The sequence below is a fragment of the Rothia sp. HMSC065G12 genome, assembly GCF_001811455.1.
GTDB lineage: Bacteria > Actinomycetota > Actinomycetes > Actinomycetales > Micrococcaceae > Rothia > Rothia dentocariosa.
Genome location: NZ_KV804792.1, coordinates 1 through 57,671 on the forward strand (window position 1 = coordinate 1; position 57,671 = coordinate 57,671).

Genomic DNA, 57,671 nt, shown 5'->3' on the forward strand with positions numbered 1-57,671 from the left:
GGGCTTCGTCTATTTCGAGTCCAGTCGGGGGAGCATTTAAAAGCCTCGGAGTTTCACTCTGAGGCTTTTCTTATAAGGTGACTGGACTTTGCCAGTAACCCACTCCATATTTTCTCAACGCTGGGGGTCTCTAAATACCCTCGCCCAAGAACCCTCTCGCGCATCAAACATCGCTGTCTCGAACCACTATATGAATGCATACGCACAAAAGTTTTCGAGAAATTACACAGCACACGGTAGAATGCGAAAGATACCCTACACACCATAAAACCGTATACTGCCGCCTTCTGAAGATTCGATGGGAGCAGAAAAATCATACGGTTTGGCCGGTGTGATCGCTGGGGCGGTTGTGTAACAACACACCTGCGGTAAGAATAGAGCTAGAATAATAACCGTGGGGTGCCAAACAGAAGCTCCACACAGAACAATCACGGAGAGGTGGGCATGACCACAAACACTAATCCCCAAGGCATACGAGCAGGCATTGCAGGGATTAAGTCAAGTATCGCGGGTCTCTTTGATGCCGCTAAGGTACTTAAAACCCTAGGTATTAACCAGGTCAAAGACGAAGTCCAGATTGCAAAGCACGAGCTTAAGACCAAAGGCGTCGCTCTTGGCAAAGGTGCAGCATTTCTCGCCGTCGCAGCTGTTTTTGCGTGCTTCATGGTCATCGCTATTATCGGTCTGCTTATCTTCCTCCTTGGACAGCTTGTACCTTTATGGGCCTCAGCGCTGATTTGGGCAGGCGTCTTCCTTATTATTCTCGCCATTTTAGGGCTTATCGGATATAAAAAAGTTAAAGCCCAGCTGCCCTTTGCTCCCGAATCGGCAATCTTCGGCGTTCTCTTCGATCTCGGCGTGCTTCGTGAAGGCAGCGCAATGACAGCCTCCCGTTTGAAACAAGAGCAGGCTGAACGTGCAGCGCGCAAGCAGGCAGAGCGTGAGGCCGCTGCAGAGAAGGCACGCCAAGAAGCTGAGGAGCGTAAGGCACGCGGCGAAGAAGAGCCCAAGCCGCTCACCATTGAGCAGATTCAGCAGCGCACTAAAGAACGTCGCGCACACCTTGCAGCTTTGCGCGATGATATGCAGAAGTACGCACAGAATGCTCAATCCTTCACCCAATCAACCGTAGACTCCGCAAAGACCGGTGTACAGAACGCACCCAGCAGCGCGGCTACCGTTGGGCGCAACATGGTCAGCAACGCATCCAAGCCTGAGGTTGTTAAGGCTCGGTGGAAGTCCTTCGCAGCTCTGGGCGCATCGCTCTCTGCAGTCGTACTCTTCCTCCGAAAGATTGTGCGACGCTAACGCAAGTACCTGCACCACAGACTCCGTATATTGGCCCGTCACCTCCGCGGTGGCGGGCCATTTTTGAGTGCATATAGAGGCGACTCTCAGAGAACTCCAAGGCCTGTTTATGCTGAGGAACGCGATAACACCCGATAAAATAATGAAGAACACCCCATACACCTGAGAAGTCAGACCAAGGAGAACAGGCGATGCAGCAGGCAAAGAAGATCCTGATCGGTGCTGAGACCTATCCCCCCGATGTGAACGGCGCGGCACAATTTGGGCACCGCCTAGCGACCTCTATGCTCAAGCGCGGGCACGAAGTACACGTGGTTGCCGCAAATCCCAGCCGTGGACCTAGCTACCGAACCGTAGTAGAGGGCGGCATCGTCGAGCACCGTCTGCGTTCGCATCTGCCCCCCACTCATGAAACCAACCGCATCTGTATTCCCTGGGAAATCCACGCCGAGGTGGGTCGTATCCTTGATGAAGTTAAGCCGGATGTTATTCATGTGCAGTGCCACTACATTATCGGGCGCGCATTACTGAAGCAGGCACATAAGCGTGGAATTCGAGTTATCGCCACCAACCACTTTATGCCCGCAAATTTAGATCCATTCCTGCCGTTCCCGGAACCCATCAAAAAGGTGTATGCGCATATTACCTGGGCGGATATGCGCCGTCTTTTCAAATATGCGGCGGTGGTGACAACTCCGACTCAGATCGGCGCCGATGCGATGCGAGATCTTGGAAGATTTACTCGCCCCGTTATGCCCGTTTCTAACGGCATTGAAATCAGCGACTACGAACTTGCTGAGGGCGCAGATTTGGGCAAAGCACCCGGCGAACTGCGTGTAACCTTCGTGGGTCGTCTTGCTGAAGAGAAGCACGTAGATGTGCTTATTGAGGCGCTCTCTCTTCTCCCTGAAGACCTTGACCACGTTCGCCTTGATATCGCCGGAGGCGGCGAGCTTCGTGAAACCCTCGAACAGAAGGCACGCGAATGCGGTGTTGAAAACCGAGTGACGTTCCGTGGGTTTGTTCCGGACGAAGAACTGCCGGGTGTTTACCAGAGGGCGGATATTTTCTGTCAGCCTGGGACCGCAGAGCTGCAGTCGCTTGTCTCCTTGGAGGCTATGAGCGCATCCACTCCCGTAGTCTTGGCAAACGCCCTAGCGCTTCCACATCTCGTGGAAGAAGGCGTTAACGGATACCTCTTTGAACCTAATAATCCGCAGGATTTGGCAGATAAACTTACAGCAATTCTTCGTCTACCTGCCGCTGAACGCGAGCAGATGGGGCGTGAGAGCCGCCGTATTGTGGAATTCCACAGTGCGGAGAATACCTGGCGCACTTTTGAGGAATTATATGTATCGGATGCCCCCTATGAGCGCTTTCTTGCTCAACGTTCTGAAAAATAAGATGTGTCTAAGATTCGCCAAAACTGTACCCCTCAGGTACTCTAGAGACGTGGCTTACGCGCTAAGCCTCTAGGGGAGTTAGCTCAGCCGGTTAGAGCAGAGGACTCATAATCCTTTGGTCGTGGGTTCAAGTCCCACACTCCCTACAGACCCCGCTCGGTATGACTCATTTATTACATGTCGCCGAGCGGGGTCTTTTCGCTTTATATCGGGGTTCGAGTTACGCGAGTTAGAACAGAGAGCATAAACACGCTACATTAGATACGAACATTTGAGAGATAAAGCGTTTGCCAGCTACTTTTGAAAAGCACCATTTTCTCTCGGAACCCCTGTTAGAGACTCCGGCTCACTCAAAATGAGGAATAATGACCACCGATAAATCCTGCATGAGAGCGCTACAAGGTTTATATGAGCGTCGCTTTCTGCGTTTTGCCACCGCGTTTACCCTCGCCTCTGTTCTTGGCGTAGCGGCACCCGTTCTTGCGCCGGTGCCTACACACGATCATGGCTCGGCCTTCCTGACAGCGGCTCGCGCAGATCAGCAGGATGTTCCTTCGCCCCATGTTCGCAATCTTATTTTTGTGCTTCAGCTCAAGGAAGACGGTACCTTTGAGGGGCACTTGCTTCTCGGAGATTTTAAAGGTGAGATTGGGCAAAGCGAGCTTCAAGACCTAGATACCTATCTGGAGGCCGTCAAAGTTGATAACCAAAAGGTAGAGTCCGATATTCATTCGTATCAGCCGTATTTTGTGGGTAAAGATGCTCTTATCCCGAAAGAAGCACAGGGTCGGCACGTAACATTTACTGCGAATAGCATCGACCAGGTTAATAGAGACCTCGAACAGCTTCTCGGAACCAAGAATAATTCCATCTCTTTCAGCGAGTCCACAGGAGAAAATCAAGAGCTTTTATCAACCGCAAATGTGCATATTGATTGTGCCGGTATTTGTGATGCGAGCATGTCATCCCCGCCATTGGGGCTTGTAGCAGCGCCCGCATCCTGGGGTAAGAGCGGCGACGAAGCTCTATACAGCGTCAACGAGGCAGCAAAATACGATTCTGGTACATCCTCGGTTGTTAGCTATACGATGAGCCGCCGAGTGGTTCCTGAGAAATTTTCAAGCACTTTCTACATCAGCTCCGAGTCTTCTTTGAGTGCGAGCTTCCAATATACCTTTAGCCCGCTCGACGCAATGCTTTTTAGCCGGAGTATTAATGAGATCTTTGGTGCCTCCAATACAAAGACCGGTGAACATAATATGGAGCGTAATGAGCAGGGTATAGGGCGTACCTTTACTACCCGGATCAGCAATATCAAAGTTCAAGATTTCCAACGTTTGCTCAACAACTATATGCCCGGCAGCGAGGTAAGTCTTGAGAAGGGTGAGAACGATCAGCTGACGTTGCGTGCCAAGCTCGTTGCGGATGCTAAAGTCACCGATAGATTCAGTGGCGACAGTGAATATATTGTGGTGGCGCCGGACGGTATGGCAGTTGTAAATCCTCCTGCTAATACTGTTGTAGATCAGTCCGATGGGGCAATTCATGTGCGCGCCAAGGGTATTAACACCGCCACAATGGAAATTCATATGCAGAAGGCCCCCCGCAACTATAGGCCAATTATGATTGCTGGGATTGTCGTAGCATCCCTGCTCATCGTAGTGCTGATCTCTATCCCCATCGTGGTGACTCGTCGCGTGAAGAAATTAGAAGAAGAATAAATACCTTATTTTCTGAAGATATGACGAATTATCGTGAGTAAAGGCGAGATTTAAGGTAGGGTAAAAAGTAACCTCGCATGCACACGCGAGACATCGCCGATAAACACACGGAGTACTGTTGCTCCAGCGCCTTCTTCCTGGAATAAGGCTTAGCCACGAGATCTTCAGACTTATCTGGTTTCTTGAAGCAACGTCCCGAGTGTATATCGGCTTGTTGCATAGGAAAATCCGAGATAAGGATCAGATGATGAGTGAGAATATTCCGCAGTCCGGTCAAGGTCAGCCACAACATCCTCAAGGCTATGGCAATGACGGGTACCAGAATCCCAACCCCGCTCAACCGTATGGGAACCCTAATATGCACCAGTCTGTACCTCCCCAGGAGCAGGGCGGACAATACCAGCAGGATCCTAATCAGTTTGGAAACCCGGTTCCGGGTGCTCCGAACCAGCAGATTCCCCAGCCGAACGGGTTTAACCCGCAAAACCCTGCACAGCCTCAGGGAGACCCACATGCTGGTTTCGCCCAGCCAGCAGCACCGGCAGTGCCAAACCCTTTCGCTGAAGCTCTCAAGAATGTTTGGGGCAGCTTCCTTGATGTCTTTAAGAGCCAGCCGGGCGACGCACATAAAAGACTGCAGGACAGCCAACCTTGGGGATGGATTATCGCTGTAGCAGCACAGTCCTTCGCAGGCTCTTTGGTCATTACGCAGCTGGTCAGCGGTCTTCTTGGGCTTTTCTACATGTTCCGCGGATCATTCTACGGCAGCCGGGGGAGCTCCTCTCAGGGAGGAAACTTTGGGCAGACCGTCATGATTTTTCTGATTTTCTTTGTCGCAATTTTTGCGATTCACGTTCTGCGCGGCTTGCAGCTCATGCTGACCGCTCGTATCGGAAAAGTTCAGTCGAGTTTCAACGACTGCATGAGCGCGGCAGGTGTTGCGGCTCTTCCCTTGGTTGGCTCCTATCTTCTGCTCTACCTCTTTGTTCTTCTCACGATGGGTACAAATGGGAAGAACTTTGCAGAGAACCCCATCCTGACGATATATCTTCTGGTAGCAATCTTTGCGTTCTCGATTGTGATCGGTGAGTCTCTTATCTACCTAGGGCTGAATCGCCTAGGCCGTTTTGAGAAATCGCCTGTGTTAATGCACGCTCTTCTTACAACTGCATGGGTTATTGTGGCCATCATCGTATACAATATTGCGTTCCAGATGATGCCTAACCCCATGGCATCAAGCTTCTAGGAGCATTGTAAGATGAGCCAGCTACTACAGCAGCGCTCGTCAAGACGGCAAGGAAGACTTGGATTCCTTGCCGTCTTTCTGACGGTTCTAGCGCTCATTATGTCTGCCTGTGGTGCAAAAGTTGAGACAAATCTTGGGCTTGAAAATTCCGAGAAAGGCTCCCGCACCATTACAGTGTCTTTCAGCTTGAAAGATAATAAAGATTACCTCAAAGGCGACGTTAACGCTCTTGACGCTTCGATTAAGAAACACAAACCTCAAGAACTTGATTATGAGGGCATTCGAACCGAAGGCGATAATGCTCAGGCCACCTTCAAAGTGAATTTTAATAGCGTAGATGAGTATCGTACTAAAGTCTCCGCTATCTTGAAGGCTTCAAGCTTTGATAAAGAACCCAGAATTCTGATTAGCGACAGCAAAGACGGTTTGGTTCAGGGCGTTGAAGTCTCTGAAAACTTCACCTCGCAGGACCTTATCAAGTGGCTTCCCGAAGCGCTTGTAACAGACGGCTTGGTCGAAGCAAAACGCAAAGACAATGTCCTGCAGTCAAGTGGGAAAAACAGCGTTACCTTTGAAGGTCGCGAAATTAAAACAACAGAGTCCTCCAATGAGGTTCAAGCTAAAGACCTCAAAGATAATGGGTTTGATGAAGTTGTGATTGCGGTCGATAAGAAGGACGGTAAATATAACGCCAAGATTGTCTTTCTCGCAAAAGAGATCATGGTACCTGACCGGGTAAGTGCTGTAGACACTTATCTTAACTCGGTGAAACCTGAGGGAGCTGAGCTTACCAAGGGTATTGACGAAGAAATCGCCAAAAAGTCTTACCGGAGTTTACCGTCCACGCAATCTGGTAAAGATGAAAGCGGTCGCAACCTAAAATTTACTGCCGATTCTTTCGAGGATCTCAATGCTAAACTTCAGAAAATTCTGGGTACTCAAGAGACCGCGTTAGAAAGTTCCCAAGAAGTTAAAACTGATTCTTCTGGGGCGAAGATCATTGAGCATGTAACAGGTTCAGTTGATTGCAGCCGTGTGTGTTCACCGGGAACCAACTACGGGGTGAAGTTTAGCTTCTCTGACGACGGTAAAAATTTTGACCAGGACTACGGTTCGTCGAATAGCTCAAGCTCAAGCGCATCCGCGTCGGATAGGGTAATAAAAGTCAACCTAAAGAATTCGCGCACGATTCAGCCTGAAAGCCTAAACGTGACTTCTGCGCTGGGTATGGACGGTTCTGTTGAAGCGAAGTTTGAACTTGCCTTTAAGAGTTCTGATGTCGCGCAGGCTGGGGATGCCCTTAAGTCTTTCGTTCAAGGGTCTGATGAGGCTCAAGCGACATTTGAGGAACGTACTGACGGCGATAATACGATATATTCAGCAAAGATACGAGGCAAAGATTCTGCGGAATTCAATACCCGTATTGGTGCTTACCTACCCGGTTCTGAAATGACGATTCATCATCCTGGCGGGGTTAATCTCTTCGGAGCAGACTATACGGTTTCGCCCAAGTTTAACCTGCAGGAGCGTTTTGGCCAGCTACAGCCCAAAAACTACGATTTCAAGTTTGAACTCCCCATCATGAGCTCGGTTAAAACCGATGCTCTGCAGGGAAGTAACTCTATGTTTGGTCGCCAAGATTCACATCTCTCTGGCGACGGGCGTAACGTTACGGTTAATAGCTCGGAGGGTTATGTCAATACCTCATCCCTCACCATTCCAGCGCATGGGTTTACCATGACGGACTTTGTGGTGGATGCTATTTTGCTCGGTCTGCTTCTGCTGATTCTGTTGGTGCTCTTCATCTTCCGCAAGCGCATTCGTCGCGCAAGCCAGAAGGCACGCGAACGCCGAGCTGCACAGCAAGCGGTGCAGCCGACAGCAGCCTACACAGCTTCAGACTCGGATGTTCTCAATTACGGCGACGATTCGCCGACCGTTGCGTTCTCGTCCGGAAGCTCCTATGCGGCTGAAACGGACGGTACTATCCCGCTGCCCGCCCAACAGGCTCCTACCCCGAAGCACGCTGCAAAGTCACAGCAGAAACCCGTTTCGGGTGATAGTGATCAGGACTTTTTGCAGTAGTGCCGTGCCATAACGTATAGCAAAGCAGAGACCGGTTGGTCAGGCACACAGTGAGCCCCGCATCGTACACGATGCGGGGCTCACGACATATAGGTAATATTTCAGGCTTTGAAACTCTCGTCAACGGGAAGTAGTATAGTCGGTTCTGCTGGTCCCAACAGAAGCATAGGGTTAATATATTCTGCGTTTTTGCCGCTTCCGTTCTTGTGGTCGCCGCCGCGCCGAACGCTCCAGTAAAGGCATGTGGTAGAGCACCGAGGTTTTGCGGGATGCGCATCCACCCGAGCGATAACCTGCCCCGCCTGAACGTGAGTACCGACTGGCAGAGGATCGGTGACAGGCTCGAAACTCGACCTATACCCGTTCGGATGCTCAATGACTACTACCTGTCGATCGACGACAGTTCCCGAGAAAACTATGGTTCCAGGCGCCGGAGCGCGTACTTGGTCCTGTTCTGTTGCCTCAAGATCGACTCCGCGATGCCCTGCCGACCACCGCTGACTGGGCTTGATAAAGGCATGAATGACATGAGGTTTTCCAGATATAGGTGAAATCCATGAACGCGCAGAAGTGTGCATGATCTGTAGGGGACCGTGTCGGTACTTTATACCGCTGACGTGTGGCCCGAAGCCTAAAGATAATGCCACGGTAAGGACTATGATCTGGATCGTTAAAACCCGCAAGAATATTGGAGAAGGCACCCAGACTTTTATAGGATGCCCTGAGCGCCAGCATGCTAGAAGAAACAGGGGAGTACGCCACAGTGCAGATATAAAGTGTTGTCTGGACATCGTAAAAATACGTGCCTGTGCCGCCAGACCCGCGCGGTGCATCCACGCCCCCAACCAATCACATATCATTCTTCGAGCACACCACAGTCGAAGACGCATAAAGATATGTACAAGGCTGTACTGTGGAAAACTTACCCTTTCGGGACATTTTTATTCGATATCCACAGACGGTAATTAGCGTTTTCGTGAAAAACAGGTGAGACGACTTAGCGTTTTTCACAAACCTCCAAAATATGAAGACTCGTGATTCTATGGATTCAAGTGAGGTAGTAGCAACAATTTTTATAAAAAACCACGCTTATCCGGGCGAAAAGCTCACGGTACTAAAGACTTAAGACCCAAATATCAGGTACAATTTTCTATTGCAGTGTGCCTAGCCTGGTAACGGAAAGGCTCGCTGACGACGCGTGGCGTGAGCACCTGGAACCTAAATAACAGGTGATAAAAGACCTTCGGTCCGCTTAGAACAAGCGGTCAGGGCTTGAGACACGGGGCAACCCGAATGTCTAATCGCCACTAGGATAAACCGATAACTACTATGCGCGCGTGTGGCTAGCCCGAGATGGGAGGTCAGCGCGGCACCCTGATATAAAGGAGACGACATGCCCGTCGTAACTATGCGTGAGATGCTGGATTCCGGCGTTCACTTCGGTCACCAGACCCGCCGTTGGAACCCCAAGATGAAGCGTTTCATCCTCACCGAACGCAACGGCATTTACATCATCGACCTGCAGCAGTCCCTCGAATTCATTGATAAGGCTTTTGAGGCTGTTAAATCCACCGTTGCACACGGCGGCAACATTCTGTTTGTGGGTACCAAGAAGCAGGCACAGGAAGTTATTGCTGAGCAGGCTACCCGCGTGAATATGCCTTACGTTAACCACCGCTGGCTTGGTGGTATGCTCACCAACTTCTCCACCATCGCTAAGAGCATTGAGCGTATGAAGGAACTTGAGCAGATCGACTTTGACGATGTCGCAGGGTCTCGTTACACCAAGAAGGAACTGCTCTTGATGCGCCGCGAGTTTGAGAAGCTCGAAAAGACCCTGGGCGGTATCCGTAACCTGAGCAAGGTTCCCTCCCTCGTCTGGGTTGTTGATACCAAGAAGGAGCACCTGGCGGTTAACGAGGCTCAGAAGCTGGGCATCCCCGTGGTAGCTATTCTTGACACCAACTGTGACCCTGACGAAGTTGCATTCCCCATCCCTGGTAACGACGATGCGATCCGTTCCGTCAACCTGCTCACCCGTGTGGTGGCAGACGCTGTTGCTGCAGGTCTCATTGAGCGTAATGCTAAGAAGACCGGTAAGGCAGAGGCTGCTGAAGAGCCTATGGCTGCGTGGGAGCGCGAACTGCTAGAGCAGCACGAGGCAGCTCAGGCGGCTGAAGCTAAGTAGGCTTTAGCTTTTCCACGATGGGAAAAGCAGTACGGACGGTACCTACCCTGTGGCGGGGAAGGTGCCGTCCGCTCATAGCTCATGGGCGTTATCACGCCTACATCTTAAATTAAGGAAAAAGAGGAGTTCACATGGCGAACTACACTGCAGCAGACATCAAGGCACTGCGTGAGAAGACCGGCGCAGGTATGCTCGACGTCAAGAAAGCTCTCGATGAGGCTAACGGCGACCAGCAGAAAGCAATGGAGATTATCCGTGTGAAGGGTCTGAAGGGCGTCACCAAGCGTGAAGGTCGTGCAACCGCTGAAGGTTTGGTTGCAGCTCGCGTAGAAAACGGCGTTGGTTACATGGTTGAGGTCAATTCTGAAACCGACTTCGTGGCTAAGTCCGAACCCTTCATCACCTTCGGGCGTAACGTGCTGGAGGCTGCTATCGCGGCTAACGCATCCACTCTGGAAGAGCTGCAGGCCGCATCCTTCGAGGGTAAGACCGTTGAAGAGCTCACCACCGATGCTGCCGCCCTGCTGGGTGAGAAGGTCGTGGTGCGCCGCGTAGCACGCGTTGAAGGCGAGAACGTGGCAGTTTACCTGCACAAGACCTCTAAGGACCTGCCCGCACAGGTTGGTGTTCTGCTTGCTGTTTCCGGTAATAACGTTGATGAAATTGCGCATGACGTCGCAGTCCACATCGCAGCGATGAGCCCCAAGTACCTGGACTCTGAATCTATCCCGGCTGACCAGGTTGAAGCTGAGAAGCGTGTTGCACGTGAGACCGCAATCGCTGAGGGCAAGCCCGAGAAGATTCTGGATAAGATCGTTGAGGGTCGTCTCAAGGGCTTCTTCAAAGAGAACACCCTGCTTGACCAGGACTTCGCAAAAGACACCAAGAAGTCTGTGGCACAGGCACTCTCTGAGGCTGGCGCAACCGCTACCGGTTTCGCACGTTTCCGCGTTGGTGCCTAGTTTCTAGGAGCTTTCCTCAAGCAGACAGCCTTTACTGAGGTTATATGCTAAAGTCGGATGCTTGCCCTGTGAAGGGTGAGCATCCGACTTTTTGTATAAATATTGTGCAGGTTGCGCACCTAGCGCAAAGAAAGTTCCAGAACCTATTTTCTGTATAGATTATCTTGCAGATACAGTGTTGACCTGAGGTTTTATAGGGTTTTATATGCCCGGAGCATTTAGTCTCTTAAACTCTACGCCTTCTGGCATGTCGAATGAGAGAGAAAAATATCGAAGGGTGTACCACAAGACAGTGTTTCCGTAGCGTATCCTTGATAAGGACTATTGAGTGTTCACCCCGTTATCAGCATAAGTTTTATCCGTTGGAGGGTATTTATGACCGACTCACACACGCACCCAATCCATCGAGACGACACCGGTCGTCGCCGTGTTCTACTCAAGCTCTCAGGCGAAGTTTTCGGCGGGGGAGAAGTTGGTATTTCGACCGGGGTTGTGCGTAATATTGCACAGCAGATTGCAGCAACTGTGGGTAAGGTAGAGACCTCCATCGTGATTGGCGGCGGTAACTTCTTCCGTGGCGCCGAGCTTTCACAGGCAGGTATGGATCGTTCCCGCGCAGACTATATGGGCATGCTCGGTACCGTGATGAACTCTCTGGCTCTTCAGGATTTCTTGGAGCAAGAAGGTATTGATACCCGCGTACAGTCTGCTATTACTATGCCGCAGGTTGCAGAAACCTACATTCCTCGCCGCGCTATTCGCCATATGCAGAAAGACCGTGTGGTTATTTTCGGCGCCGGTGCCGGTCTGCCCTATTTTTCGACCGATACCGTAGCTGCCCAGCGAGCCTTGGAAATTCACGCTGACGAAGTTCTGGTAGCAAAGAATGGTGTGGACGGCATCTACACTGCCGATCCGAATAAAGACCCTCAGGCTGAGCGCCTGTATAACCTCACCTACGATGAAGCTATGCAACGCAACATTCGTGTGTTGGATCAGACCGCATTCTCCCTATGTCGCGATAATAACGTGACGATGCGCGTCTTCGGCATGCAGGGCGAAGGTAACGTAACCCGCGCTATTCTGGGGGAGAAGATGGGTACTCTTGTAACCCGCTAAAGAAACGTTATGCCGTTATACTCCTTGCATTAGAAGCCGTTCAACGGCTTAGCCATAAGGAAAAAACGGTGAGAAGTCGCCCGAGATAGTCTCGGGCGACTAAACTATAACTAGGTCGCGGTTTGCACCGTTTGGTGTTTCCCGTAGCCGTAGCTACCAAAATCGGCATGAGCCGACTTCCCCTATAAAGGAGATTCCGTCGTGATCGAAGAAACCCTTGCCGAAGCCGGCGAGAAGATGGATAAGACCATTGAAGCTATCAAAACAGAATTCGCCAAAGTCCGCACCGGACGTGTGAACCCTGCGATTTTTAGCTCTATTACCGCAGACTACTACGGCGCGCCGACTCCATTGCAGCAGCTGGTGTCGTTCAACGTTGAAGATGCCCGTACGGTTAAGATTGTTCCATTTGATGTGAGCGCTTTAGCTGCTATCGAAAAAGCAGTGCGTGACTCTGACTTGGGTGTAAACCCCAGCAACGACGGTGCCGCTATCCGCGTGGTTATGCCCGAGATGACCTCTGAGCGTCGTAAAGAATACATAAAATTGGTCAACCACAAAGCCGAGGAAGCTCGCGTTTCGGTACGTAATGTGCGCCGCCATGCTAAAACCGTCATTGATAAGCTTGTGAAAGACGGCGAGATCGGTGAGGACGACGGTGCCCGTGCCGAAAAAGAGCTTGATGCCCTCACTAAGAAACATGTAGATACTATCGATGAGCTCTACAAGCACAAGGAATCTGAGCTGCTTGAGGTTTAAGGCTCAGAGATGAACACACGAGAAGATACGGGGGATAAGAAGAGCGAAACAGCCCCCGCCCCAGGGAAAACAGCATCCCGAGCGGGGCGCAACTTACCCGCCGCTATCGGCGTAGGCGTAGCATTCGGCGCGGTGCTGACTACAGGGCTTTTCTTTCCTCCGTTTCTTGTGCTTCTCTGCGCGATCTCTACCGGGCTGGGAAGCTGGGAGCTTGCCTCCGCACTCAACAAAAAACGCGACTACAATTTACCCCTGACACTGGTGACGGTGCTGGCTCCGATCCCCACAGTCTCAGCGTATATTTGGGGATTCACTGGTTTGGGGATCTCCTGCGTTGCTGTCGCCCTAGTACTTGCTTGTATCACCTTGGTGGTACCCAGGAAACGTACAGCCTCACGGTATAAAGTTTTGAGGGGTCTCATTCTAATTTTGGGATGGGTACCCTTGACCCTCGGAATTTCGATGGTGTACTTTAGCACCGAGCGCGGTTGGGCAGGCATCCTGATGATCCTTCTCATGGCAGTCAGCAACGATACTTTCGGGTATATTGCCGGTGTTATATGGGGTAAACATCCTATAGCACCTACCATTTCTCCAAAGAAGAGCTGGGAGGGCTTTGCCGGTTCCTATCTTGGGTCTGCCGTGGTAGCGTGTATTGCTCTAAGTATTTTGGGGCAGAAATGGTACTGGGGAATACCGCTCGCTGCGGTCATGGTTATCGCCTCTACGGCGGGTGATCTTGTAGAATCTGTTTTTAAACGTCGAATAGGCATCAAGGATATGTCAAATATCCTGCCTGGGCACGGCGGCATGATGGATCGTCTGGACTCGGTACTTTTTGCGGCCGCGGTTGGGTGTTTGATTTTTACCTTTGTGCTTCCTCTCTAGAGCGGAACACAGGATAGCGAAAACTTTATGCGTAGGGTACGCACACGAGCTGCTCACGTCGTGTGCCCTGCCTGATGATAAGGAGAATCCTTGGCAACGAATACTAGTCGTACAGATAACGGCTTCGGCCGTGCGGCAGAACTCGAACCTGGTTATAAACGAACCGAGGTCGATCGTCTCTTTGCTCGACTAGCCGAGGATTACGAACAGCTAAGCGGCGCTGTACAGCAGCACGCTAATATTTACACGTCGCGGCTTATTCGCCAGGTTGTTTTTCGTACCGAGCCCGGCGGCTATGCGGTAGGGGACGTCGATCGCGCCCTAGAGCGTATAGAAGAACGTTTTGCCAAACTGGAACGCAGCCGTTATATAGAACAGTACGGTTTAAGCAATTGGGAGCTATCCCTCGTAGACGCGGGTGAGCTGCTGGCACAGCGACTAGAGCGGCCGGATGGTGAACGCTTCCGCCGTCCCTCTAAACGCAAGCACGCCGGGTATTTTGTGGGTGATGTTGATAAGGTATGCCATCATATCTATGCTCAACTCAATAGCGAAGAACCGCTTGATACATCCGTTATTCGTAACGCTGTCTTTAGGTCTGCGACCGGCTCGGTGAGCTATGAAGAAACCCAGGTTGATGCCTTTATGGATCGCTGTATCGAGCTTATCCAAGATCTGACCTAAGACGTTGCTGGCAGCCGCAGGACCTTCTGAGACCGTGCTGGCAGCATGCGATACTAGTAAACATGAAGTTTGGTTCCTCTACCCGGGTTGGGGGCTTCCGCGAAACCCTCACTGATGCTCTTAAACATGGACTTTGCGATGCTCGAAGGGTTACTTTACTCGGTTCCACCGGGTCTATTGGCACCCAAGCAGTACAGGTTATAGAGCATCTTGCGCGTCTTGCGGGCACCACCGTCGATGCTGAGGATGCACCGCTGAAGGTTGCAGCTCTTAGCGCCGGTTCACGCTCCCTCGAATTATTAGCACAGCAGGCGGTTCGGGTACGTGCCGAGCTTGTTGCCACCAGCGGCACGACGCAGGATGCACAACGGTTGCAAGAATACCTTGATGCGGCCGCCCGCAGTGTGGGCATTAGCGGGTACAGTCCGCGCATCGTCTGGGGAGAACGTGCCAGCGTTGAGGCGGCGGCGCATCCGGCGGATGTGGTACTCAACGGCATTACCGGATCTATCGGTTTAGAACCCACACTGACCGCCCTCAAAGCGGGGTACCGGGTTGCCCTTGCGAATAAAGAATCTTTGATCGCGGGTGGACCGCTTGTGCGTGCTGCCGTCGATGCCTCACCGTTAGAAACCCCGATGGTTCCCGTGGATTCGGAACATTCGGCTCTTGCCCAAGCGTTAGCCAGCGGCACCGACGCCGAGATAGACCGGCTGATTCTCACGGCCTCAGGAGGACCTTTTCGAGGATATACCCGTGACATGCTTTATGACGTTACCCCACGGCAGGCGCTGGCGCATCCTACCTGGGATATGGGGCTGGTGGTCACAACCAATTCGGCAACGATGGTGAATAAGGCCCTTGAGGTATTAGAGGCACACCATCTTTTTGGGGTTGATCTTGACCGCATTGATGTTGCGGTGCACCCGCAGTCGATTGTGCATTCGATGGTTCAGTTCGTAGACGGCGCGACTATCGCCCAGGCGTCCCCGCCGACCATGCTTCTGCCTATTGCTCTGGGACTGACGTGGCCGCATCGCATTCCGCAGGTAGCGGCTCCCTGTGATTGGACTCAGGCGCAAACATGGACTTTTGAGCCGCTTGATTCGACGGCTTTCCCTGCTGTGCAGATGATTAAAGAGGCGGGCAAGCGGGGCGGAACCTTTCCCACCGTTTTTAACGCCGCTAATGAGGAAGCGGTTAGCGCTTTCCACGCCGGTAAAATTCGGTTTACCGATATTGTGGATTCCGTGGCGCGTGTTTTGGAGGCGCACGCCGCCAGTAGCGAGGTTACGGCTGAAGCCGACATGAGCTTAGAGGCTGTTCTGAACGCCGAAGCTTGGGCACGCGCATACGCTCGTGAGTTCTACGCCACGAAGATGCCGTCATAACCATCACGAAGGTTTTCCCTACGCGGCGCATAACCTGAGCGCCACGTACCCTATAATTTCACAGCTTAGGGGAGTACCCTAGAGACTTCGCGGGAAACCGCTTGAGAACCCGTACCTTTTGTTGCGAAGGAGAAATGTGGAGATTCTGCTCTACGCCGCAGGCGTCATCATTATGGCGATAGCTATTGCGCTGTCTATTGCTCTGCATGAGGTGGGACACCTGGTACCTGCGAAACTCTTTAAGGTGCGTGTACCGCAATATATGATTGGTTTCGGCAAAACTATTTTTTCGTTCCGCCGCGGTGAAACTGAGTACGGGTTTAAAGCTATTCCTTTAGGCGGATATATTTCTATGATTGGCATGTATCCGCCTGCGCCCGAACACGAGGAGCGCGTGAAACGGGCGATGGAGCATCCCACAGAGGGGAACGCCGAGGGTACCACTGGCGTTGAGGAAGAACACGAACCCGAGCTCGAAACTCTTCGCGCCGGAACTACCAGTCCTTTTGGGTCTTTGGCGAATGCGGCCCGTGAGGCTGACTTAGAGCGCCTGAAACCCGGAGATGAAAATCGTCTGTTTTATAAACTTCCCGTGTATAAACGCATGATTATCATGCTGGGCGGGCCTAGCATGAACTTGCTCATCGGGATCGTATGCACCGCCATTCTCATCTGTGGTTTTGGAACCCTGTCTGCAACTAATAAAGTGGCATCGGTTTCCGACTGCGTGCCAAAAGCAACGATCACCGAAGACCGTATCTCATATTCCGAATGTACTGACTCGTCGGCACCGTCTCCCGCGAAAGCGGCAGGACTGCGTAAAGATGACCGTATAGTTGCTATCAACGGCAACCGCACGAGCACCTGGGAACAGGTTTCTTCTAACATCCGTCAGGCAGGGAATAATACCGTAACCGTCACCATTGAACGCGATGGTTCTGAGCAGCAGCTCACCATGACCCCGGCGCTTTTGGAGCGTCCGGTCGTGGATGAAAAGACCCGAGAATATGTGCGTAACGACGATGGGTCATTCAAGATGATGACCGGCGGCTTTATCGGTATCTCACCAACTTCGGAGATGGTTCCAGGCTCGTTGGGCGATGTTATGCCCAATGTGGGCGACACGCTGGGACGTATTGCACATTCCATGTGGTCGCTGCCGCAGCGCGTATGGGAGCTGGGAGTAAATCTCTTCTCTAATCAGGAACGCGATGCGAACTCCCCGGTATCCGTAGTGGGGGTAAGCCGGATTGCCGGTGAAGTGGCCTCGACAGACCGTATCGATCTGAAAGCAAAAACTGCGACCTTAGTCTCGCTGATAGCCGGAATGAACCTGATGCTTTTCGCCTTCAACCTACTTCCGCTTCTTCCCCTGGACGGAGGGCATGTTTTTGGTGCTCTGTGGGAGGCAATTCGACGTGGCTTCGCCAAGCTTACCCGCCGTGCCGATCCCGGTCCGTTTGACCCGGTCAAACTTCTGCCGCTTACCTATGTTGTAGCGGGTGCTTTCATTCTGATGTCCATTGTGATTATTGCCGCCGACTTTATTAAACCCCTGCGGCTGTTCTAAATGGCGGAGCAAGCTATGCACCGCATAGCGTCTAGTGAGGATCGTGTACGCAAACGAATTGTGAGCGGGACTACCGCTTTTTCATCTCATCGTGATATTGCTCGCGGTTAGGGTATCCGTATTAGTGGTTCTGCGCGCGACGGTGGCACAATAGGAAGCTGAGCGGCGCATCCCGCGCCCCAATTTTATGACATTTGGAGGATTGCCTTGTCGGTTAGCCTTGGTATGCCGAAGCCTGCACCTGCGGTTCTTGCACCCCGCCGCAAGACCCGTCAATTCAAGGTAGGTACAGTGGGCATCGGTTCCGAATCTCCCATTTCGGTACAGTCTATGACGACCACCAAGACCCACGATATCGGTTCAACTTTGCAGCAAATTGCCGAGCTAACCGCCGCCGGATGCGATATCGTGCGCGTGGCATGCCCGACCGATAAAGACGCTGAGGCACTACCTATCATCGCAAAGCAGTCTAATATTCCGGTGATCGCGGATATTCACTTTCAGCCCAAGTACGTGTATGCGGCTATTAAAGCCGGATGCGGCGCGGTGCGTGTGAATCCCGGTAACATTCGTAAATTCGATGACCAGGTAAAAGAGATCGCCGAGATGGCTTCAGATCACGGTACCTCTATCCGCATCGGTGTGAATGCTGGTTCACTCGATAAACGTCTGCTCGAAAAATATGGCCACGCCACCCCGGAGGCACTGGTTGAATCCGCTGTGTGGGAAGCCTCTCTCTTTGAAGAGCACGGGTTCCGCGATTTCAAGATTTCCGTTAAACATAACGATCCGGTGGTTATGGTTGAGGCATACCGGCAGCTTGCCGCACGCGGCGATTGGCCTTTGCACTTAGGCGTAACAGAAGCAGGTCCCGCGTTCCAGGGAACCATCAAGAGTTCGGTAGCATTCGGCACCCTCCTCTCTCAAGGGATTGGCGATACGATCCGTGTTTCGCTTTCGGCCCCTCCGGTGGAAGAAGTCAAGGTGGGAACCAAGATTCTGGAATCCCTTAACCTGCGCCCGCGCAAGCTCGACATTGTTTCGTGCCCCTCATGCGGTCGCGCCCAGGTGAATGTGTGGGAGCTCGCCGAAAACGTGACCAAGGGCTTGGAGCATATGAAGGTTCCGCTTCGCGTCGCCGTGATGGGATGCGTGGTGAACGGTCCCGGCGAGGCACGTGAAGCAGACTTAGGAGTGGCATCCGGTAACGGTAAGGGACAGATCTTTGTGAAAGGGGAAGTTATTAAAACCGTTCCCGAAGATCAGATCGTGGAAACCCTTCTTGAAGAGGCAACCCGTATTGCTGCCGAGATGGAAGCCTCGGGGGAGTACGTGCCCGAAGGCGCCCCCGCTGTTACCGTCAAATAGTACGGCTGTACCTCGTCCGTAGCGTTGAATATAAACGCGACGAGTCTGAAATCTCTAAGCGCCTCGCCTTCAACGGACGCGGGGCGCTTAGCTGTGACACATTCAAAACCGCGATAGCTCTCTCGTTAGATAGAATCGAAAGCGTGCTCAAAAAGTTTTTCTCCTCATCTGCCCCCCAGGTGGTGGCTCTCGATCGGCGCGATGCAGATGCCCTCGAAGAGCTTCTCTATGCGGATACGCTGGGGAACCTCTACGCTATTGAGCATTACGATATTTACGGGCTGCCGCCAGCATCGGCATCCGGAGCACGCATGACGGGGAATAAGCTGCCAGCACAGTATCGCGGGTTCGTGGGGATTTACGAAGATAACATCTTGCTGAGCGCGCTGTTACTGGGCAGCAATACCGTTCCCATCTGGTTACCCGACGACGATCGAATGCGCTCACATGCCGAGGTTCTTGCTCACCTCATTTACCATTCTCGGGGCAGCATTGAGTCTCTTTTTGGACCCAGTGAATGTGTGCTTCCAATCTGGGAGTACTTGAGGAAACGCCTCGCGAGTCCTTTCTCTGTTCGGACGGTACAGCCGCTACTGTACCTGCCCCCAGAAAAAAATCTATTCTCACTCTATTCGGCCTCTCTGCCTGAACTGCCCGGCTATCTACCCTCGTTACAGTCGGTTCCAGAGAACCCTGGAGGATATGTGCGCTGTACTGTTCTGTCAGATTACGATGATGTTCTGCCTGCCGCAGCCGCTATGTTCCATGAGGAAGTCGGTATTGAACCCATCGCACGGTACGGCAGCAACTACAGAAACCGTGTACGGTCGATGGTATCCGAAGGCAAAAACGTGATTGTCACTAACGATCTCGGCGTGGTGGTTTTCAAAGCTGATCTGGGTATATCGCATCTGGACGCTGCGCAGATACAGGGCGTTTGGGTGCACCCTGACTATCGCGGTCTGGGGCTTGCGGCTCCGTTTCTTGCTGCGGCCTGTGAGCTTTTCCGAGAGAGGCACCCGCATCTGAGCCTCTACGTTAATAACTACAACGATCGGGCACTTTCTCTCTATCAGCGCACCGGATGGGAAGATATTGGGCAATATTCGACCATTATCCTTACTCGTTAGCGTCTGAAAATATACACGTTGGTTTTTTATACCAACTATGCTTCGCCTGTGAGCGCGGAAACCTATAGACTTGTTATATTATTCATCGACGTTCGCCGCCGCTTTCGGGTTAAGGAATGTGGGATGCGGTGAAGGTCTAGCATCAAATCCAAGGAGAACACACATGGTACTTCGCTTGTCCAACCTCTTCGTGCGGACCCTGCGTGAAGATCCTGTAGACGCTGAGGTAGCAAGCCATAAGCTTTTAGTGCGCGCAGGTTATATTCGTCGTGCCGCTCCTGGCGTGTATACCTGGCTGCCCTTGGGTTTGAAAGTTCTGCGCAAGGTAGAAAATATCGTGCGTGAAGAAATGAACGCAATTGGAGCCCAAGAAGTTCTCTTCCCGGCATTGTTGCCGCGAGAACCCTATGAGGCAACTAACCGGTGGGAAGAATACGGTGATAATCTCTTCCGCCTTCAGGACCGCAAGGGCGCCGATATGCTGCTGGCGCCCACCCATGAGGAAATGTTCACCCTGTTGGTGAAAGACCTTTATTCCTCCTACAAGGATCTGCCGCTGTATATTTACCAGATCCAGAATAAGTACCGTGACGAGGCTCGACCCCGCGCTGGTTTGTTGCGTGGGCGCGAATTTGTCATGAAGGATTCCTACTCTTTTACTGTGGACGACGAAGGCTTGAATGAAGCTTACGAGGCCCACCGCGCCGCTTACCAGCGTATTTTTAACCGCTTGGGATTAGACACCGTCATAGTGACCGCGCAATCGGGTGCTATGGGTGGTTCACGCAGTGAAGAATTCCTGCATCCGACCCCTGTAGGTGAAGACACTTTTGTGCGTTCCGCCGGTGGCTACGCCGCAAATGTGGAGGCAGTCACCACCGTTGTGCCTGCAGATATTGATTTCACGGATACACCCGCAGCTATCGTGCTCGATACCCCCGAATCTCCCACGATTGAAACTCTTGTAACCCAGATGAACGACCTGCACCCGCAGGTGACCGGCGGTGAACTCACCGCTGAACAGACGCTTAAATGTTTTGTGGGCGCAGCCATTACCCCCGCCGGGGAGCGTAAACTCTTTGCCGTGGGTGTACCTGGTGATCGCGAAGTCGATCTGGGACGCGTCGAGGTTAACATTGGTGCGCTCATGGGTATCGGTGGCGAGATCGAGGTTGAGGCTGCTTCTGAGGAGGATCTAAAGAAATTCCCGCAGCTCGTCAAGGGCTATATTGGCCCGGGTCTTACTCTCGATCAGCCCATGTTGGGTGAGAATACCGAAGAGCGTCAAACTGCTACCGGTATTCCGTTTTTCGTTGATCCGCGCGTGGTTCGCGGAACCTCGTGGGTTACTGGCGCTAACGAGCACGGCAAACACGTGGCAAATCTCGTTTACGGGCGGGACTTTAATGCAGACGGTACTTTGGAAGCGTGTGAAGTACGCGAAGGCGACCCAGCACCGGATGGTTCTGGACCGCTTATTGCTGCACGCGGTGTTGAGATGGGACATATCTTCCAGCTTGGCCGTAAATACGCCGAGGCACTGGGACTGAAAGTACTCGATCAGAACGGTAAACTCCAGACCGTGACGATGGGATCTTACGGTATTGGCGTAACCCGTGCGCTTGCCGCAATCGCTGAGGGCAATCATGACGAGAAGGGTCTGATCTGGCCGCGTAACTTGGCACCCGCCGATGTGCACATCGTCATCACGAATAAAGACGCTCAATCCCACGAGTACGCAGAAACCTTGAGCACGGAGCTTGAAGGTGCCGGGGTGCAGGTGCTTTTGGACGACCGTCTGAAAACCAGCCCGGGCGTTAAATTCGGCGATGCAGAGCTTCTGGGCGTACCCACCATCTTAGTGATTGGCCGCGGGTTCAAAGACGGTACTTTGGAACTCAAAGACCGGCGAAACGGAGAGGCACGCGATATTGCCGTATCGGATGCGGTGCGCGAAATCCTCGCCGAGATCCGCTCTTAGGTCCTATTCCCAGGCATAGACGCGTTCATCATCCTTGGCAAGATTATCGAGAAGAGAAGGAAGATATGGCGTATAAACCTAAACGGTCCGGTAAGAAAGACGGCGCCCCCAATGCTCGCTCCCGGCGTGCCGCATCACGAACCGCCAGGGGTGTAACTCGTCCCTTCGAATCCGCAGGGTCGGAAAAACCGGCACCGGCAAAAATTGGGACACGCTCCCTACATGAGGACGAGGTAAACGAAGCTATCAAACCTGTGCTCAGTGAGTTTTCGCTCGTGCTTGAAAGGATTAAGATCAGCGGTCCGGCAGCTAACCGAACGGTAGAAATTACCGTAGACTATACGGAAGATCGGACAGATTCCCTTTCTCTGGACAGCCTTGCGGAAATCTCGGGGGCTATCTCACAGGCTCTGGATAAAGCTGATAAGCACGATGAGTTCTTCCCCTACATGTTGGAGGTTTCCTCTCCTGGAGCTACCCGAGAACTTACTGAGCGCCGCCATTGGAAACGTGCTCGCGCCCGACTTGTAGCAGTGACACAGACAGATGGCACGGAATACGTGGCTCGTCTTGACGAGATTACGGACGAAGGCCCTGTGCTTCGGCGTAAGAAACAGACTAAGAAAGGGCAGAAGCAGACATACCATGACGCTGTGATTGTGCCCTGGGAAAATATTGGGCACGCTAATGTTGAAATTGATTTCAATTCTACTCAAGAGACTGTAGAATAGGTACAAAATAGGCTTTCTGTTTGTTTTTTCACACTCAACAAACATAAAGCAAACCGTTCGGGAGCCGGGGCGCAGAAAAAGCGTCCCGGCGCCGTGCTACAGGGAAAGGCTGAAGAGCGTGGACAACAATATGACGATCGACTTAGGCGTTCTGCATGCACTTGCAAAGCAACGAGGTCTCGTTTTGGAGGAACTGTTCTCGCTGGTTGAAAATGCTCTGGTGCTTGCCTATATGAAGCAGCCCGGCGCCATTAAAGGCTCCCGAGCCGTCATCGATCGAACCACCGGCGACTTCGCTATTCTTGCGCCGGAACTTGACGATGACAACCAGAAAATCGATGAGTTCGATGATACGCCCAATAACTTTGGGCGCATTGCTGCGGCGACGGTGCGTCAGGTTTTATCGCAGCGTCTGCGCGATGCCGAAGATGCATCCGTGCTTGGTGAATTTAAAGACCGAGAAGGAACCTTAGCATCCGGCGTTATTCAGCAGGGGAATAACCCCCGTATGGTTCAAGTCGATTTGGGAACTATTGAGGCTGTACTTCCCGCGAACGAGCAGGTTCCCGGAGAACAATATCCCCACGGAACCCGTATTCGTGCATATCTCTTAGAGGCGCGCCGTGGGCAGAAGGGTCCCTCGATTGTGCTCTCGCGGTCGCATCCGAACTTGGTGCTTCGCCTATTTGAGCATGAGGTTCCAGAGATCGCCGACGGATCGGTCAAGATTAACTCCATTGCTCGCGAGGCAGGACATCGCTCGAAGATAGCGGTAAGCGCAACGAACCCCAGTATCAACGCTAAGGGTGCCTGCATCGGTGATATGGGCGCTCGCGTGCGTGCTGTTGCCGCCGAACTTAATGACGAGAAGATCGACATTGTTGATTACTCGACGGATCCTGCGGAGTTTATTACGGCTGCGCTCTCGCCCGCTAAGGTGACCGAAGTTATTATTGCGGACCCCCGCGAATATTCTGCTCGTGCGATTGTCCCCGATGAGCAGCTTTCGTTGGCAATCGGGCGGGAAGGCCAGAACGCGCGCCTTGCAGCGAAACTAACCGGCTGGCGTATTGATATCTTGGCGGAATCAAAATATGCTCAGATTCGAGCCGAAGAAGAGGTGGCTGAGCGAGTAGCCCGCAGCCTTGATTTAGACGAAAACGAGTAGTAACCGGTATTCTAGTAGGAGTACCCTGTAGCCCCTAGAGGGTCTTTCTGCATTCACGAAACCGAATACGGACGTGACCCAGATGAGGGGCTACACTTAAGATGTGCGTTTGGCGCGTGCACCCCAGTGGCGTGCCTAAACGACTGTGACAGTTTTGATGGGGAAGAGGGGAGAGCAATGAGTGAACCTCTCCGTACCTGTATTGGCTGTCGCCTCCGCGATAATCCGCGGAATATGCTCCGTATCGTCCGTTTCGGCGGCGACGGAGAACGGATGCGCATCCTTCCGGATGTGCACTGTACCTTGCCCGGTCGCGGTGCGTGGCTACATATGCGTGAATCCTGCCAGCAACAGGCTTTTCGTAAAAATGCTTTCGCCCGCGCCTTTAAAGTTTCAATTGCTCGCGCAGACCTTATGGTTTTGACCGAATACTTCGCTCAGCGCAAGCCCGAAACTACGGGCTATGAGTGAAACTCACATCCCTATAAGTCAACGAGTTTGACGACTTCTTGCAGATTACGAAAGCGAGTCAGAAAACTGATGGATATCTAATGAGTGCCGCGACATGAGTACCCATCTGTGCTCACACCCCGGCAAATTTATGCCCACGCGTGTGTTAGGCGTAACCGAGAGCCTAGTGCGCGCATACACACATCATTAGTGTTCGCACCGTCCTGGTGCGAGCCAGGACAGGAGAAAATTTGGCTAAGCCTCGCGTACACGAGATTGCTAAAGAACTTGGTGTAACGTCAAAAGAAGTTATTGCAAAACTAGCCGAACAAGGCGAATTCGTAAAGGGCGCATCCTCGACCCTTAACCCGCTCGTGGTTAAGAAACTGCGTGAAGCGTTCCCCGCCCCCGCTCAGGCACCTGAAAAAGCTGAAAAACCAACTAAAGCGTCAGGGAAGTCTGCAGCTTCCACAGCTAAAACTGCTAGTGCTAAGCCCGCCGCTCCAAAGAAGCCGGCGGACGCGAAATCTGCTGCTAAACCTGCGGCACCGAAACCTGCCCCTAAACCGGGTGCAAAACCTGCAGCTAAATCTGCGGCTCCCAAACCCGGTGCCAAGGGCACCGCTAAATCTTCTTCGGGTCCTCGTCCTGGCAACAACCCCTTCTCCTCACAGCAGGGAATGGCTCGTCCAGAGGCTCCGAAGCCTGCTGCTCCAAAGCCCGCACCGAAACCTGGTGCATCGGCTCCAAAACCGGGCCCGAAGCCTGGTCCTCGTCCGGGTAACAACCCCTTCTCCTCACAGCAGGGAATGAAACGACCCGAACGCGGCGAACAGCGTTCTGGCGGTCCTCGTCCACCCCGCGGTCAGCGTTCAGGCAATAATGCCCCTCGTCCCGGCGGTGGGGGCAACGGTCCCCGTTCCGCATCGGGGTCGCGCTCGCACACGCCTCGTTCCGGCGGCGGCAACCGTCCTAGCCCGTCCATTATGCCGTCCAAGGTCTCGAACGTCGGTTCCGGTCCCGGTGCACCCAGTGGTGGTGGCGGAGGCGGTAACCGTCGTGGCGGAGGCGGCTATAACCGCGGTCCTTCGCGTCCGGGTCCCGGTGGCCGTGGAAATGCACAGGGTGCTTTCGGCCGTGGCGGTTCCAAGCGTAAGAACCGTAAGTCGAAGGCAGCCCGCCGCAATGAAGTCGAGCAGATGAATGCACCCGCACCCGGTGGTGTGGTAGTACCTCGCGGAGATGGCTCGACTGAGGTCCGCCTGCGTCGCGGCGCATCCATTATGGATTTTGCCGAGAAGATTGGCGCTAACCCGGCTTCGCTGATTACCGTGCTCTTCCACTTAGGCGAAATGGCTACTCAAACCCAGTCGCTCGATGAAGAAACCTTCGAGCTATTGGGCGCTGAGTTGGGGTACGTCGTAAAGATCGTGTCTCCTGAGGACGAAGAACGCGAGCTCTTGGAATCCTTTGACATCGACCTTGAAGCCGAAGCAGAGGCGGAAGGCGATGACGTTCTTGAAGTGCGTCCTCCGGTTGTGACTGTGATGGGTCACGTTGACCATGGTAAAACTCGACTGCTGGACGCTATTCGGAATACCAACGTCATTGAGGGTGAAGCTGGCGGTATTACCCAGCATATTGGTGCGTATCAGGTACACACCACCGTCGAAGGTGAAGACCGTGCGATTACCTTTATCGATACCCCCGGTCACGAGGCGTTTACCGCTATGCGTGCCCGCGGCGCGAAAGTTACCGACGTTGCTATTCTGGTGGTCGCTGCGGATGACGGCGTGATGCCGCAGACCGTTGAAGCGCTGAACCACGCTCAGGCGGCTGATGTGCCGATCGTCGTGGCTATCAACAAGATCGATAAGGAAGGTGCATCGCCCGATAAGGTCAAGGGCCAGCTGACCGAGTACGGTCTGGTACCTGAAGATTACGGTGGAGACACCATGTTTGTGAACGTTTCGGCTCGGAATGGCACAAACATTACCGAGCTGCTTGAAGCCGTAACCTTGACTGCCGACGTTCTGGAACTGCGCGCTAATCCGAATAAGGAAGCTCGTGGCGTTGCCATTGAAGCGAACCTGGATAAGGGCCGCGGTGCGGTCTCCACCGTCTTGGTGCAGTCCGGTACTCTGCATGTGGGCGATGCGATTGTCGCCGGTGTGGCACACGGTCGCGTGCGCGCAATGTTCGACGAGAACGGTCATGCAGTGAAAGAAGCCGGTCCATCCCGTCCCGTTCAGGTTCTGGGTCTTTCGACCGTGCCCCGTGCGGGAGATACCTTCCTCTCGACCGAAGAAGAACGCACCGCACGCCAGATTGCTGAGAAGCGTGAGGCCGCAGACCGTAACGCACAGCTCGCGAAGCGTCGTAAGCGCGTAACCCTTGAATCCTTCGATGCCGCTGTGGCTGAGGGCAAGATGGATACCCTCAACCTGATTATTAAGGGTGACGTCTCCGGTGCTGTTGAAGCTCTGGAAGAGTCGCTCATGAAGATTGATGTGGGCGGCGACGAAGTTCAGCTGCGCGTCATCCACCGCGGTGTGGGTGCTATTACTCAGAACGATGTGAACCTGGCAACCGTGGACAACGCGGTGATCATTGGCTTCAACGTTCGTCCTGCAGAGCGTGTCTCTGAGCTTGCAGACCGCGAGGGCGTCGAGATGAAGTTCTACTCGGTCATCTACCGCGCGATTGAGGAAATTGAGCAGGCTGTCAAGGGCATGCTCAAACCCGAATACGAAGAGGTCGAACTCGGCTCGGCGGAGATCCGCGAAGTGTTCCGTTCCTCCAAGTGGGGTAACATCGCAGGTTCGATGGTCAAGAACGGCATTATCAAGCGTAATTCCAAGGCACGCCTGGTACGTGACGGTGTTGTGGTGTCAGAAGACCTCACCATCGAGTCGTTGCGTCGTTTCAAGGACGATGCTACCGAAGTACGTGAAGGCTTCGAGTGCGGTATTGGACTCGGCTCCTTCAACGACATCAAGGAAGGCGACGTCATCGAAACCTGGGAGATGCGCGAGAAGCCGCGCGTCTAAGACCCGCAGAAACGCGCCCGTTCCTCGTATCTCGCTTCGTTCCGGTTTTGTACCGGAAGGTGCGGGATGCGGGGCGGGCGCTTCCCTATCTGTACTTGACCACAAGGAGAAAACTATGGCTGATGCAGCACGTGCAGCCCGTCTCGCCGACCGTATTAAGGTGATTGTGGCGCAGGCGCTTGAACGCCGAGTCAAAGACCCCCGCCTCGGTTTTGTGACGGTTACCGATGCCCGGGTCACGAATGACCTGCAGCACGCAACCCTGTACTACACCGTATACGGTTCTGAAGAAGAACAAGAAAACACAAAAAAGGCGTTGGAATCCGCTAAGGGCATTTTGCGCTCTGAGGTGGGAAAAAATATTACCGCGCGTCTGACGCCAACCCTCACCTTCGTACCAGACGAAGTACCGGTTAACGCTTACCACCTCGAAGACCTCTTAAAGAAAACCCGTGAGCGCGATGCTGAACTTGCTGCCGCATCCGCAGGGGCCCAGTACGCGGGCGAGGCAGACCCATACAAGAAACCTGAGCAGGCCGAAGTAGAGGAAGACTAATACAGTGGCGAAAGCTCGGGAACGTGGACCGTCAGGTCTACTGGTGGTGGATAAACCCGCTGGCATGACGAGCCATGATGTAGTCTTGAAGATCCGCTGGATTGCCGGTACGCGGCGTGTTGGTCATGCAGGTACTCTTGATCCGGCGGCGACCGGCGTGTTGGTTTTAGGCTTGAATAAAGCGACAAAGCTTTTGACGTATTTAGTTGGTCAGGATAAAACTTATGAGGCTCGCCTGGTGTTAGGGGCCACAACTCTGACAGAGGACGCTGAGGGAGAGCTCACCGGGATTGCTCGCGCGGAGGCTGTGAGGGCTCTGACTCGGGAGAAGATTGAAAACGCCGTACGATCTTTGACGGGCGATATTATGCAGGTTCCCTCCGCCGTTTCGGCGATTAAGGTTAAGGGCGTGCGTTCTTATGCTCGGGTTCGTGACGGCGAGGATATTGAACTTCCCGCCCGAAAGGTCACGATTCATGAGGCCGCTATTCATGAGGTGCGCGATAGCAAACTTGATACTCGACTATATACTGTTGCCGAGGGGCTTGATGCTCCCGCGTGTGTACCAGTTGTTGAGGTAGATATTACGGTTTCCTGCTCTTCTGGAACCTATATTCGTGCTTTTGCTCGTGATGTGGGTAAAGCCCTGGGCGTTGGGGGCCATCTGAGTGCTTTGAACCGTATACGTGTAGGGAATGTGTATCAGCGTGAGGCGTTTGATTTAGCTGAACTCATGAAGGAACACGAGAACGCTGATGGGCCGCTAGACTTACCTGTACTTTCTCTTGAGGAGGCGGCACGTCGTCTGTTCAACGTTCGGCAGCTTACGACGCAAGAGGCGACCGATATTTCATTTGGTCGGCGCATTACAGTCAGTGAGGAAGGCTCAGATGCTCTTGTCTTAGGCACACAAAGCCCGGAATCTCAGCATGCCAATACCGAGGGGATAACTGCCGCATTTGCGCCGGACGGAACACTAGTGGCTCTTATAGAGAATGTGAAGTTTCGGGGAACCCGATGCGCGGCACCCGTGCTCGTATTTGAAGCAGGAATTGACTTCTCGCGGGAAGCGGGGGAGCGGCTATGATCGCTGGTTTGGACTGGTGGTTCTGGATTACTGTGGTACTCGGTACGTTATCGTGTCTGGCTTCTTTGGTACAGTATTTCCGTGGTTATGAACCCGATGACTATTCACAAGGTCCGATGCTTGTTCTTGAAGCGTTTTTAGTGGTGTACCTGGTAGGGTCGATCATCATGCAGGCTGTGGGACCGGGACCTCGTGGTGACTGGCTGGAGTATTACGGGTACCTCGTGACTGCCATGCTTATTCCCGCCGGCGCGTTCTTCTATTCTCTCAGCGAGCGTACGCGATGGGCGACTCTGCTACTGGCGGTTCCAGGGCCCGTGCTTATCGTGATGGTTCACCGAATGAATATGCTGTGGTATTACTATTAGACACAGGTTTTACTCCACATAGCTGGGGCACAGAGCCTGAATTATAGAGCAAGTACGCAAGCATCTAGAGACACCTTCTGCGCACACACCTTGGGAAGGACACGATGTGCATAATACTTTGAACCCTTGGGGTTCCCGCACCACAAAAGGCAATTCTAAATCCGATGCTGTTTCCTCAGCTGGCCATGCCTCCGGTCCGGGTAAAGTTATCGCTGTGGTGTACGGGATTTTTACATTGTCGGCGGGCGCTCGCGCGTGTTATCAGCTGATTCGTAAATTTGATGAGGCGCCTTTGGCGATTCTGCTTTCGCTTCTTTCCGCAATTATTTATGCTATTGCTGCTGTTTCTTTAGCAAAGCGTGGAGAACGTGCTAGGCAGCTTGCGGTTATCACCATCGTAGTGGAGCTTCTTGGCGTCCTTGGCATAGGAGTTTTCTCGTATGCCGCTCCGCAGTTTTTCCCTTTAGCATCCGTGTGGTCGCATTTCGGGCAGGGATATGGGTATATCCCCTTGGTACTGCCGGTGGTGGGGTTGTGGTGGCTGTACCGGGCAGCGCATCGCACTACGAACAGGTCGCAGAATTCTCGGTGAGGATAGCGAAAACTAAAAGGAGAGAACTATGACTCGTGATAAGAACTCGCAGAAGGCCGAGAAAAAACCACTTTCAACCTCTGAACCGGTAACTCAGCCGCAGCCGGTGATTTCAGCGCAGTCGGAGTATCCGCAGAAAGCGCGCACTGCGTCGGCTCAACAGCCTGCACAGAAAATCGGATCTGAATCCAGTGCTCAGAAATCTGCTCGCGGATCAAAAAATACTGCCCCTGCAGCATCGCAGAAAACGACGGCCGTGCGTACGGTGGAGGACGTCGCCAAGCCTCAGAACCAAGGGGTTTTTCGCGCTGTGACCGCACTTTATGGTGCTTTGGTTATGCTCTATGCGGGGTGGCAGATCTTCTCTGGCGCCCGTGCTGTGCCAGAGAATGATGCTCTGGCGGCAAATGCTTCTCTGGAATCAAATTATGCGTTTTTCGCCGCAATATACTTCGGTTTGGGGCTCTCATTCCTCGTTATCGCCGTGAAGTTCAAGTGGGTCAATATGCTGGTGATATCCTGTTTGGTGGTTTTCTTAGGCGGCGTGGGACGTATTATGTCGTGGGCTACCCACGGTACCCCGCATTGGTCGCTGATCGTGCTGATGGTGACTGAGCTGGTCATTCCTCCATGCCTGTTGATTTGGTACGCCTGGATTAATAAGTCCAATAAGATTCGGCAGGATATGCTTCAAGCTTCGCAACAGGGGAAATCCTCTCGTTAGCGTTGGGTCTCGAAAATCCTTCAGGTTTATCGGGGTGGTAATTCTACATACGTCTTCAGACTGGTTTAGGATGTATAGGTACATTATTTCTTACCAGGAGAGCCCGTGACCCTCTATACCGAGTTGAGCGATATTCCGGCGGATTTCGGTCCGTCCGTAGTGACTATCGGCAATTTTGATGGCGTGCATATTGGTCACGCTCGCGTTATTTCACGTGTTGTCGAGGTAGCGAATGAGCACGGGCTTGTTTCGGTTGCTGTTTCGTTTGATCCGCACCCCATGCAGGTGCATAATCCTGAACTGAAGCATCAGGAAATCATGGGTCAGGGGTCAAGACGTTATTTCATGTGCCAGCTTGGCCTGCAGAACTACCTACTGCTGCATTACGACCTAGAGTTTGCGAAGCAGAGCCCCGAAGAATTTGTGAAGTCCGTCTTTGTTGATACCCTGCGTGCACGTTATGTCGTGATCGGCGACGATGTGCGTTTTGGGCACAAGAATTCGGGCGATTTAAACACAATGCGCGAACTGGGGAAGAAATACGGGTTTGAGGTCATCGTGGTTGATGATTTGATGGCCGATGAAAAAACCCGATGCTCTTCAACCCGCATTCGCGAATATCTGAACGCGGGGGACATGGAAGGTGCGGCTCGGCTGCTTGGTCGTCCGCACCTGATGTACGGGGAAGTCGTGCACGGCTTGGCGCGTGGGCGTGAATTGGGGTTCCCTACAGCAAATTTGGAGCTGGAGGCGCGCGGCTTTATCCCGGTTGATGGTGTGTATGCCGGATGGTTGACCGATGAGTCTGGTGAAAAGCATCCGGCGGCTATATCCGTGGGTACAAACCCAACCTTCGACGGCATTGAAAACCGTCAGGTTGAGGCGCATGTTATTAACCGTCCTCAAGAACGTGTTGAGGACTTTGACCTTTATGGGCAGCATGTGGTCGTGGAATTTGTGAAGCACCTGCGCCCTATGGTTGCGTACCATGGCATTGATGCTTTGATCGAACAGATTAATCAGGATGTTGCGCAGGCGCGCGATGTGCTTGCCGCAGGGTCTTACGCTTAGGTAATAAGACTCTGGCGTTTTCTGTCGTCTGTAATCTTATGAAGACCAAAATAAAACATAACTGATTCTGTAACTTTCATGTTTATCGTGAAGGTTTAAAATATTTTTTATATTAATTGTATAAATGTATAGATAAACCGCACCTTGAGAATTTAATTGTAATATTTTTGTTTACTTCGAGAGAAATATGTAATTTTCTCTCTTGTTGATGTGTGCATGAGATACACTAAAAATTACAAATTTCCGATAGCTTATTGATGCATGTAATATATCTTGGGTCTTTGGTGACATAAGATATATTAGAGAGTAATCTACCTGGAGAATATATCCCTGACTTATTGCGTAAATCAGGGATGACAATCACCTACTCGACACAAAGGAATATTGTGAATACCTCGAAAACACTGTCCCGGCGTACCTTGGCAAAAGGCACCGCCTGGGCTGCCCCTGTTGTATTAGCCTCCTCCGCTATACCCGCATATGCGTCCAGCGTGCCGGATTGTTCATGGCTTGCGACTCAGAATGTTGTGGAGACGAGCGTTTCTAACGAATTCTCGGACAATGGTAATCCGAATATTACCGTCGCGGACTGGGGGAACCAAGGGGGTGCTGGTGTATCTTATAAATTTGCCGATACATATGACAATGGTCGTAACCCTTATGCTGTTAATACACCCATTGAGAGAAACCCTTACCATGATTTCACCTTTACCTACCGCATCACAGAAGATTTGCGGAGCTTTAAGGCGAATCCTTGGGTTAATCAGGCAACTCCAGTGGGTGAACAAAATGCAAAAAATAATGCTGTACTCGATACCCAATTTAACGGTGTTGGGTATAAAGTTACTGGTGCCCAACCTATCAAGCAGGGAACCTTTGGGTGGGGGAGCTTCAACCACAAAAATATTGATGGTATGCCCTCAAAAACTACGGGGTCTTACGGTTGTTATGAGGACCGTAAGTTCTATCCGTTCTCCCGTTCTCAGGCGCGTTCTGTAGTTGAGGGCAGCCGCTGGCGCGGACAGCTCTATCTTGACTTCGGACCGGTAAGTGCAGGAACGATTATTAAAGTAACTATTCGTGTTTACTCGCTTCAAGAAATGTCCGCCTCGTACATTAATCAGCGCTACTACAACAACAACTGCAATCCAACCTATAATGGTGGTCCCAAACGTTGGGCTGGAGATAACGACCAGGTTGGTGTGGTGGGCGAGTACTCTTACGCACTCAAAGACCCCCGTGTTGCAGAGTGCAGCAGTTCTGCCAATAAGCATGCGGTGCCGATCAGCGGATACTGGGCTTTCGGCGGTAACTGGACCCGAGAGTAATATCCTCCAGCAAAGCTATGCACCATCAAGCTGTTTGGCACTTATATAAAGAGGGCTAGTGCAGCAGTGCATGCTGTACATGGAATACGGCGGTATTGCAATAACGCGATGCCGCCGTATTCTTGCGTCATGAGACCGAGCTCAGCGGCATTTATGCAATGAGAATGCAGGAACTCTCTTAGGGAGAGTATCTTATGAAGGGTTCCGACGAAGCGGGTGCTTAAGAGAGAATATAAGCATGAAAAAAATGAACGTCGAGTCTTTCAACCTTGATCATCGTGCCGTTGTGGCCCCCTATGTGCGGATTGCAGACCGCAAGGAATTGCCCGGTGGAGATACCCTCATCAAATACGATGTCCGCTTCACTCAGCCTAACAAGGGCCATCTTGAAATGCCCGTCGTACATTCGATCGAGCATATGAGCGCCGAGCACATGCGCAACCACACAGATAAGCTCATCGATTTTTCACCAATGGGATGCCAAACTGGGTTTTACGCCCTCACCCTGGGGCTAGAGCTGCAGGAGTTCTTGCCCATCCTGGAAGCGACTCTACGAGATATTCTCACGGCTACCGAGGTGCCCGCCGCGAATGAAATACAGTGCGGTTGGGGCGCTAACCACACCCTTGAAGGGGCGCAGAATGCTGCACGTGAATTCCTCGCCGCACGTGCTGACTGGGAGCAGGTGATGGCGGCGTGAGCGAACAGCATCACTCTGGCGAACAGGGGCACTCCGAAGAAGCTGCGCAGATGTTCCCCACAGACTTTACGCCGGCGGATATTTTTAACGAAATGTATGCCGACTTGGAGAACCTGAACGACCTCATGATGAGCTTCTCAAACGCGATCGTCATTCAGGTTGCGATGGATGAAGAGCTAGCCCCGTTCCTCGCAGCGACCGAGCAAGCACAGCCCTCCTTCACTGAAGGCGTAGCAAAATTCTACCCACGTTATCTTATGCTTGAAGAAGATCAGGTTCCCCTTCTGCTGGTTCGCTCCAAAATTGGGTTAGTCAATGCCGCATCCGCCGTCACGGAAGCTATCAACTACGCGACTAACTGTTTGGGGGTTATCAGTGCAGGAACCGCCGGTGGTCTTGCGCAGCACATCAACGTTGGAGATATAGTACTGGGGTCAAATTACCTGTACACCGATGCCGACGCAACCATTTTTGGATACGAACGCGGGCAGATTCCTGGGATGCCCGTATCCTATGGCGATCGTGACTCGGACTGGGAAGAGGCGATTGAAGCGGCGCTTTCAGCTCTTAAATCGGCACAGGAGGAAGGTTCCTGGGCGGTGCACCAAGGGCGGATGCTTGCGGGTAACTCATTCGTGACTGAGTATAACGTGAAGGACACCCGAGAGGCCTTCGATACGGCACTCAGCACCGATATGGAGACCACAGCGATCGCGCAGATCTGCAGTAACTATGATGTGTCTTTTATGGCGGTACGCTGCATCTCTGATTTATGCGGCCCAGCAGCAGATCAGGAATTTCATCTTTCGGTCGATGTGGTGGCTCCCCGCTCGGCACGATATGCGCTGCAGATTGCCGCTGAGCTCTGGACGCAGCAGGAATTACCCGCTCTTGAGTTGAACCTTGAAGACTAAGTGGACGGATCTGCTTAAGAAGACCATAATGCTTCAGACCCCAAGTGCTCAGACGGTTGCACAGAAACACTCATTACAAGAAAAATTCCGAGAGAATTCACATTTAAGCCGTCATAGCGTATGGTTAACACAGCAATAACGTACTCGTGACTCAGGAGAGCACCATGAAAATCTGCCCGACCTTAGCCTCTGCGGCTGGTCTTCTTGGCGGTTACAAGGTCGCATCTACAACCGGCAACCGGCCTCTTGGTGGTGCCGTGCTGGGTCTTGCGGGTTTTATTGCTTTCAAGAACTGGAAGCGTAAAGCTGGAGTTGGGCGTGCTACGTTCCTCACCGGCGTTTACCTTTCTGCCTTCGGTTACTCCCATCCACTCGCCAAGAAAATTGGCGCGTGGCCGGCAGTCTATACCGTGACTGGCGTAACCGCTCTGTTGTCGCTCATCGTAGGACGTAAGCGTAAACAGAAATAGTCTTCAACAAGACGGCGGGTTGGCTTCGTTGCCAAACCCGCCGTCTTTTTGCGTTACGATTCACTGCAACTAAGAAATCGCAAGGATGCACGGGGAGTACGCTGGGCGCATCCCACAACCTCGATGGGGGAGGTACACGGCATACGGCAACAAAAGCCACACCGCAGAACCAACCAGAACACAAGATTTTCAAGAGGTTACACCGCTAACCCGCGAGGTGAGGAAAAATGAAGAATAACGCTAACTCTGCGGCAACTACCGCAAATGGCGCTATCTCCACCGAGGATGCGCCCCAGCTATCGCGCGGACTCTCCCTGCGTCACATCATGTTCATTGCGCTTGGCTCGGCAATCGGCACCGGACTCTTTTACGGCTCCGCCTCCGCTATTCAACTGGCGGGCCCCGCTGTACTACTCGCCTATGTGATTGGCGGAGCTGCCGTTTTCATGGTGATGCGCGCTATGGGGGAGCTCGCACTGGCACACCCCGTATCTGGCGCATTCTCGGAATACGCAACCCGGTATCTGGGACCTTGGGCTGGGTTCGTCACCGGCTGGAGCTATGCTCTGGAAATGGCGCTCGTTGCCATCGCGGATGTGACAGCATTTGCAGTATATATGAAATTCTGGTTCCCCCAGTCGCCCTCGTGGATCTGGATCGTATCGGTGCTGCTCATTTTGCTCGCCATTAACCTTGCCAAGGTGAAAGCCTTTGGCGAGACAGAATTTTGGTTCACTATTGTCAAGGTAAGCGCTATTATCGCCATGATTGGGGGCGGAATTATTCTGCTTTTCGTTGGTGTGCAGGCACACACCTCGGTGAAGCCGTCCGTTACGAATCTGTGGGCGCTTGATGGTGGTTTTATGCCCGAAGGGTTTACTGGTTTCCTGGCATGTTTTACCGTGGTAATGTTTGCCTTTGGCGGTATTGAGAATATCGGTATTGCGGCGGGGGAGGCGGAAAACCCACGCACGTCGATTCCTAAGGCTATTCGTACTGTGCCGTTCCGCATTCTGATCTTCTATGTGCTGACTCTCTCCGTCATTATGTCGCTCTACCCTTGGTACTCTGTCACTAAAGAGAACTCGCCTTTTGTGCAGATCTTCGAGAACCTGGGAATTCCGGCGGCAGGATCAATCCTCAACGTGGTTATTATTACCGCCGCCGTGTCTGCGATGAATGCCGATGTTTACGGTGCCGGGCGTATGATGTACGGGCTGGCAAAGCAGGGGCTGGCCCCGAAATCATTCGGCAAGGTTGCAAAAAACGGTGCGCCCTGGATGACGACTCTTCTGATGATCGTGGTTATGGCGGTGGGCGTGATCGTGAATATCGCGTTCGAGAATGCTTTTGAAGTAGTCGCTTCGCTGGCAACATTCGCGACCGTTTTCGTGTGGGTTATGATTCTGCTGGCGCACATCGCCTATAAACGTGGGGGATACGAAGACGAAGTGCAGCCCGTGCGGCTTCCTCTGGTCGTCAGCTATATAACGCTTGCGTTTATGGCGTTCATCGTCGTGCTATTCGGATTCTTCGATGACACTCGTTTGGCTCTTGTTGTTGGCGCTATATGGTGTGTTTTCCTTCTCGCGTACTATCGCCTAGCGGTAGCGCCACGGTTGGCAAAGAACGCAAAACTGGCGATCACGTCTGATGTTCAGGGCGGATAAATGCGGTATTGCGGGCGGAAATGCTAGGCCTAAATACGGAATGTGCTGCGGCGGTAATCTTTCAAAATCCGTAAAAGTAGCGTAGAATGTGTTAAACGCGTGTCTGCGGTCCGCGGCAGAAGACGTGAGGGGCATACGCCCAAAACCCCGGCGACATACGGTCGTACGGGCAGCTACGCGGCACTAACTCTAGGAGTTATACAGTGGCATTGGATCCCGCTATCAAGCAGGAAATCATCAAGGAATACGCAACTCACGAGGGTGACACTGGTTCTCCCGAGGTGCAGATTGCAGTTCTGTCTCGTCGAATCTCCGATCTGACTGAGCATTTGAAGTTCCACAAGCACGATCACCACTCCCGTCGTGGTCTGATGATCCTCGTGGGTCGTCGTCGCAATATGCTAGGCTACCTCAAGGATATTGATATTGAACGCTACCGTTCGCTCATTGAGCGTCTTGGTCTGCGTCGCTAAGGTTTTCGTACCTTGCAGGTAACGCTAAGCGGGCGCATCCTCCGTCGCACGGCGGGGGATGCGCCCGCGTTATCATGTACGGAAACCCGTCCATTTTTCAGATAAACAGTTTATAAAGAGCGCTCGTTCCAGGCACGCCCCGGTGCGGTCCTCGGTAGCGAATTACGGAATACTCCTGTGTACAACAGAGGTTCAGGGTACGACGTCCGTGGTTTCCTATCGAAGGCCGATAGATTGGGTGGAAATGGCGACGGGTATACGAACACAGAAAGAAGGAATCGTGGAAGGTCCCGAAATCCAATTCTCTGAAGTAGAAATTGACAATGGTATTCATGGCAAACGCCATGTACGTTTTGAAACTGGCCGTCTCGCCAAACAAGCGGCAGGATCCGTGCTCGTCACGATTGATGACGAAACAACGCTGCTTTCAGCAACCGCAATTGGTAAATCTCCCCGCGAGGGCTTTGACTTCTTCCCGCTGACCGTAGACGTTGAAGAGCGCATGTACGCCGCCGGTAAAATTCCCGGTTCGTTCTTCCGCCGCGAGGGGCGACCCCCGACCGAGGCGATTCTTGCGGCACGTCTAATCGACCGTCCGCTGCGCCCCGCTTTTACGAAGGGTATTCGTAACGAAGTGCAGGTTGTCGTCACCGTTCTGACCATCGAGCCAGATGAAATTTACAATACCTTTGCGATTAATGCAGCATCCGCATCAACCGCGTTATCGGGTGCGCCCTTTAGCGGGCCTATCGGTGGTGTGCGTATGGCCCTTATTGATGGGCAGTGGGTGTGCTTCCCCAAATACTCTCAGCTGGAAAACGCCGTATTCGATATGGCTGTGGCCGGTCGCATCGTGACCAAGGCCGATGGCAGCGAAGACGTTGCGATCATGATGGTAGAGGCAGAGGCAACCGATAATTCTTGGAAGCTCATCAAGGAAGACGGACACGCTGCTCCCACCGAAGAGATCGTGGCTGAAGGTTTGGAGGCTGCGAAGCCCTTTATTGCTGCTCTGTGCAAGGCGCAGGCTGACCTTGTGGAGCGCGCCGGTAAACCCGCCCTGGAGCTTCCCTACTTCGGCGGACACGGCGAAGACGTCGATACCGCCGTGAAGGACTTCGCGGGCGAGCGCCTCGTGGAAGTTTACTCCATCGCGGGTAAACAGGAGCGTGAAGCCGCTGCCGCTGAGCTTGAATCCGAGCTGATGGAAGCCCTCACCGGGGAAGGTAAAGAGTTTGAGGAGCGCGCTAATGAAGTTTCAGTGGCGTTTGCTGCTCTTACCAAGCACACCGTGCGCCAGCGCATCCTCACTGAACAGGTGCGTATTGATGGTCGCGGACTCACCGATATTCGTCAGTTGACCGCCGAGGTTGAAATACTGCCGCGCGTGCACGGTTCGGCGATTTTTGAGCGTGGCGAAACCCAGATTATGGGCGTGACCACCTTGAATATGCTCAAGCTGGAGCAGCAGCTCGATTCGTTGTACCCGGTCACGTCCAAGCGTTACATTCACCACTACAACTTCCCGCCGTACTCTACCGGCGAGACCGGCCGTGTTGGTTCGCCCAAGCGTCGCGAAATCGGTCACGGCGCACTTGCGGAACGTGCGCTTACCCCGGTGCTGCCCTCACGCGAGGAGTTCCCCTACGCGATCCGCCAGGTCTCTGAGGCTCTGGGCTCGAACGGCTCCACGTCGATGGGGTCGGTCTGCGCTTCGACCCTGTCGCTGCTCAATGCCGGTGTGCCTCTGCGCGCGCCCGTTGCAGGTATCGCAATGGGTCTTGTTTCTGATGAGGTTGATGGCGAAACCCGTTACGCCGCACTGACCGATATTCTGGGTGCCGAAGATGCCCTAGGCGATATGGATTTCAAGGTTGCCGGTACCAGCGAATTTGTGACTGCTATTCAGCTGGACACCAAGCTCGACGGCATTCCTGCATCTGTGCTGGCAGGCGCACTGACCCAGGCACGTGAGGCTCGTCTGCACATTCTGGATGTGATCACCGCAGCTATTGATGCCCCCGATGAGATGAGCGAATTTGCGCCGCGCATCATCTCGGTGAAGGTTCCGGTCGCTAAGATCGGCGAGGTGATCGGCCCGAAGGGCAAGATGATTAACCAGATCCAGGAAGATACCGGTGCCGATATTTCGATTGAAGACGATGGTACTGTCTTTATCGGTGCAACCGACGGTCCTTCGGCTGAGGCTGCACGCACCGCTATCAACGCGATCGCGAACCCGCAGGTTCCCGAGGTCGGCGAGCGCTACCTGGGTACCGTTGTGAAGGTGACCGATTTCGGTGCGTTCATTTCGCTTACCCCCGGTAAGGACGGTCTGCTTCATATTTCTGAGATGCGCAAGCTCAACGGTGGTAAGCGTGTGGTGGATGCCGAAGACGTTGTTTCGGTGGGGCAGAAGGTGCAGGTTGAGATCACTAAGATTGACGATCGCGGCAAGCTTTCGCTCTCCCCAGTGATTGATGCTGAGGATGCCGAGTAGAAACTCTCCCCGATATAAACCGCACCTTGACTAAGGAACTTGCTGGTTTTTCTGTCGGATAAGCAGCGCCAGCTCGTCCTGAGACTCCTGAGGGTTGTTCTCATGATGGGCTGGCGTTTACTCTGACTTGTACGGCTCGCTATATACATTTGGTTTGCTAAGGACTATTCACTAATGCCTATTTCTCTTCCCGTTGCGCGCGATGAGATTACCGCTGAGCTCGACTATGAACGCGGTCGCCTGGTTTACGAGGGTATAAATGGTAATGAAGTTCGCCGATCGATTTTGCCCGGCGGTGTTCGGGTGATAACGGAGCGGATGCCTGGCACCCGCGGCGTTTCCCTCGGATTCTGGGTGGGGGTCGGCTCCCGGGATGAAGCACCCGGTATGTTGGGGTCTACCCACTTTTTGGAGCATCTGCTCTTTAAAGGAACTCCGTCTCGAACTGCTTTTGATATTGCCCAGGCATTCGATGCGGTGGGAGGCGAATCAAACGCCCTCACTGCGAAGGAACATACCTGCTATTATGCGCGTGTACTTGACGATGATACCCCGATGGCGGTTGATGTTCTGGCTGATATGGTGAGTAACGCTTTGCTCGATCCAGAGCATCTGGAGCAGGAGCGCGGGGTAATTCTGGAAGAGATTGCCATGGACCAGGATGATCCTACGGACGTTGCCTTCGAGAATTTTGTAGAACAGCTTATGGGCCAGAACCCGCTGGGTCGCCCGATCGGTGGTACTCCGCAGGAGATTATGCAGGTCCCGCGGGATGCTGTGTGGGAACATTACAAGCAGTATTACACGCCGGATCGTCTTGTTATCTCGGCGGCTGGGTCGCTGGAGCACTCGCACATCGTAAACCTTGTGTTGGATGCGCTCACCCGCTTCGGCTGGAACCTTCTTGAGGGAGTGGCTCCGGTACCGCGCCGTGTGCGCACGGAGAGCGGTATTGTCCCGTTTTCCAAACTGCACGAGGTGCAGAAGGGCTTTGAACAGACCAATATTGTGATGGGGTGCCCGAGTATTATCGCTGGGGATGAGCGCCGCTATGCGATGAGTGTGCTGTCGAGTGCTTTTGGGTCGGGCATGTCTTCGCGGCTTTTCCAGGAGATTCGCGAAAAACGCGGGCTGGCGTACAGTACGTTTGCATTCTCGGGTGCCTACTCCGATGCGGGATATTTCGGCATGTACGCAGGGTGCTTGCCCGCTAAAACCGAGCAGGTGTGTGAACTCTTGCAGTATGAGTTTGATAAGTTGGTGTCCGCAGGAATTACTGAGGAAGAACTCAGTAAAGTACGCGGGCAGCTGGCCGGTTCAACTGTTTTGGGCAGTGAGGACTCGGGTTCTCGGATGTCCCGACTGGGGCGTGCCGAGCTGGACTCAGGGAAATTCACGAGCACCGATGAGCTATTGGAAAAAATTCGTGCGGTTACTCTTGACGATGTACACGACCTTGCCAGGTATCTGGGGCAACAGCAGATGATCACTACGATTGTGCGCTAACGTCCTTTATTATTCTCGCAAACCCCGCAGTGCGTAGACGTTCTCGTTTCTGATGACGAAAACGTCTATGTCCCTGCGGGAGTTGTTATATGGTGGCATGTAATGCTGTATGAGTATGGGGTATTCATAGAGAGAAGACTGGGGGAGGAAAGAAGCTTATGCGAGACCTATATATTGACGTATCGCACGAAGTACTTGAAGATCTGAAGGTCCGTTTGCGGGGTGCACGTTTTCCTGTTGTTCTAGATGAACAGGAGAATAACGCAGGAATCTCGGTCGAGTTTATGAAAAATCTCGTGGACTATTGGCTTACCGAGTATGATTGGGCGGCGCATCAGAAAATATTGAACTCGTATCGGCATGGCATCTATACAATACAGGGCAAAGAGCTGCATGCTCTTCATGAGCAAAGCCCACAAAATCTTGGTACAGTTCTGCTGATTCACGGCTGGCCCGATTCTTTCTTACGGTATATTCCGGTGATTCATCCTCTCGTTGAGGCGGGGTATAACGTTGTTGTTCCTTCGCTTCCCGGATTCGCTTTCTCGGAACAGCTGGAAAAACATACTGTCGCAGATATTGCCGAACGGCTCCATACGTTGATGGAACAGTTGGGTTATGAGCACTATGTGGTACACGGTGGTGATTGGGGAGCCTCGATTGGTCAGCAGATGGCGTTGCGTTATCCGCAGAGTATCCTGAAACTGCACTTAACCGATGTCCCGTTTTCAAACCAGTATTCTCTCGATAAGAGCACGCTTTCGGATGCAGAACAAGATTATCTGAACCGGGTTGCGCGTTGGTCGCAGGTTGAAGGCGGTTACTATATGCTGCTTTCCACAAAACCTTTGACTGTTTCTTACGGCTTTGCCGATTCACCAGTATTTTTGGCTGCTTTTATGGCGGAGAAAATGCAGTCGTGGAGCGAGAACGGGATTTCATGGGATATTATCATCGCAAATACGATGCTGTACTGGATAACGAATACCGGGCACTCTGCCGCAAGGATATATCGGGAGGCTTTGGGTGCCGGGAATATACAGCGGGGTAGGGTAGAGGCTCCAACCGCAATCGCGATTTTCCCGCACGATATCAGTAATCCTCCACGCGAATATGCGGAACGGTTTTTCAACGTTGTCAGGTTTACACATCCTGAGCGTGGCGGGCACTTTGCGGCTCTGGAGGAGCCGGAGCTTTTCGTTCAAGACCTCCTGGAATTTCTGGCAGCCTAACCATCAAGGAGTTCTATTTTGAGTGGGAGGGGCTGCAGATTTTCGGAGCGATTGATATCACGGATGTCCCGAAAGAGCTGGAAATACGGTTCACGTCACCGCATCCGGCTGGAGAGGTAGCTTTACGATTAAATGCCTATGGCTGTAAGTTTACCCATCCAGACGGAAAGCTATCGGAGAGAATCAGGCTGGTTCATGATGAGGTGAACCCGACACCGGGCGACGAGAATTACGCCCGAATACCTATTCATGGTGCCACTCGAGAATCATCAATCCTTGTGTACAACGAGTATTTAGTTGGCCCTCGGGGACTCACGGATGTAAAGCAACTAGAGTCTTTCACCGGTGATAGCGGAATGCTAGTTGAGCGCTGTGAAAACAGCATTTTGTTTCGCTGCAATTCGTGGAAACCTGCCGATAGGAAGGCTTTTGCTGATATGCAGGGGAGTATTACTTTGTTGTACTAATGTACTAAGCAAGCAAAGCTGGATCCCGAAGACGTCTTGACGATGCGGAATAGATTTAACCGGTTATGTAGTTTTATACATGATAGTACTCCAGGTACGTGAAGTTCTTGAAAGGTTCAATTACTTTCAAAACTCCTTCCTCCAACCTGCCAGTATCAAAACGGTTTGATTTGCTTGACCCGTAGTTTGAGGCGTGTGGATTCAAAAGGTTTAAAAAACGCCACCAATACACTACACGTACAATTTCCTCCTAACTTTGTGCTCGAGCAACCGCCTCCGTCAGAATACGGGCGTAGAGCATCTGCCCCTTAACCTCCGGATGCACGCCGTCCGAGGTCATCAGGCTTGGGTCGCTCCGCACCGCCTGCGTTATTGCACCGTTCCAATCTGCAATATACACGCGGGAAGAATTTTTCTGCGCAAACTCACGAATCAGATTATTTGAAGATTCAATCCAGGTGAGGGTCCGCGGACCGTACCCTGTTGCGAGCACCAACTTCGTGTCTGCCGGAAGCACCCGCAAAACCTCATCAAGCTGACCGGGCATCAACGTCGAGTTAGCGGTCACTGAGAGCACTAAAACTTTCCCAATTTTTCCCTGCGATGACCAAGATTTGACCATGGGCAATGCCTGAACAATGGTGCGTCCCTCCGCCGCATCGATCGTAGCGTCTGGCATCGCATCATAAATATCGGGCTCTGCAGAAAGCACTATAGAATCGCCGACCACAGTCACATCAGCAGAATTCACCTGCGGATATTCATCCGGCACTGCAGAGGTTGCAGCGCTAGGGTTCGCTGCCGTCGAACCTGCTGTTGGCGAGGCGCTCGCATGTGCTCGTTGTTCCTCACGCGCTTTTAAACGTTCTTGGGCGCGCTTTTTGCCCTCTTCAACGGCGCGTTGCGCACTAGTTTGTTCGGGAGCGGTTCGTATTGCGATGGCAGTCGCTGAGCCTGCGCCCATCACAAGGACTAAAGCAATAACGGGTAGAGCACGATACCTGCCGTAACGAATGCTTCCAAAAAATTGTGCGAACGAGCTACGGAAACCATATCGCCGTACTGGAGTTTCAAGGTAACGATAAGAAAGCTCAGCAATAATGACGGTAACCAGCAGAACAACGACGTTCCACAGCGGTGAACGATCCACACCCAGAAGATAATGCGCCATAACGGCAAGCGGCCAGTGCCAGAGGTAAAGTCCGTAGGATCGCTGCCCAATCCAGGTGAGGGGGCCGAAAGATAGTACCGAACGTAATAGAGACGATGCCCCGGCGAGCATATCCGGCAGGATTCCTTGAATAACTCCAAGTGTCAGCAGCGAAGCGCCGAGGAGCCCCCAGGGGATAGTGCCCGGCGCCTTCTCAGGCATAAGAAGAGCAAGCGGAATGAGAGCAACCAAGCAGAGCCAGCTGAGAATTACACGCAGGAAAGCCACCACACCAAGGGGTTGCGCCACTCGATATATAACGTGTTTATCACGAGGTGGATAGAGCGACCACGGGATAGAAAAAGCTAGTAGAACACCTAAGAGCAGACCGTAAACATGGGTATCGGTACCGTAGTAAATACGGCTGATGGGCGCTCCAAACGCCAACATAACCGTGCCGCTTGTTAAGGATGCAATGATAGCTATAAAGATAATGAGGCTGAATCGTCTCCACCGTCTGCCGAGGATAACACCCGCCGCCACCAGGAGAAGAGGCCAGAACAGGTAGAACTGCTCTTCAACGGCAAGCGACCAAAAGTTCGTGAAAAGTTCGGGAGAAGTCTGAGCAAAATAGTCGTTACCGCTGAAAATAGAGAGCCAGTTAGATGAGAATGTGCCTGCGCCAGTAAGTTGTCTGCCCAGATTGACCTGTATATCGCCGCCTACTGCTAGTGCGATGGGTCCGGTTACTAAAATGAGTAGTGCGATCGCAGGAAGGAGCCTGCGAGCGCGGCGCTTCCAGAAAAGGAACAGGTTAATGCGCCCGGTTATCGCCCCTTCACGGAGTAAGAGAGCGGTAATCAAATATCCCGAGATGACGAAGAAAATATCGACCCCGATCATACCGCCCGGCACCGCAGTAGGCCAGAGATGGTACACAATTACCAGGAGTACGGCGATAGCTCGCAGGCCGTCAAGCCCGGGCAACATAAAAGAGCGGTTAGCCTCATGGGGACTGACCGCAGACGGAAAAAGTTGCTTCATGATGTGTTGTTACTCCGGGGTGATGAAAGAGTGAAGAAAAATACTGTTTACTAGTATAAAAGTTTATTTGTTAGATAGAGACGTTTGGAGCCATCGGGAAGTTTTGTGAAATTTAAGAAACGCGGTTACCAGATATTTTGGTATCTATAAGGGTGTTGTGCTGGTGCTTGAGCGTTGATGGGGCGTAGTACATAAGCAACATAGTGTCTCGATTCGTGCTGTACACCACATGCGATAATAGGGTAGAGATAACTGGGCTATTCGTAATTTTTGGAGGCAACAGAATGGTAGAAGCAACGCAGACTAAAATACGGCGGGTGGCGGTTCTTGGAGCATCGGGGCGTATGGGATCGGAAGCGGTCAAGGCTATTACCGATGCCCCCGATCTTGAATTAGTTGCCGCTTTAGGGCGTGAAGATTCTCTCGAAAAGCTCGTCGAAACTAATGCTGAGATTATGGTTGATTTGACCGTGCCGAGCGCTACCGAGACGAACGTCCGTTTTGCCGTAGAGCACGGAGTGCATGCCGTTGTGGGTACTACCGGCTGGACTGAAGAACGTGTGGAATCCTTGCGTGAGCTTCTTGATGAGCACCCGCAGGTGGGTGTGCTGATCGCGCCGAATTTTGCGTTGGGATCCATTTTGGCGACGGAATTTGCGGCTAAGGCGGCACCGTATTTTGAATCGGTTGAGATTATCGAGATTCACCACCCCAATAAGGTCGATGCCCCCTCGGGAACAGCCGCTCACACAGCACGCCGGGTTGCGGCTGCGCGAGAGGAAGCTGGGCTTGGAACCAGTCCGGATGCTACCGAGAGCGATCCTCTGGGGTCTCGCGGCGGTAAAGTTGAGGGTATTAATGTGCATGCGGTGCGGCTTCGCGGCATGGTTGCGCATCAGGAAATTCTGCTGGGCGACCCCGGACAGCTTTTGACAATCCGCCACGATTCTTTCGACCGCGCATCCTTCATGCCCGGAGTGCTTTTGGGCGTTCGGCGGGTCGCGGCTCATCCGGGGCTGAGCGTTGGACTCGATAAGTATATGGATCTGTAGATCGTGCGGATACCGACTCCAATGACCTCTGAACAAGAAACGGTAAAACCCGTGCGGGGCGCCTCATGGCTGACATCGCTGAGGTTATGGGTTGCGATTGCCTGTCTCTTATTAGTCTGTACCGTGCTTCTGCTGCCTCTGTCGCTGGGTATTCGTGCGTCAATACTGGGCGTGCTGATTTTTAGCGGAGTATTTATGCTGGTGGATGCGGGCGGTAAAGGTAAAATCTTTGCGGCGCTCACAGTGGCGCTCTTGGGGCTGTACCTGCTGTTTACGGCACAGCGTGGGGTCGTGCTCATTGCGTCGGGGAATATCGCAGGTATTCTGCTCGGGGCAGGACTATTGCTTTTGCCCGCAGTGGGTGCATGGGCGCTTGTGCGCGAGGTGATATTTGGTGCGTGTATACAGCGAATGGCTCAGGAGCTTGATGCCCAGGGTAAACTTCCCGAAGATACGCTGCCACGAAGTCCTTCCGGAAGGGTTGATCGTGAGGCCGCTTCAGTAGAACTTGAAAAATTTGCCGATGTTCTCGAAGCACATCCGGACAGCTGGGAAGCCTGGTTTAATCTCTCGTGCATGTACGATGTCTGCGGTGAACGTAAACGTGCCCGCGCCGCTATGCGAAATGCGATTTCTCTACGCCGCGGTCGTGGTGTGACCGACCTGAAATAGCGTGGCTGTTAGGGTAGTCCATGCGTGTTCATGAGGAGTGCTTGAAGTTGCGTTTTGAGCTCAAGAACGCAGAATTCCATAAAAAGTGAAAATTTTTCGGGACAGAAGCAAAATTAATGTAGCGTAAGAATAGCTTAAGATAGTACTCTGGGGTGTATGGCTGAGAACGTGATGAACCCCGGTACTTTTGTAAACCCGCCCTTTGGGCGTCTGCTCACGGCGATGGTAACGCCCTTCGCTCAAGACGGATCTGTGGATGAAAAACAGGTTGCACACCTGGCGGAATACCTCATTAACAATGGTCATGACGGGTTGATTGTCTGTGGCACCACAGGAGAATACTCGACCATGACCGATGATGAGAACGAGCGAGTTTTCGCCATCGTCAAAGAAGCTGTAGGAGACCGTGCCTCTATTGTTGCTGGCGTGGGCTCGAACGACACCGCGCATACCATTGAGCTTGCCCGTCGCGCCGAAAAGGTTGGTGTTGACGGTTTGCTTGTAGTGACTCCCTACTATAACAAGCCCACTCAGCATGGCGTTTACGCGCATTTTAGCACCGTAGCAAAAGCCACCAGTACACCCATCATGCTCTACGATATTCCGGGGCGTGCCAGCATCCCGATTGCCCCCGACACCTACCGTCGGCTGGCAGAACTTGATAATATTGTTGCTGTTAAGGATGCGAAGGCTGACTTTGGCGCCGCAACCGACGTTATGGCAACCACAGATTTGCATTACTACAGTGGTGATGATGGTTTGACTCTGCCTTGGATGGCAGTAGGAGCCGTAGGCTTAGTTTCAGTTACCGCGCATGTGGCACCCATGCTCTTCCGTGAGTTTATCGATGCCGTTGTAGCGCAGGATCTTGTGAGTGCGCAGCGCATTAACCTGCAGCTCGTGCCCATTGTGAACGCCACCATGGGACGAGCCCCCGGAGCCGTTGCTGCCAAAGAAATCCTGGCTTGGCAAGGCGTTCTTGGCACACCTGTTGTACGCCTGCCTCATGTACTTTCCGAACCCGAGGTGGCGGAGGCTATCCGAGCGGATCTGCTTTCCTCCACTATCGCGCAGACTCTTAAAAACGCATAAGACTTTCTGCGGCTAGTTTCGGGCGGACCCAGCGTGACTCGTATGTAGCGAGAAGATCACGCGGGTCCGCTTTCCGTGCAGAAGCGGAACGTGAAGGCGTGGACCCCTCCTCTAGAGGCGAGATGCGTCCATGACCTTTGGCGAACGGACTCTCAGCCTCTCAAGCCGCATGAGCAGCACCCGCGAAGCAGCCCGATACGCTTCGGAGTTTGATACTCACAGCGGGTGCGCCCTTAGACGACACGAAAAATAGAATCATAGAAAATAAGGAGATACGCATGAGCGTTTTTGAAAATGATCTGCCGGCGCCTCCCAAACTGCAGAAAGACACCCTGCGCGTGGTGCCTCTCGGTGGTCTGGGTGAAGTCGGTCGAAATATGACCGTCTACGAAATCAACGGCAAACTGCTGATTGTAGACTGCGGTGTGCTCTTCCCTGAAGAGTCCCAGCCCGGTGTAGACCTAATCCTGCCCGACTTCAGCTATGTGGTCGATCGCCTGGATGATGTAGTCGCCATGGTTCTCACTCACGGGCACGAAGACCACATTGGGGCGGTACCTTATCTGCTTAAGAAACGTCCCGATATTCCCCTCATCGGTTCCGAACTCACTCTCGCGCTGGTAGAAGCGAAGCTTGCCGAGCATCGCATCAAGCCTTATACGCTCACCGTAAAGGAACACCAGATCGAAAAATTTGGTCCTTTTGAATGCGAGTTCATCGCGGTTAACCACTCTATTCCGGATGCACTCGCCGTATTTATCCGAACCGCTGCAGGAACTGTGCTACACACCGGCGACTTTAAGATGGATCAGCTTCCACTGGATGGGCGCATCACCGACCTGCGTCACTTCTCGCGTCTGGGCGACGAAGGTGTGGATCTATTCCTGCCTGACTCCACAAACGCAGAGGTTCCCGGGTTTACACCCACCGAAAAAAATATCGGACCTGTTATATCGAGCGTATTCCGCGATGCGCCCGGTCGTATTATCGTGGCCTCGTTCTCCTCACACGTTCACCGCGTGCAGCAGGTGCTCGATGCCGCAGTCGAGCGCGGGCGCAAAGTTGTGCTGGTCGGACGCTCCATGGTGCGCAATATGACCATCGCTGAGAAACTGGGTTACCTCAAGGTACCTGAGGGCGTTCTTGTAGATTTGAAGAAGGTCGATGAATACCGCCCCGATGAGCTTGTACTCATGTGTACCGGTTCGCAGGGCGAGCCGATGGCGGCTCTGTCGCGTATGGCTAATGGCGATCACAAGGTTCAGCTTGAACCGGGCGACACCGTCGTGTTGGCTTCATCGCTGATTCCAGGCAACGAAACCAGCGTGTACCGCATCATTAACGCCCTGATGAAACTCGGCGTGACTGTTGTGCATAAGGGCAACGCGAAGGTTCACGTTTCCGGTCACGCGGCGGCGGGAGAGCTGCTGTACTGCTACAACATTCTGGAACCGAAGAACGTGATGCCTGTTCACGGCGAGGTTCGTCACCTGATTGCTAACGGGGAACTGGCAAAAGAGACAGGTGTTCCCGAAGAAGGCGTGCTCCTGTGCGAATCCGGTACCGTTGTGGATCTCAAAGACGGCGTAGCGAAGATCGTTGGCGAAGTTCCCTGCGAATACCTGTACGTGGATGGACGTTCTGTCGGTTCGGTGACTGAGGACGATCTTAAGGCACGCCGCGTTCTGGGTGAAGAAGGATTCGTCTCTATCGTGACAGTGATTGATCGTGCTACCAAACGTGTGGTAACCGGGCCAGATATTCATGCCCGCGGTATCGCCGAAGACGATTCGGTCTTCGACGAGATCACCCCCAAAATTACCGCCGCCCTTGAGGATGCGCTTCACCGCGCGCCCGAGAAGGTGCATACGGTACAGCAGCTTCAGCAGATTGTGCGCCGTACCATTGGTGCATGGATCTCCCGCCGCCTGCGCCGTAAGCCCATGATCGTCCCAGTGGTCGTTGAGACTAAAACGGATGAGGAGCCTAAGCCGACGGTGTAGCGAGCGCATAGCCCCACGGTGAAAGGCGGTGCGGGCACGCTCTGTGCGAACGCCCCCCGCACAATACATGACAAACGGGGCCGATAGCTGCTTGAGCGGTCGGCTCCGTTCTCGTGTACGGTAGCATATGAATACTATGGATGCGTATCACGTTCTTGCCCCGATCGCATCGGTCGCGAGAGAATGACGGCATCTAGCCCCAAGCACATGGAAGGTTGCTAACCTAGTAAATATGGCTTCACGGAGTAATCAAGGGCGTAAAAGCAAAACCGGATCAGCCAAGAAAACCTCGGCACGCGGTTCCCGGGGCACATCTAAGCGCGCGAATACCCCCGAAACTAACCCCGTAGCAAACGCTATTGCGAAAGTGTGGTTAGGCATTGCCCACACGGTGGGCGGCGCTGTGCGTGCTCTTGGGGTGCATCGCACAGATTTAGATCCACAGGCACGCCGCGATGGTGGAGCGCTCTTCATTCTGCTTTTCGGCATTATTACGGCTGGAGTCGAATGGTATAGCTGGCGCGTCATATCCGCACCGGTCATTATCCATGCCCCAATCTCGGCATGGCACACCATGCTGGGCGGCGTTTTCGGTCAGGGTGCTATTTTGGTACCGATTCTGAGCTTTATCTTGGCATGGTGCGTTTTCCGTACGCCAGATGATGTTCGCCGCACCAATCGAGTCTCGCTCGGCCTGCTGCTCATCCTTATTGCAGCGTCGCTTTTCTTCGCGATGAACGCCGGATACCCCAGTTTTTCGGGCGGTTTTGAGGCCGTCTGGGCCGGGGGTGGCGCTATTGGTGCGCTTCTTGGACCCCTCATGCAGCGCATAGCATTTGTGCAGTGGCTCGTTATTCTGGTTCTCTTCGTCATGGGGCTTATGGTATTGACGGCTACTCCGGTGCGTCAGGTTATTCCGCGGCTTACACATCTCGTTCGCATGGCCTTGGGTGAAAAGCCGGTTGCCTCCACCGATGACGACCCGACCATCGCATACCCGCAGGACGGCTATGATGCGGACTCCACGGCAGCGACTCAGACCGTCGATTTGAGTGCCTCGGAACATGATCGTAGCTATCTTTACGGTGATGAGGAAGAACGCCGTACATCTCGCGGCGGTATCTTTGGGTCAATTAAGCGGTGGTTCGGGTTCGGTCGTTCTCAACAGGCCGATCAGGGGCTGGATGAATACGTTGGCGATGAGGCATTCGCCAGCCCCGTGGTTAATACTCATGAAGAGTTTTCCGCAACCTCAGCGGATGCCCCCGCGCCGCATTCTTCGACATCGTCTCAGGGTAGGTTGAGCCGCCTGCCCAAACGCCGCACCGAGAACACCGTGTTCGATCATGTGGCTTCGGATGCGCCCTCGGCACGCCTGGCTCAGGCGCAGCGTGCCGCCGTTGAGCACGGTCGTGTGGCACCGGATGCGCTCTTTGATGTAGAGGCTTTTGATGACACATCGGTACAGTCGGTTGTGCCCGCCGCATCCGAGCAGAGTGTTGCGACAAAGCAGATAGCAAGCCCTCAGACGCAGCCTCCTCAACAGTCACAGCCGGAAGTAGTGCAGCAGCAAGGTACATCGGCTAAACCGCAGCAAAGTAGTGGTGCATCTCGCATGCCCCAGACGAAGCCGCAAGCTACGGTCAGCGGAGCAGCGGCTGCCGGTACGGGGGCGTCACGACCCCTGCAGAACAACACGCGCACCGCGCATACCGAGCAGGCCCGCCCCGAACAATCCGTCGAGTCTTCGCAGGGCACTTATAACCTACCTGCAGAACAGATGCTGGTGGCAGGTCCCCCTGCTAAGGAATCATCCGAAGTGAATGAACACGTGGTCGAGGCACTGACCAATGTTTTAGAGCAGTTTAAGGTTGATGCGGTTGTCACCGGATTCTCACGCGGTCCGACCGTGACCCGCTACGAGATCGAGCTGGGTGCCGGTACGAAGGTTGAACGTGTGACCGCGCTGAGTAAAAATATCGCCTATGCAGTCGCCAGCCCGGATGTGCGTATCCTATCGCCTATCCCCGGTAAATCGGCGATCGGTATTGAGATCCCAAATACCGACCGCGAGACAGTATCGCTGGGCGATGTCTTACGGTCCCCGCAGGCTCACTCGAACCCGCATCCGATGGTTATGGGCGTGGGCAAAGATGTCGAGGGCGGTTTTGTGCTTGCGAACCTGGCGAAAATGCCGCATATGCTGGTTGCGGGTGCAACCGGTGCCGGTAAGTCTTCGTTCGTGAACTCGATGATCACCTCGATTCTTATGCGTTCTACACCTGATCAGGTGCGTTTGGTGATGGTGGACCCCAAACGCGTGGAGCTTACCGCCTATGAGGGAATTCCGCACCTGATTACGCCTATTATTACTAACCCGAAGAAGGCAGCAGAGGCGCTTCAATGGGTAGTACGTGAAATGGATGCACGCTATGACGACCTGGCGCATTACGGGTTTAAGCATGTGGACGATTTCAACAAGGCCGTACGCGAGGGCAAGATTCAGCCTGAGCCGGGGAGTAAACGAAAAATTCACGAATACCCGTACCTGTTGGTTATCGTGGACGAGCTTGCCGATTTGATGATGGTTGCCCCGCGTGACGTTGAAGAGGCGATTGTTCGTATTACGCAGTTGGCGCGTGCAGCTGGTATTCACCTGGTGCTTGCAACCCAGCGTCCTTCGGTTGACGTGGTAACCGGTCTGATTAAGGCGAACGTTCCTTCGCGTATGGCGTTTGCGACGTCATCGGTCACGGATTCGCGTGTGGTACTGGATCAGCCCGGCGCTGAGAAGCTGATCGGCCAGGGCGATGCGCTCTTCCTGCCAATGGGTGCCTCGAAGCCGATGCGTGTGCAGGGTGCGTGGGTCTCTGAATCCGAGATTCACGCGGTTGTTGAGCACGTGAAGCAGCAGGCTCCGACAATTTACCGTGAAGACGTTATGGTTTCTGCCGCGAAGAAGCAGATTGATGAGGAAATCGGCGATGACCTTGATGACCTGCTCCAGGCGGCTGAAATCGTGATTACCACGCAGTTTGGTTCTACCTCAATGCTTCAGCGTAAACTCCGCATGGGCTTTGCGAAGGCGGGGCGCATTATGGACCTGCTGGAGTCTCAAGGCATAGTTGGTCCTTCCGAGGGTTCGAAGGCGCGCGATGTGCTGGTGCGCCCAGACGATCTACAGAATACCTTGGCACGCATCCGGGGTGAAGAGGTGCCCGAACCCGTTGAGGAAACTTTTGAAGACCCGTATGCGCAAGCGGTGAACCCCGCAGAGCCTGCCGAATATGCGGTGGAAGAGAGCGATGAGGGCTCGGAGGACGCCTGGCAGCTTACGGGGCGGTAACCCACCAACAGTCGTATTCAAAGTGTTCTCATCATCCTAGAGAGATTCCCGCTTCTGCTGGCATATCGTGCTGCGGAAGCGGGAATTTTTCTATTACTGCGAGCCCAAACAAGGATTTATCGGAATGCCATTCTTATAGGAACGATACCTCGTATACTGGAAAGATATGAGGCGAGGGCTACGCTCTGGGAGCTCCTTGCAGCCAACAACGAGTCGTTGGTACCAGACTGTAGAGACGAAGGGTAACAGTGAGTCAGGAATCAGCATCGGCGGTATCGCAGACCGAGCGTCATGTATCTAACTGGAATCTGCCGAATATTCTGACGGTTGTGCGTATTATTGCAGTTCCTTTTTTCGTTGTAGTGCTCCTTGCGGGCGGAACATTCGGAGCTGAAGATGTAGCACAGCGGTGGCTTGCTTTTGCCCTCTTTATCGCCGCGATGATTACCGACTGGGCGGACGGTTACCTGGCTCGAAGCCGTAACCTCATCACGAGCTTTGGGAAGATCGCTGATCCTATTGCTGATAAGCTCCTCACCGGTGCGGCGTTCATTACCCTTTCTTGGTTGGGCGAGCTGTGGTGGTGGGTAACCGCTGTAATTCTCCTTCGGGAGTGGGGAATCACCATCATGCGTTTTTTCGTTATCAAATACGGGGTTATGGCGGCAAATAAGGGCGGAAAGATCAAAACCGTTTTACAAACCATTGCTCTCGTGGTGATGCTCTTACCCTTGGGACTCCTCGGCAAGCCTTGGTTGGTTCCCGGATGGGTCCTTATGGCGGCGGTAACCGCTATTACCGTCTGGACAGGGGCGGTTTATGTGCGTGATGCCCATCAGCTTCGCCAGACATGGCTGGCGCAGCATCCCGCACAGTCATGAGGCTGGGGACGGTTCCAGATGGACTGTCCCGGTATTTTATACGTCGGATATATCTCGTTGGGAGGAGCACTTATGGGCGTACTCAAAACGGTACCGCACAGTGCGAAAGAAGCCGCTCAGATACTTCACAATGCGTTGGTCGGTACAGGTCTGACAATCGCTACGGCGGAATCCCTTACCGGGGGAGACGTCGGGGGTACTATCTGCACCGTTGCAGGAGCCTCGGAATACTACCGCGGCGGAGTTATCTCATATGCGAGCGCGGTCAAGGCATCCGTTTTAGGCGTAAACGAGGAGCTTTTAGCTAAGAATGGTTCCGTTGATCCGGAAGTTGCCCGGCAGATGGCGCAGGGAACCGCACGAATCTGTGGAGCTGACTACGGGGTTTCGACCACTGGAGTTGCAGGGCCAGAGCCGCACGATGGTAAGCCCGTTGGTACCGTATTTTTGGGTGTGCACACTTCAGAGGCAACCTATGCCGTACAGCGGCACTATGAGGGGGATCGGGTACAGATTCGTTCCTCGGCAACGGCGGATGCAATTCTCCTGCTGACCCAGGCTGTGCACGGTACTAAGGACGCATCGTAGTCTTATCTAGAGGTCAGCTGAAGTATCTTTTCACGGGATACTTTAATCAAGTTTCCAGGGATTTCCCAGGTGCATGGGAATAAAACTATAGCTTGGTAAGTTTGAATATATACTAGCCAGGCTCATATAAACGGTACAGCACCCGAGGCTAGCCGAGAACTAAAAAATGAGTTAGGCTTAATAACTGTAAGAACCGAACACTGGTTGACCTACGTACGAGGAGAAACAACGCATATGACCAAGAAGCGTGTATCTATTAATGGTATTACCCGGTGGAAAGAAATTAACCCAGCTCCGCAGCAGGTAGCTCCTGTTGTGGAAGAGGCAAAGACTGTACCTCTGCGCCAGGCTATTGGCGAGGTTCTTCGTGACGTTCGTCAGCGCCAGGGTCGTACCCTACGCGAGGTTTCACAGAGCGCACGTGTTTCCCTGGGTTATCTCAGCGAAGTCGAGCGTGGGCAGAAGGAAGCTTCTTCGGAGCTTCTGGCATGGATTTGCCAGGCGCTTGATATCCCGATGTACCAGATGCTTCGTGAAGTTGCCGACCGTATGGCAATTCTAGAGGGCGTACACGTTCCGGATACCGTTCCCGCCGAGCTTGCTGAGCAGTACCGTAACGATTACATGATGGCTTCGCTCTAAGAGACCTATGTGAGCGAACCGCGCATCCGTTATGATGCGCGGTTCGCTTTTTTGTGCACTGACAACGGTAGTAGGGGTCTACTTTCGTAGGGGACTCTGATGAAGCGTTCTCATGATTTTTTCTCGGATGTGCTCTGAAACAGGAGAGCGTAAGGAGGGACGATGAAACTCAGTGAGTTTTGGGCCAATATGGACTACGAATTCGGTGCTGGGTATGCCCGAGTTTTGGCGGGAGATTTGGTGCTTGGGTCGCTTGGGAATATGACGGCTTTAGAGGCACTTGAAGCTGGAGTTGCGCCGAAGGATGTTTGGCTTGCGGTCTGTGAGACACAGGATATTCCGGAGGTTCGCCGTTTGGGACCCGACCGTGAGCCGCGCAGGTAGCCGGAATCCATGAATTGCTGCGAAATAAGCCCGGTTTAGGGGCTGTTGAGATACCACATGGGGAGAACCTGAGATGGACACGGCGAGCATAAATTCGAAAAAATTTGCCGAAAATTTGTGCGATTTATAGGATTTTTGTTCGAGTCATGCTAATCTATCCACAGAGTAAAAATATCTGTACTTTCTGGGGGATTTTTCCACATTCTTCCGCCGCCGGTCTTAAAGTGTCAGGCGGACTTCGTAGAGTAGTGTGCAGAGGGTGGCGAGAAGCACCTCCCGAAGAATCATTGAGACCTTCTATTGATAGAACGAGGTAACTAACCGTGGCAAAGAACAGCAAGGCACAGGGCGTCGCTCGTGTTCCTGAAGAAGGCCGTGCCAAGGCACTCGAAGCCGTGATGGCTAAAATCGACAAGGATTATGGTAAAGGCGCGATTATGCGTCTAGGCGATAAAGAGACCGTGAAAACGGAGGTTATTTCAACCGGCGCTATCGCTTTGGATGCTGCTCTCGGTATCGGCGGACTGCCCCGCGGCCGTGTGATTGAAATTTATGGTCCTGAATCTTCCGGTAAGACCACTGTCGCTCTGCATGCTGTAGCGAATGTGCAGAAAGCGGGCGGTATCGCGGCGTTTATTGATGCTGAACATGCACTCGATCCGGTCTATGCTGCCAAACTCGGCGTTGACACCGATGCCCTCTTGGTATCGCAGCCCGATACTGGGGAACAGGCACTCGAAATTATGGATATGCTGGTTGGTTCCGGCGCTGTTGATATCGTTGTAGTCGACTCTGTAGCGGCTCTCGTTCCCCGCGCCGAGATTGACGGCGATATGGGTGATTCTCATGTGGGCCTGCAGGCGCGTTTGATGAGCCAGGCTCTCCGTAAGATTACGGGTCGCCTGGCATCCACCGGCACTACAGCAATCTTCATTAACCAGCTTCGTGAGAAGATCGGCGTGTTCTTTGGATCTCCCGAAACCACGACCGGCGGTAAGGCCCTGAAGTTCTACGCCTCGGTGCGTATCGATATTCGACGTATTGAGACCTTAAAGGACGGGGCGAACCCCATTGGCAATAAAACTCGTGCCAAGATCGTGAAGAATAAGATGGCTCCTCCCTTCAAACAGGCCGAGTTCGACATTCTGTATGGTGAGGGTATCTCCGTTGAAGGCGGTATTCTTGACCTCGCGGTAGAGCATGACATCGTCAAGAAGTCTGGCGCCTGGTTTACCTATGATGGCGAACAGCTGGGGCAGGGGCGCGAGAACGTGCGTAAACTGCTCAAGGATAACCCGGAATTGACTGAGGAACTACAGTATAAGGTCCTCGTAAAACTCGGAATTATCGATCCTGAAGGCGAGGAATCTTTGGAAGAAACTGAAGCCACATCGGTTGAGGCCGATCCTCTCGACGAGCTCGCAGAAGAATTCTAAACAAGATGGCGTGTGCCGCGCATCCACGATAGCCTAGCTTTGAGGATGCGCGGCACACGCTCAGCATATCTGAGGACTCTACGCCTTTGAGGCGTTGTACCTACAGGATTAACAGCATCGAACCAGCACAGGAAGGCGGCATGGGTAACGATTGGTTGGCGGATGCCTGGGGTGATAACCCGTTGAGTGACCCTGCGATTTCTGACGCTGAAACAACTTCTGATGCTGCAGAGGGCAAAGCCACAGGATTCTCTGATTGGCATCCCGCCGCACACGGATATGTGGAAGACAAACCCGACCCCGATTCTGTACCCTATCGTTCTTCCTCATCGCGCTCGTTCCCACGCACACGAGGGGGAGGGGCGGTAACTCAACATGATGCAGAACCCCGTACACAAAACGCTTCATCAAAAACCTCAGCAGAGCGTACATCGGGCGCCCGTAAGAAGCGTCGAAACCCGGACTGGAAAAAAGGATTCCGGCGCCCCAAGAACACCGAAAAATCGCCCTTCGCCCCGGCT

General features: G+C 53.1%; 48 protein-coding genes and 1 tRNA gene (1 of these 49 running past the window's edge). 47 read left to right on the plus strand and 2 right to left on the minus strand.

Going from position 1 to position 57,671, the window contains the following annotated elements; genetic code table 11:
* The first annotated feature begins 444 nt into the window (after positions 1 to 444).
* From HMPREF2804_RS00005 to HMPREF2804_RS00030, 6 genes are all read left to right on the plus strand, one after another.
* Positions 445 to 1,308: a phage holin family protein gene (locus HMPREF2804_RS00005; protein ID WP_013398718.1), complete on the plus strand. Its 864-nt coding sequence runs from the start codon at positions 445 to 447 to the stop codon at positions 1,306 to 1,308.
* Positions 1,309 to 1,499: 191 nt separating this feature from the next.
* A complete protein-coding gene (locus HMPREF2804_RS00010; protein ID WP_004006220.1) occupies positions 1,500 to 2,711 on the plus strand; it encodes a glycosyltransferase in 1,212 nt (403 codons plus the stop codon).
* A 72-nt stretch (positions 2,712 to 2,783) separates the two neighbouring features.
* Positions 2,784 to 2,857 (plus strand) — tRNA-Ile (locus HMPREF2804_RS00015).
* Positions 2,858 to 3,097: 240 nt separating this feature from the next.
* Positions 3,098 to 4,432: a hypothetical protein gene (locus HMPREF2804_RS00020; RefSeq protein ID WP_246822534.1), complete on the plus strand. Its 1,335-nt coding sequence runs from the start codon at positions 3,098 to 3,100 to the stop codon at positions 4,430 to 4,432.
* A gap of 247 nt (positions 4,433 to 4,679) precedes the next feature.
* A complete protein-coding gene (locus tag HMPREF2804_RS00025; protein WP_239664779.1) occupies positions 4,680 to 5,678 on the plus strand; it encodes a Yip1 family protein in 999 nt (332 codons plus the stop codon).
* Between the two features lie 12 nt (positions 5,679 to 5,690).
* A complete protein-coding gene (locus tag HMPREF2804_RS00030; RefSeq protein ID WP_070448434.1) occupies positions 5,691 to 7,763 on the plus strand; it encodes a hypothetical protein in 2,073 nt (690 codons plus the stop codon).
* A gap of 101 nt (positions 7,764 to 7,864) precedes the next feature.
* On the opposite strand, the gene HMPREF2804_RS00035 is transcribed toward HMPREF2804_RS00030, so the two are convergent.
* Positions 7,865 to 8,341, minus strand: coding sequence for a murein hydrolase activator EnvC family protein (locus HMPREF2804_RS00035; RefSeq protein ID WP_239661874.1), 477 nt, complete (start codon positions 8,339 to 8,341; stop codon positions 7,865 to 7,867).
* An 815-nt stretch (positions 8,342 to 9,156) separates the two neighbouring features.
* Between HMPREF2804_RS00035 and rpsB the strand changes: the two genes are divergently transcribed.
* The 30 genes from rpsB to HMPREF2804_RS00185 all read left to right on the plus strand — a co-directional run bounded on the left by rpsB (position 9,157) and on the right by HMPREF2804_RS00185 (position 42,393).
* Positions 9,157 to 9,951, plus strand: coding sequence for a 30S ribosomal protein S2 (gene rpsB, locus HMPREF2804_RS00040; protein ID WP_004006225.1), 795 nt, complete (start codon positions 9,157 to 9,159; stop codon positions 9,949 to 9,951).
* 131 nt (positions 9,952 to 10,082) lie between these two features.
* A complete protein-coding gene (gene tsf / locus HMPREF2804_RS00045) occupies positions 10,083 to 10,913 on the plus strand; it encodes a translation elongation factor Ts (protein WP_004006226.1) in 831 nt (276 codons plus the stop codon).
* A 375-nt stretch (positions 10,914 to 11,288) separates the two neighbouring features.
* The gene (gene pyrH, locus HMPREF2804_RS00050; RefSeq protein WP_004006227.1) at positions 11,289 to 12,032 is read left to right on the plus strand and encodes a UMP kinase; all 744 of its coding nucleotides are present in this window, start codon (positions 11,289 to 11,291) and stop codon (positions 12,030 to 12,032) included.
* A gap of 201 nt (positions 12,033 to 12,233) precedes the next feature.
* Complete coding sequence (gene frr / locus HMPREF2804_RS00055; protein WP_004006228.1) at positions 12,234 to 12,791, plus strand: ribosome recycling factor; 558 nt, start codon at positions 12,234 to 12,236, stop codon at positions 12,789 to 12,791.
* A 9-nt stretch (positions 12,792 to 12,800) separates the two neighbouring features.
* Positions 12,801 to 13,679: a phosphatidate cytidylyltransferase gene (locus HMPREF2804_RS00060; protein WP_070448433.1), complete on the plus strand. Its 879-nt coding sequence runs from the start codon at positions 12,801 to 12,803 to the stop codon at positions 13,677 to 13,679.
* Between the two features lie 90 nt (positions 13,680 to 13,769).
* On the plus strand, positions 13,770 to 14,363 hold the full coding sequence (locus HMPREF2804_RS00065; protein WP_004006230.1) for a DivIVA domain-containing protein: 594 nt from the start codon (positions 13,770 to 13,772) through the stop codon (positions 14,361 to 14,363).
* A gap of 62 nt (positions 14,364 to 14,425) precedes the next feature.
* The gene (gene dxr / locus HMPREF2804_RS00070; RefSeq protein WP_070448432.1) at positions 14,426 to 15,754 is read left to right on the plus strand and encodes a 1-deoxy-D-xylulose-5-phosphate reductoisomerase; all 1,329 of its coding nucleotides are present in this window, start codon (positions 14,426 to 14,428) and stop codon (positions 15,752 to 15,754) included.
* A 136-nt stretch (positions 15,755 to 15,890) separates the two neighbouring features.
* Positions 15,891 to 17,324 carry a M50 family metallopeptidase gene (locus HMPREF2804_RS00075; RefSeq protein WP_048753054.1) on the plus strand — a complete coding sequence of 478 codons (1,434 nt, stop codon included), beginning with the start codon at positions 15,891 to 15,893 and terminating at the stop codon, positions 17,322 to 17,324.
* A 225-nt stretch (positions 17,325 to 17,549) separates the two neighbouring features.
* Positions 17,550 to 18,692 carry a flavodoxin-dependent (E)-4-hydroxy-3-methylbut-2-enyl-diphosphate synthase gene (gene ispG / locus HMPREF2804_RS00080; RefSeq protein ID WP_080974366.1) on the plus strand — a complete coding sequence of 381 codons (1,143 nt, stop codon included), beginning with the start codon at positions 17,550 to 17,552 and terminating at the stop codon, positions 18,690 to 18,692.
* A gap of 143 nt (positions 18,693 to 18,835) precedes the next feature.
* Complete coding sequence (locus tag HMPREF2804_RS00085; protein WP_070534897.1) at positions 18,836 to 19,822, plus strand: GNAT family N-acetyltransferase; 987 nt, start codon at positions 18,836 to 18,838, stop codon at positions 19,820 to 19,822.
* 163 nt (positions 19,823 to 19,985) lie between these two features.
* Positions 19,986 to 21,803 (plus strand): proline--tRNA ligase, encoded by a 1,818-nt coding sequence (locus tag HMPREF2804_RS00090; RefSeq protein ID WP_070534899.1) that lies wholly within the window; start codon positions 19,986 to 19,988, stop codon positions 21,801 to 21,803.
* Positions 21,804 to 21,868: 65 nt separating this feature from the next.
* A complete protein-coding gene (gene rimP / locus HMPREF2804_RS00095) occupies positions 21,869 to 22,534 on the plus strand; it encodes a ribosome maturation factor RimP (RefSeq protein ID WP_048753060.1) in 666 nt (221 codons plus the stop codon).
* A gap of 130 nt (positions 22,535 to 22,664) precedes the next feature.
* Complete coding sequence (gene nusA / locus HMPREF2804_RS00100; RefSeq protein ID WP_004006237.1) at positions 22,665 to 23,702, plus strand: transcription termination factor NusA; 1,038 nt, start codon at positions 22,665 to 22,667, stop codon at positions 23,700 to 23,702.
* Positions 23,703 to 23,879: 177 nt separating this feature from the next.
* Positions 23,880 to 24,173, plus strand: a complete 294-nt coding sequence (locus HMPREF2804_RS00105) for a YlxR family protein (protein WP_080972544.1) — start codon at positions 23,880 to 23,882, stop codon at positions 24,171 to 24,173.
* A gap of 230 nt (positions 24,174 to 24,403) precedes the next feature.
* Complete coding sequence (gene infB, locus HMPREF2804_RS00110) at positions 24,404 to 27,202, plus strand: translation initiation factor IF-2 (RefSeq protein ID WP_048753063.1); 2,799 nt, start codon at positions 24,404 to 24,406, stop codon at positions 27,200 to 27,202.
* Positions 27,203 to 27,317: 115 nt separating this feature from the next.
* Positions 27,318 to 27,758: a 30S ribosome-binding factor RbfA gene (rbfA, locus tag HMPREF2804_RS00115; RefSeq protein ID WP_048753064.1), complete on the plus strand. Its 441-nt coding sequence runs from the start codon at positions 27,318 to 27,320 to the stop codon at positions 27,756 to 27,758.
* Between the two features lie 4 nt (positions 27,759 to 27,762).
* A complete protein-coding gene (gene truB, locus HMPREF2804_RS00120) occupies positions 27,763 to 28,845 on the plus strand; it encodes a tRNA pseudouridine(55) synthase TruB (protein ID WP_070448428.1) in 1,083 nt (360 codons plus the stop codon).
* Positions 28,842 to 29,213, plus strand: a complete 372-nt coding sequence (locus HMPREF2804_RS00125) for a hypothetical protein (protein WP_004006242.1) — start codon at positions 28,842 to 28,844, stop codon at positions 29,211 to 29,213. Before truB ends, HMPREF2804_RS00125 begins: the two co-directional genes overlap by 4 nt.
* A 106-nt stretch (positions 29,214 to 29,319) precedes the next feature.
* Positions 29,320 to 29,805 carry a hypothetical protein gene (locus tag HMPREF2804_RS00130; protein WP_095343012.1) on the plus strand — a complete coding sequence of 162 codons (486 nt, stop codon included), beginning with the start codon at positions 29,320 to 29,322 and terminating at the stop codon, positions 29,803 to 29,805.
* A gap of 28 nt (positions 29,806 to 29,833) precedes the next feature.
* Positions 29,834 to 30,529, plus strand: a complete 696-nt coding sequence (locus tag HMPREF2804_RS00135) for a DUF4345 domain-containing protein (RefSeq protein ID WP_070448427.1) — start codon at positions 29,834 to 29,836, stop codon at positions 30,527 to 30,529.
* Between the two features lie 105 nt (positions 30,530 to 30,634).
* The gene (locus HMPREF2804_RS00140; protein ID WP_048755096.1) at positions 30,635 to 31,600 is read left to right on the plus strand and encodes a bifunctional riboflavin kinase/FAD synthetase; all 966 of its coding nucleotides are present in this window, start codon (positions 30,635 to 30,637) and stop codon (positions 31,598 to 31,600) included.
* Positions 31,601 to 31,986: 386 nt separating this feature from the next.
* On the plus strand, positions 31,987 to 32,928 hold the full coding sequence (locus tag HMPREF2804_RS00145) for a hypothetical protein (RefSeq protein WP_239661875.1): 942 nt from the start codon (positions 31,987 to 31,989) through the stop codon (positions 32,926 to 32,928).
* A 238-nt stretch (positions 32,929 to 33,166) separates the two neighbouring features.
* Positions 33,167 to 33,628: an S-ribosylhomocysteine lyase gene (locus HMPREF2804_RS00150; protein WP_004006247.1), complete on the plus strand. Its 462-nt coding sequence runs from the start codon at positions 33,167 to 33,169 to the stop codon at positions 33,626 to 33,628.
* Complete coding sequence (gene mtnN / locus HMPREF2804_RS00155; protein WP_139044899.1) at positions 33,625 to 34,542, plus strand: 5'-methylthioadenosine/S-adenosylhomocysteine nucleosidase; 918 nt, start codon at positions 33,625 to 33,627, stop codon at positions 34,540 to 34,542. The genes HMPREF2804_RS00150 and mtnN overlap by 4 nt, the downstream gene beginning before the upstream one ends.
* A gap of 164 nt (positions 34,543 to 34,706) precedes the next feature.
* The gene (locus HMPREF2804_RS00160) at positions 34,707 to 35,012 is read left to right on the plus strand and encodes a hypothetical protein (RefSeq protein WP_013398741.1); all 306 of its coding nucleotides are present in this window, start codon (positions 34,707 to 34,709) and stop codon (positions 35,010 to 35,012) included.
* A gap of 227 nt (positions 35,013 to 35,239) precedes the next feature.
* Positions 35,240 to 36,682, plus strand: coding sequence for an amino acid permease (locus tag HMPREF2804_RS00165; protein WP_048753068.1), 1,443 nt, complete (start codon positions 35,240 to 35,242; stop codon positions 36,680 to 36,682).
* 203 nt (positions 36,683 to 36,885) lie between these two features.
* Entirely contained in the window at positions 36,886 to 37,155 is a 270-nt protein-coding gene (gene rpsO / locus HMPREF2804_RS00170; protein WP_004006251.1) for a 30S ribosomal protein S15, read from the plus strand.
* 280 nt (positions 37,156 to 37,435) lie between these two features.
* Positions 37,436 to 39,655, plus strand: a complete 2,220-nt coding sequence (locus tag HMPREF2804_RS00175) for a polyribonucleotide nucleotidyltransferase (protein ID WP_070448425.1) — start codon at positions 37,436 to 37,438, stop codon at positions 39,653 to 39,655.
* 174 nt (positions 39,656 to 39,829) lie between these two features.
* Positions 39,830 to 41,161: a M16 family metallopeptidase gene (locus HMPREF2804_RS00180; protein WP_070626838.1), complete on the plus strand. Its 1,332-nt coding sequence runs from the start codon at positions 39,830 to 39,832 to the stop codon at positions 41,159 to 41,161.
* A gap of 158 nt (positions 41,162 to 41,319) precedes the next feature.
* Positions 41,320 to 42,393: an epoxide hydrolase family protein gene (locus tag HMPREF2804_RS00185; protein ID WP_048753073.1), complete on the plus strand. Its 1,074-nt coding sequence runs from the start codon at positions 41,320 to 41,322 to the stop codon at positions 42,391 to 42,393.
* Between the two features lie 717 nt (positions 42,394 to 43,110).
* On the opposite strand, the gene HMPREF2804_RS00190 is transcribed toward HMPREF2804_RS00185, so the two are convergent.
* Positions 43,111 to 45,054 carry an acyltransferase family protein gene (locus HMPREF2804_RS00190; protein ID WP_070626840.1) on the minus strand — a complete coding sequence of 648 codons (1,944 nt, stop codon included), beginning with the start codon at positions 45,052 to 45,054 and terminating at the stop codon, positions 43,111 to 43,113.
* A gap of 284 nt (positions 45,055 to 45,338) precedes the next feature.
* On the opposite strand from HMPREF2804_RS00190, the gene dapB reads away from it, so the two are divergent.
* The 11 genes from dapB to HMPREF2804_RS11225 all read left to right on the plus strand — a co-directional run.
* Positions 45,339 to 46,106: a 4-hydroxy-tetrahydrodipicolinate reductase gene (gene dapB, locus HMPREF2804_RS00195; RefSeq protein WP_070448418.1), complete on the plus strand. Its 768-nt coding sequence runs from the start codon at positions 45,339 to 45,341 to the stop codon at positions 46,104 to 46,106.
* A 21-nt stretch (positions 46,107 to 46,127) separates the two neighbouring features.
* Positions 46,128 to 46,778, plus strand: coding sequence for a hypothetical protein (locus HMPREF2804_RS00200; RefSeq protein WP_048753081.1), 651 nt, complete (start codon positions 46,128 to 46,130; stop codon positions 46,776 to 46,778).
* A gap of 156 nt (positions 46,779 to 46,934) precedes the next feature.
* Entirely contained in the window at positions 46,935 to 47,870 is a 936-nt protein-coding gene (gene dapA, locus HMPREF2804_RS00205; RefSeq protein WP_080972546.1) for a 4-hydroxy-tetrahydrodipicolinate synthase, read from the plus strand.
* A 278-nt stretch (positions 47,871 to 48,148) separates the two neighbouring features.
* The gene (locus HMPREF2804_RS00210) at positions 48,149 to 49,873 is read left to right on the plus strand and encodes a ribonuclease J (RefSeq protein ID WP_013398755.1); all 1,725 of its coding nucleotides are present in this window, start codon (positions 48,149 to 48,151) and stop codon (positions 49,871 to 49,873) included.
* A 232-nt stretch (positions 49,874 to 50,105) separates the two neighbouring features.
* Complete coding sequence (locus tag HMPREF2804_RS00215; protein WP_070626842.1) at positions 50,106 to 53,219, plus strand: DNA translocase FtsK; 3,114 nt, start codon at positions 50,106 to 50,108, stop codon at positions 53,217 to 53,219.
* Between the two features lie 248 nt (positions 53,220 to 53,467).
* Positions 53,468 to 54,100 carry a CDP-diacylglycerol--glycerol-3-phosphate 3-phosphatidyltransferase gene (gene pgsA, locus HMPREF2804_RS00220; RefSeq protein ID WP_048755081.1) on the plus strand — a complete coding sequence of 211 codons (633 nt, stop codon included), beginning with the start codon at positions 53,468 to 53,470 and terminating at the stop codon, positions 54,098 to 54,100.
* Positions 54,101 to 54,172: 72 nt separating this feature from the next.
* Positions 54,173 to 54,688, plus strand: coding sequence for a CinA family protein (locus HMPREF2804_RS00225; protein WP_070626844.1), 516 nt, complete (start codon positions 54,173 to 54,175; stop codon positions 54,686 to 54,688).
* 234 nt (positions 54,689 to 54,922) lie between these two features.
* Positions 54,923 to 55,330: a helix-turn-helix domain-containing protein gene (locus HMPREF2804_RS00230; protein ID WP_004006266.1), complete on the plus strand. Its 408-nt coding sequence runs from the start codon at positions 54,923 to 54,925 to the stop codon at positions 55,328 to 55,330.
* 162 nt (positions 55,331 to 55,492) lie between these two features.
* On the plus strand, positions 55,493 to 55,714 hold the full coding sequence (locus HMPREF2804_RS00235; protein WP_048755080.1) for a DUF3046 domain-containing protein: 222 nt from the start codon (positions 55,493 to 55,495) through the stop codon (positions 55,712 to 55,714).
* Positions 55,715 to 56,037: 323 nt separating this feature from the next.
* Positions 56,038 to 57,150 carry a recombinase RecA gene (recA, locus tag HMPREF2804_RS00240; protein WP_048755079.1) on the plus strand — a complete coding sequence of 371 codons (1,113 nt, stop codon included), beginning with the start codon at positions 56,038 to 56,040 and terminating at the stop codon, positions 57,148 to 57,150.
* Positions 57,151 to 57,290: 140 nt separating this feature from the next.
* Positions 57,291 to 57,671: the beginning of a regulatory protein RecX gene (locus HMPREF2804_RS11225; protein ID WP_239664776.1), read on the plus strand. 705 nt of this gene lie beyond the right edge of the window; 381 of the gene's 1,086 nt are visible here — the first part of the coding sequence; its start codon is at positions 57,291 to 57,293; its stop codon lies off the right edge, out of view.

What these genes read in the sequence shown, in the direction of transcription:
- HMPREF2804_RS00105 (WP_080972544.1), top strand. Translation starts at nt 23,880, where the DNA reads ATGAGTGAACCTCTCCGTACCTGTATTGGCTGTCGCCTCCGCGATAAT.
- HMPREF2804_RS00025 (WP_239664779.1), top strand. Translation starts at nt 4,680, where the DNA reads ATGAGTGAGAATATTCCGCAGTCCGGTCAAGGTCAGCCACAACATCCT.
- rbfA (WP_048753064.1), top strand. Translation starts at nt 27,318, where the DNA reads ATGGCTGATGCAGCACGTGCAGCCCGTCTCGCCGACCGTATTAAGGTG.
- HMPREF2804_RS00030 (WP_070448434.1), top strand. Translation starts at nt 5,691, where the DNA reads ATGAGCCAGCTACTACAGCAGCGCTCGTCAAGACGGCAAGGAAGACTT.
- HMPREF2804_RS00210 (WP_013398755.1), top strand. Translation starts at nt 48,149, where the DNA reads ATGAGCGTTTTTGAAAATGATCTGCCGGCGCCTCCCAAACTGCAGAAA.
- HMPREF2804_RS00235 (WP_048755080.1), top strand. Translation starts at nt 55,493, where the DNA reads ATGAAACTCAGTGAGTTTTGGGCCAATATGGACTACGAATTCGGTGCT.
- dapA (WP_080972546.1), top strand. Translation starts at nt 46,935, where the DNA reads ATGGCTGAGAACGTGATGAACCCCGGTACTTTTGTAAACCCGCCCTTT.
- HMPREF2804_RS00165 (WP_048753068.1), top strand. Translation starts at nt 35,240, where the DNA reads ATGAAGAATAACGCTAACTCTGCGGCAACTACCGCAAATGGCGCTATC.
- HMPREF2804_RS00135 (WP_070448427.1), top strand. Translation starts at nt 29,834, where the DNA reads ATGACTCGTGATAAGAACTCGCAGAAGGCCGAGAAAAAACCACTTTCA.
- HMPREF2804_RS00020 (WP_246822534.1), top strand. Translation starts at nt 3,098, where the DNA reads ATGAGAGCGCTACAAGGTTTATATGAGCGTCGCTTTCTGCGTTTTGCC.
- nusA (WP_004006237.1), top strand. Translation starts at nt 22,665, where the DNA reads ATGACGATCGACTTAGGCGTTCTGCATGCACTTGCAAAGCAACGAGGT.
- HMPREF2804_RS00125 (WP_004006242.1), top strand. Translation starts at nt 28,842, where the DNA reads ATGATCGCTGGTTTGGACTGGTGGTTCTGGATTACTGTGGTACTCGGT.
- HMPREF2804_RS00215 (WP_070626842.1), top strand. Translation starts at nt 50,106, where the DNA reads ATGGCTTCACGGAGTAATCAAGGGCGTAAAAGCAAAACCGGATCAGCC.
- HMPREF2804_RS00010 (WP_004006220.1), top strand. Translation starts at nt 1,500, where the DNA reads ATGCAGCAGGCAAAGAAGATCCTGATCGGTGCTGAGACCTATCCCCCC.
- rpsB (WP_004006225.1), top strand. Translation starts at nt 9,157, where the DNA reads ATGCCCGTCGTAACTATGCGTGAGATGCTGGATTCCGGCGTTCACTTC.
- HMPREF2804_RS00180 (WP_070626838.1), top strand. Translation starts at nt 39,830, where the DNA reads ATGCCTATTTCTCTTCCCGTTGCGCGCGATGAGATTACCGCTGAGCTC.
- HMPREF2804_RS00060 (WP_070448433.1), top strand. Translation starts at nt 12,801, where the DNA reads ATGAACACACGAGAAGATACGGGGGATAAGAAGAGCGAAACAGCCCCC.
- dxr (WP_070448432.1), top strand. Translation starts at nt 14,426, where the DNA reads ATGAAGTTTGGTTCCTCTACCCGGGTTGGGGGCTTCCGCGAAACCCTC.
- HMPREF2804_RS00225 (WP_070626844.1), top strand. Translation starts at nt 54,173, where the DNA reads ATGGGCGTACTCAAAACGGTACCGCACAGTGCGAAAGAAGCCGCTCAG.
- HMPREF2804_RS00200 (WP_048753081.1), top strand. Translation starts at nt 46,128, where the DNA reads ATGACCTCTGAACAAGAAACGGTAAAACCCGTGCGGGGCGCCTCATGG.
- tsf (WP_004006226.1), top strand. Translation starts at nt 10,083, where the DNA reads ATGGCGAACTACACTGCAGCAGACATCAAGGCACTGCGTGAGAAGACC.
- HMPREF2804_RS00185 (WP_048753073.1), top strand. Translation starts at nt 41,320, where the DNA reads ATGCGAGACCTATATATTGACGTATCGCACGAAGTACTTGAAGATCTG.
- HMPREF2804_RS00090 (WP_070534899.1), top strand. Translation starts at nt 19,986, where the DNA reads ATGGTACTTCGCTTGTCCAACCTCTTCGTGCGGACCCTGCGTGAAGAT.
- HMPREF2804_RS00190 (WP_070626840.1), bottom strand. Translation starts at nt 45,054, where the DNA reads ATGAAGCAACTTTTTCCGTCTGCGGTCAGTCCCCATGAGGCTAACCGC.
- ispG (WP_080974366.1), top strand. Translation starts at nt 17,550, where the DNA reads ATGCCGAAGCCTGCACCTGCGGTTCTTGCACCCCGCCGCAAGACCCGT.
- HMPREF2804_RS00005 (WP_013398718.1), top strand. Translation starts at nt 445, where the DNA reads ATGACCACAAACACTAATCCCCAAGGCATACGAGCAGGCATTGCAGGG.
- HMPREF2804_RS00160 (WP_013398741.1), top strand. Translation starts at nt 34,707, where the DNA reads ATGAAAATCTGCCCGACCTTAGCCTCTGCGGCTGGTCTTCTTGGCGGT.
- HMPREF2804_RS00150 (WP_004006247.1), top strand. Translation starts at nt 33,167, where the DNA reads ATGAAAAAAATGAACGTCGAGTCTTTCAACCTTGATCATCGTGCCGTT.
- pyrH (WP_004006227.1), top strand. Translation starts at nt 11,289, where the DNA reads ATGACCGACTCACACACGCACCCAATCCATCGAGACGACACCGGTCGT.
- HMPREF2804_RS00230 (WP_004006266.1), top strand. Translation starts at nt 54,923, where the DNA reads ATGACCAAGAAGCGTGTATCTATTAATGGTATTACCCGGTGGAAAGAA.
- rimP (WP_048753060.1), top strand. Translation starts at nt 21,869, where the DNA reads ATGGCGTATAAACCTAAACGGTCCGGTAAGAAAGACGGCGCCCCCAAT.
- HMPREF2804_RS00035 (WP_239661874.1), bottom strand. Translation starts at nt 8,341, where the DNA reads ATGCACACTTCTGCGCGTTCATGGATTTCACCTATATCTGGAAAACCT.
- dapB (WP_070448418.1), top strand. Translation starts at nt 45,339, where the DNA reads ATGGTAGAAGCAACGCAGACTAAAATACGGCGGGTGGCGGTTCTTGGA.